We start from the raw sequence: 57,671 nt of genomic DNA on the forward strand, positions 1-57,671 counted from the left end.
GTGCCACTACCATCAAGCAAGTCATCTCCAGCATCGCCTGTAAAGCTGACTGCAATGAGGCTAGTTTGGGCCAAGTCGTTAACATCGAAGATGTCATCGCCTCCGCCACCATTGACTTCAAAGCTCTCTGCGGTGTCTACAGTCAGGGTGAAGGGAACTAGGTTAAGCCGATCAAAGATTGCTCTTCCTTGGGCGTCTTGTTCCAGGCGGAAGGTGTCTCCTGCCGCTCGAGCGCCGTTGACCTCAACCACGTCATCGCCAGCGTTACCGCTAATTCTGTCGCTACCGTCACCGTTGTTCCAGATGAGTCGGTCGTCGCCGCCTCCGCCAGTGAAGATATCGTTGCCGCGATCTCCGATTATGGTATCGCTCCCGGCCCCACCTTGTAGCAAGTCGATACCATCGCCACCTTGTAGCAAGTCACGACCAGCGCCACCAATTAGGGTGTCATTTCCAGCGCCACCAATTAGGGTGTCATTTCCACCAAAACCACTGAAGTTATCAGAAGCGGCATCACTAATACCTGTATCTGCTCTATTGGTTGGCCCTGGGCCTGGAATCCAAATTACTGCCATGATTAATCCTCCTGATTCTTAATTTCTAAGTGAAAAATGAGCTACTAGCAGTTCATTTCTAAGAAAAGTATGAAAGTACTAGTTTCTGTCTTTGAGCTACAAAACTGATAGTTTTTAGCTGCTAAGTATTACTCAGAGATACGTTCTTATTTTATGCAAAATATTTGTTTTTATAAAACTGATTCACTATAAAATTTACAACTTTTAGACCATCTGGAAAATCAAAATTTTTTCCTAAATGCCTTTTCTGAAGAGGCTTTCAGACCATTAGATAATTTTAAATAAAGTTAAAACAATAAATGATAATTAAATACTAATCCGTGCTTATGTTGTGGCTTTGGTGACAACACTCAATTTTTATAGCAGTATTAACAAGGGAGTATTTACTTATAAAATATAGTGAGGTTTTATTTAAAGCATTTAAAAGTGTCACCGACCTAAAAGCAGCTATGAATAATCAATCCATGCTGTTAATAACCAAGAGTTTTTACTGAAGGTTGAAGCATGGATTTTTGCATTTCCTCTTAAATCAGTATTTATCTGATGAGTAAAATGTAATACTTTAATCTGATTGAATATTTGCGTTCTAGAGTTAATTTCAGTGGAGGTGGAGCGTAGGGTCACTGAACGCACGACTTTATCGTTCCAAAGCACCTAGTACCGCAAGGCAAAAGTCAAAGGTCAAAAGTCAAAAGTATTATGGAATAAGCTCTTTAGGGATTTTAAATAGTTGCTCTATTTCCGCCGTGGCGTACTAGAAGTTAATAAACTAATATGGTTTAGTTAAGAAAAATTGTCAGTTTAGTTAAGCAACAAAGCCCGGAAATGTTGGGTTGAGGAACGAATGCTGTTAGCGAATTATTTCTTAACATTGGAATCTTCGATAAATCCGTCGTTCTCAAAGATGTTGGCTTTCCTTGCCTCATATCACAATACGCTTGGGTTAAGGATAATTGTAGGTTGGGTTGAACATTCGTGTTACCCAACAAATGTCCGAAAATGTTGGGTTTCGTTCCTCAAACGCCACTTGCTTCAAGTCGGGAAACCCGCCCAACGCAGTGGCTCCCCAACCTACACATTTTTATTTTTTGGGCTTAACCCAAGCGTATTGCCTCATATCATGTCCGCCAAATTACCCATAATAAAAGAACCCCACCCCCAACCCCTTCCCGCAAGCAGGAGGGGAGTAAAAGCTGCGCTTTGGCTCTTTGGGGTATTATGCTTAATTGCCCGGACATCATATCAACCCAAGCTACGGAATAATAATGCTTTATAAGTATTAAGTTCTATTTTGCCAACACTATCAGGAACGAAACCCAAGCGTATTGGTTGATAACCCGCAATTTGGGTTCAATTTTTGGCGTTGCATATTTGCGGGATGATTTTGCTAGTTTTGTGGGATGGGCATCTTGCCCGTCCCTTGGATTTCAGGGCGGGCGAGACTACAAGAATCATCCCTTGATTCAGCAACGCCCAATTTTTGATGTTTTTATGGAGTTTATAAAATTTTTGGCATTTTCTCATTCCCTGGCTGATAACCAGAGAATAAGAAAATCCTAACTTGCAGCTAAATTGCCCCAATTTACGTAGGGTAATTTTGCAGCCGTTACCCGAACTTGGTCAGCATTCGCTACCAACTGACCGCAAGCGTCCCAAGTTCCAGAAATAAATGTGCTTCTTGTCCCTTCACCGATCGCAACTGGGGCGGTGTAATCACCAATCTGCACTTGCAAGGTTTCCAGATTCACTGTCACGGCGGCTTGGGGATTGGCAGCGACTAACTCTTGCAGTTGTTTAACAGTAACAGCATCGGCTGTCAGACAAGGTATGCCCATTGCCACACAGTTACCAAAAAAGATTTCGGCGAAGCTTTCACCGATTAAAGCTTGGATTCCCCATTTTGCGATCGCTTGGGGTGCGTGTTCCCGTGATGAACCACAGCCAAAATTTCTATTGACTATTAAAATATTCGCCCCTTGGTACTGGGGTTGGTCAAAGGGATGTTCACCTTTAAGTGCTGTCCGGTCATCGATAAACGCGCCTTCACCTAACCCATCAAAGGTAACGGCTTTCAAATATCGCGCGGGGATGATGCGATCGGTATCTATATCATTGCCCACTAAGGGTATACCCCGCCCTGAAACTGTTTTAACTTCGCTCACCATAAACTTTATTTACCTATCATTTCCATGACAGCCTGTTAATTTCTACAAATGACCAATGACAAATGACAAATGACCAATGACCAATGACAAATGACCAATGACCAATGACAAATGACAAATGACAAATGACAAATGACAAATGACAAATGACAAAAAAATTACAGTAACTCGCGCACATCAGAGACTTCGCCTTTAATCGCAGCAGTGGCGACCATTGCCGGACTCATTAATAATGTTCGACCGGAAGAGGAACCCTGTCTTCCTTTAAAGTTGCGGTTGGAGGAGGAGGCGCTGATTTGTCTTCCTTGTAGCTTATCGGGGTTCATGGCTAGGCACATAGAACATCCTGGTTCCCGCCACTCAAATCCGGCTTCCTGAAAAATTTTATCCAGTCCTTCAGCTTCCGCCTCTTCTTTCACCCGTTCAGAACCTGGGACAACGAAGGCTTTGATTCCCTCTGCAACGTGGCGACCTTTGGCTATTTTGGCAGCTTCTCGCAAATCAGTAATTCTACCGTTGGTGCAACTCCCAATAAAGCAGACATCTATTTTAGTGCCCTTGATCGGTTGACCAGGATATAAATCCATGTAGCGGTAAGCTTCTTCGGCAATAAATCGGTCTTCTTCTAGCAGTTCTTCCGGCTGAGGCACTGACTGGTTGACACCGATACCTTGACCGGGAGTAATCCCCCAGGTAACGGTAGGAGAAATTTCCGCAGCGTTGAATAGCACTATATCATCGTACTGGGCATCAGCGTCGCTCTTGATGGAATCCCACCAAGCTACTGCTTTATCCCAATCTGCATCAATGGGTGCAAAATCTCTGCCTTTGAGGTAATCGTAGGTGACTTGATCGGGATTAACGTAGCCGCATCTAGCACCGCCTTCGATCGCCATATTGCAGACAGTCATCCTCTCTTCCATATTCATTTGCTCAAATGTCGTACCTGCAAATTCGTAAGCATAGCCCACGCCACCTTTAACACCAAGTGAGCGGATGATATGTAAAATTACATCTTTGGCGTAAACACCAGGGTTGAGAGTGCCGTAAACTGCGATTTTGCGGACTTTCAGTTTGGAGAGAGCAAGGGTTTGGGAAGCGAGAACATCCCGGACTTGGCTAGTACCAATACCAAATGCGATCGCACCAAATGCTCCATGACTGGAAGTGTGACTATCTCCACAAGCGATCGTCATTCCTGGCTGAGTCAACCCAAGTTCTGGAGCGATCACATGAACTATACCTTGACTACCAGAACCGATATTGTAAAAAGTTATGTTATTTTCTTGACAGTTATTTTCGAGCGCCTGAATCATCTCCTCTGCCAAGTTATCGGCAAAGGGACGCGCCTGGTTTTCTGTAGGCACAATATGATCGACTGTGGCGACAGTACGCTCTGGAAATAGTACTTTTAAGCCCCTCTCGCGTAACATCGCAAAGGCTTGGGGACTGGTGACTTCATGAATTAGGTGAAGCCCGATAAATAGTTGCGTCAGCCCTGAGGGAAGTGTACCAACGGTGTGTAAGTCCCAAACTTTATCAAACAGGGTACCTTTGCTCATACGTCAATCAATATTTCAAGAGTCCGGTCTTAAATAGTATCAAAAAATAGTCTCGGTTTTTGCAGATCACTTAATATTACTTACAGCTTTGCACTCTTGTTTCTCTGTGCCCTCCGCGCCTCTGTGGTTTTATTCTTCTTTAACGAACCGCAGAGACGCACAGATCACAAAGGAAGAAAGGTAAAAGCGAAAATTCTCCGAAATATTGAGATGCAAAGATGTAAATAAGTTTATCCTTTTCCACAAGGATATGTTGAGACAATACGAGATAATTGCACTACCAGCGTTATGTCCATAGATTTACGGGAATTTTATCAGGCTAGCGATCCCAGCAGAACTCTGTTTGTCAACAATAGCTCTGATGGCAAGTATTATATAGATTTTTCCTCGGTACGAGGTGGTGATATTCTTGGCAAGCTGAAGCAGAAGATTACTTTTTTTAAGCCGAATGAACCCACTTGCACTTTATTTACTGGACATATTGGTTGTGGGAAATCGACAGAATTATTACGATTACAGGCAGAACTGGAAAAGTTAGGCTTCCATGTGGTCTATTTTGAGTCCAGTGACGACCTGGAAATGACTGATGTCGATATTGCTGATGTGCTGCTAGCGATCGCTCGTCGTGTGAGTCAAAGTCTGGATAAAATTACCTTGGAGTCACCCAACAAATTTAATGAGTTGCTGCAAGGTGCTTGGAAGGTCTTAAACTCCGAGGTGACGGGGGTAAAAGTTAAGGTTCCAAATGTCGGCGATTTTGGTGTCACCTCTGAAAAAGAAAAGCTTTCTCTGGCTGTGGGCATTGGTGAAATCACAGCGAAGATGAAAAATGACCCAACGCTGCGAGAAAAACTCAATCAGTATTTAGCACCACAAAAAACTAAGTTGCTGGAAGCGATTAATCAGGAATTATTGGAACCTGCGATCGCTAAACTCAAACAGCAGGGTAAAAATGGTCTGGTGGTAATTGTTGATAATCTTGACCGCATAGATAATCGTGCCAAACCTTGGGGTCGTCCGCAGCAGGAATATTTATTTGTCGATCAAGGTGAGTTTTTGACAAGGCTTAATTGTCATCTCCTCTACACCATGCCCTTGGCTTTGAAGTTTTCCAATGATTACGGAATGCTGACTCAGCGTTTCCCAGAAGACCCCAAGGTGTTACCAATGGTACCTGTACAATGGTCTGATGGCAGTGTTCATACACAGGGAATGGCACTCATGCAGCAGATGGTACTAGCAAGAGCTTTTCCTGAGATGACACCAGAGGAGCGTTTAAATAAAATTACCGATATTTTTGATAGTGCTGCTAGCTTAGAACGTTTATGCAAAATGAGCGGTGGTCATGTGCGGGATGTGCTGAGGCTGCTGAATACCTGGATTATGGAAGAGATGAGTCTTCCCCTAACTCGTGCAACCTTAGAGCAAGTGATTCGTTCTCGGCGCAATGAAATCATGTTACCGATTTCTGAGGATGAGTGGCAATTGTTACGTCACGTCAAGGAAAGGAAAAAGGTAAGTGATGACCACGGATATCAAAAACTGATCCGCAGTCGGTTTGTATTTGAATATCGGGATGGTGGCGAGTCTTGGTTTGATGTTAATCCGGTTTTGGCAGAAGCAAGGGAGCTGCAGTGAAGTATCTTTCGCTTACCCACTCATATTATGTCCGCATAATTAGTTATGATTCCCACAGTCATTGCACCCCACCCCGACAATCGTCGCTTTGTCTCCCCTCCTGCTTGCGGGGAGGGGATTAAGGGGTGGGGTTCTTCGGGTTTAATAAGTAATCAAGCGGACATGATATCACCCGCCAGAGATTAAAATCTCTGGCTAATAGCTAAAGTCCTCTGAAGAGGACTAACAATTGCTTCCAGTCCACTTTAGTGGACTTCAGCTATTAGCCTTGCACTTGAGTGCAAGGTGAGATATGTTGACTCAACGTCAAAACATATAGTAAAAATTCGCACCTAAAAAGCATATTAGCTTTATGAGTCCACAGCAACCACCAGAAGATGACTATATAAACAGCGATGTCTACGACGGGCTACGCCTACGCACTCTGCAACAATTAGCTTGGGCCATAGAATCTTCCGTGGGACAGTTTAAGCTGATTTTGGCCCGGTGTAATTATGTCAGTTTGCGCGATCGCCTCATCCAGAAATTGCGGGAAATTTGTCAAGTCGAAATTCGTGTCTTGGCAGTGCAGCAATCCAACAGGACTCTTTATACTGCGATTCAGGAAGAATTTGGCGAAGAAATACCAGCCTGTGTAATGGTTGTGGGTTTGGAATCAGTGCAGAATTTGTCTGTGATGTTAACTTCTGCGAATCAGGTGCGGGAAGAGTTTCGCAAGAATTTTGCTTTTCCCTTAGTGTTGTGGATTGACGATGAAATCTACAAGCAACTAATACAGCTTGCGCCAGATTTGGAAAGTTGGGCAACTACGAGAAATTTTGACATATCAACACAGGAATTAGTAGATTTTATCATCCAAACCGCTAATCAATGGTTTAGTAATAACTTCAAATTTAGCGTAGATGTAAATATTAAGCTGGGAAATGAGTTAGAAACGGCACAAAGATATTTAATCAAAAAACCAGATATCTATAATTTAGAAATTCAAGCTAATTTAGAATCTTTATTAGGTTTTATCAAACAGATCAATAATCATCCAGATTTGGCTTTAGAGCATTATCACAAAGCTTATAAGCTCTGGCAGCAAAATCATAATTTAGAACGACAGGCAAAAATCCTCGGTGAAATTGGATTTTGCTATTATCTCAAAGCTTTTAAAAATCAAGATATCAATCATCCAGATTGGCAAGCGACTTGGCATTATCTTCAAGAGTATATAAATTTTATTAACTCGTTTAAAAGTCCAGATTTAATTGCTAATGCAGTAGTTAAATTCGGTGATATATTACGAGATTTACAAAAATGGGAAATATTGCATAGTCTTTCGGAACAAGCTTTAGTAATCCATCAAACTAACAACCAGCTAAGAGAATTAGCCAAAGATTACGGTTTTTTAGCTGAGGTAGCTTTGGCTCAAAAAAGCTGGCTTAAAGCAAATCAGTTAGTGAAACAAGCCTTGGAAGTTTTTGCTGGAATTCCCAATTTGGAATCTGCGAATATATCAGGGGTTTTAGCTGATATTCCCGAAAGGATTTTAGAATCAAAAGATTTGAGCTTGTATCAGTTGATTTTAGGTCGTTCTCAATACCATTTAGGTCAAATTCAACAGGCAACTCTCAGCTTAGAAACTGCTAGGGATGTGGGTAATCCCCTGGAAGATGTCAGGCTTTACTTGGATATTCTCAGGTTTTTGCAGCAGCTTTATTTTGAGCAGAAAGAATATCTCAAAGCATACAAAATCAAACAGCAACGGCGTTCCATTGAACAGCAATTTGGCTTGCGGGCTTTTATTGGTGCGGGTAGGTTAGAAGCTACAAAACAGGCATTTGTAGAGACATTGCGCTCAAACTCTCCACAAGGAAATATTGCCCCAGAAATTGCTGCATCAGGTCGCCTATTGAATGTAGAACGTTTAATTGAACGCATGGGTCGCCCTGATTATAAGTTGATAGTAATTCATGGGCAATCGGGTGTAGGCAAAAGTTCCCTAGTGAATGCGGGACTGGTGCCAGCTTTAAAGAATAAAGCAATAGGTACTCAAGATTATTTGCCGGTGGTAATGCGCGTTTACACCAACTGGGTGGAAGAGTTGGGGAGGCTTTTGGGAAAAAGTGGGGAGTGGGGAGTGGGGAATGGGGAGTGGGGAGAGTTAGAACCTCAACGTTCAGCCTTTGAACTCGGAACTTCGACCTCTGAACTCGGAAGTTCGACCTCTGAACTCGGAAGTTCGACCTCTGAACTCGGAACTTCAGCCTTTGAACTCGGAAGTTCGACCTCTGAACTCGAAACTTCGACCTCTGAACTCGGAAGTTCGACCTCTGAACTCGAAACTTCGACCTCTGAACTCGAAACTTCGACCTCAAATACTCAAAATCCCCACTTTGTACAGACGCGATTCATCGCGTCTCTCCCCACTCCCCACTCCCTCCTCTCTCAACTTCGCAAAAACGAACAGCACAACCTCCGCACAGTCCTAATTTTCGATCAATTTGAGGAATTTTTCTTTGTTTACACCGAACCAGCACAAAGGAAGCAATTCTTTGAGTTTCTGGGAGAGTGTCTGAATGTTCTATCAGTGAAAGTTATCTTATCGCTGCGGGTGGATTACATTCATTACTTGCTGGAGTGCAATGATTTGTCCAGTCTCAAGATTATTGGCAATGACATTCTCAGTAATAATGTGCTTTACAAGTTGGGGAATTTCTCACCTGCTGATGCGAAGTCAATTATTCAGCGTTTAACTGAAAATACTAGTTTTCACTTAGAGGATGTTTTAGTTGATCAACTGGTGCAAGATTTAGCGGGAGAATTGGGTGAAGTTCGTCCCATTGAGTTGCAGGTTGTGGGGGCGCAACTGCAAACGGAAAATATTACAACTCTGGCAGAATATCGGCAGCGTGGTACTAAGGACGAATTGGTTAAGCGTTATTTGGATGAAGTTGTTAATGATTGCGGTGAAGAAAATCACCAAGCAGCAGACATATTACTGTATTTGCTGACCGATGAAAAAGGAACTCGCCCTCTGAAGACTCGCGCTGAGTTGGAACGCGATTTGTTCCCGTACTTCTCGGAGATTCCCCCAACCCCCCTTAAAAAGGGGGGCTTAGTTTCTTCTACCCCCTTTTTAAGGGGGTCGCCGCAGGCGGGGGGATCAGAAGCTAGGGCAGAACAAGCTTCTGAAATCAGTAAATTAGATTTAATATTAGAGATTTTTGTCCAATCCGGCTTAGTGGTTTTGCTACCAGAAAACCCGGCTGACCGTTATCAACTGGTACATGACTACATCGCCGCCTTTATCCGCCAGCAACAAGAACCGAAGTTAAAGCAGGTGATGGCGGAACTGCAAAAGGAACGAGAACAAAGAAAACTGAGTGAGACGAAACTGAATAACTTTCTCAAACGCGCCCTTTTTAGTTCCGTGGCCGCAGGTTTAGGATTTGCTGGGTTAGCAGTGGTAACATTCCAGTGGACAGTAGAGGCAAATGTTAATCTAATTAACGCCATCAATAATTCTTCTGAAGCCTTTGCTGTCTCTGGACAATACCCAGATGCTTTAATAACAGCCTTAAAAGCAGGTAACAAACTCAAGTATACAATTTGGGCACAGCACAGAAGCGATACCCGAATGCAAACTGTGGCGACTTTACAGCAAGCGGTTTACTTAAAGCCAAATGAGGCGAAAGAAAATCGTGCGATTGAAGTAAATACTTTAGATGGTCATAGCGAGTCTGTCAATAGCATCGTTTACAGCCCCAATGGACATCAGTTAGCTTCTGCTAGTGATGACAAGACGATCAAAATCTGGGATGTCAGTAGTGGTAAACTCCTCAAATCCCTTACTGGTCATAGCAATGAAGTCTGGAGCATCGTTTACAGCCTCAATGGACAACAGTTAGCTTCCGCTAGTCGTGATAAGACGATCAAAATCTGGGATATCAGCAGTGGTCAACTCCTCAAAACTCTGACTGGTCATAGCAATGCCGTCAATAGCGTCACCTACAGCCCCAATGGACAACAGTTAGCTTCCGCTAGTCGAGACAAGACGATCAAAATCTGGGATGTCAGCAGTGGTAAACTCTTCAAATCCCTTAGTGGTCATAGCAAAGAGGTCAATAGCGTCGCTTACAGCCGTGATGGACACCAGTTAGCTTCTGCTAGTGAGGACAAGACGATCAAAATCTGGGATGTCAGCAGTGGTAAACTCCTCAAATCCCTAATTGATCATAACGATGCGATCGTGAGCGTCGCTTACAGCCGTGATGGACACCAGTTAGCTTCCGCTAGCGCTGACAAGACGATCAAAATCTGGGATGTCACTAGTGGTCAACTCCTCAAATCCCTAATTGATCCTAGCAGTGGGGTTTTTAGCGTTGCCTACAGCAGTGATGAGCAACAGCTAGCTTCTGCTAGTGATGACAACACCATCAAAATTTGGGATGTCAGCAGTAAAAAACTCCTCAAAACCCTGACTGGCCATAGCGCTAGGGTCTATAGCGTCGCCTACAGCCGTGATGGACAACAGTTAGCTTCTGCTAGTTGGGACAAAACCATCAAAATCTGGGATGTTAGCAGTGGTAAACCCCCTAAATCCCTGACTGGTCATAGCAAAGAGGTCAATAGCATCGCCTACAGCCCCAATGGACAACAGTTAGCTTCCGCTAGTGATGATAAGACCATCAAAATCTGGGATGTCAGCAGTGGTCAACTCTTTAAAACCTTTACTGGTCATAGCGATAGGATCATTAGCGTCGCCTACAGCCCTAATGAACAACAGTTAGCTTCTGCTAGTCGGGACAAGACGATCAAAATCTGGGATATCAGCAGTGGTCAACTCCTCAAATCCCTGACTGGTCATAGCGATACAGTCATTAGCGTCGCCTACAGCCCCAATGGACAACGGTTAGCTTCTGCTAGTGCTGACAACACCATCAAAATTTGGGATGTCAGCAGTGGTCAACTCCTCAAAACCCTTACTGGTCATAGCCATTGGGTCATTAGCGTCGCCTATAGCCCCAATGGACAACAGTTAGCTTCCGCTAGTGCTGACAACACCATCAAAATCTGGGATGTTAGCAGTGGTCAAATCCTCAAATCCCTGAATGGTCATAGTAATTGGGCCATTAGCGTCGCCTACAGTCCCAATGGACAACAGTTAGCTTCCGCTAGTGCTGACAAGACCATCAAAATCTGGGATGTCAGCAATGGTCAACTTCTCAAAACCTTTACTGGTCATAGTGATGCAGTCAGAAGCGTCGCCTACAGCCGTGATGGACAACAGTTAGCTTCTGCTAGTCGGGACAAGACGATCAAAATCTGGGATGTCAACAGTGGTCAACTCCTCAAAACCCTGACTGGTCATACTGATAGGGTCAATAGCATCGCCTACAGCCGTGATGGACAACAATTAGCTTCTGCTAGTGATGACAACACAATAATTTTATGGGATTTAGATTTCGATAATTTATTACTCAGTGGTTGCAACTTGCTGAATAATTACCTCATTGCCCATCCAGAAGTGTTAGAAGAGTTGCGATCGTGCCAAACTCCATAGCAGTTGGCGCAAGGGGCGACAACGTTAGTTATCCAAGGTGAGAAGTTAGCGCGAAATGATGATATTAATGGCGCTGTTGAAAAGTTTGGCAAAGCACAGCAGTGGGATAATAAATTAAATTTTGATTTCCAGGCGAGAGCGAAAGAGTTTGTCAACAAAGGCAAGGCTGAACGCTCAGTTGATGAAGGAAACAGCCGCTTACTAGATAAAAAGTTTAAGGAAGCGCTAGCAGCTTATACCGCAGCCCTCAAGCTCGATCCAAAAGTCGAAATTCCTATAAGTTCTTGGGCTGAACTATGCTGGCGAGGTAGTCTCCAAAAACAAGCCGCCGATGTTTTACCAGCCTGTGAAAAAGCCGTTGCACTTGCACCTGAAGATGGCGGCATTCGTAATAGTCGTGGCTTGGCTAGAGCGCTGACAGGCAACTATCAAGGAGCGATTGAGGACTTTGAAGCATACATCGCCCAGACTGAAGATAAAAATAGTAAAGCACAACGGCAACGCTGGGTGAAAGATTTACGAGCGGGGAAGAATCCGTTTACAGATGCAGAGATTAAAAAGCTACGGAATTAGAGAATTGGGCATGGGGCATTGATTATTTCTTCACTATCTCCCTCATCTTCCTTATTGCATAGAATAGTTGTATTGAGTCATCAATTCGCTATGACCGTAACCACCAAAAAACTGACTTTTGCAGAGTATCTCAAATATAACGATCGCACGGATACCCAATATGAATTGCTAGACGGAGAATTAATCCCCATGAGTCTTGGTACTGGCAAGCACGGCGGTATCTCGAAGTTTTTAGAACGAAGCTTTGATGACGAAAGTGCCAAAATGGATAAGAACTGGACAGCACAAAAGTTTTCTGTGGGAGTGCGTTCTCCACGCTCTGGACGTTGGGACACCTCACGAATTCCAGATGTGGTAGTATTACCAACACAGCAATGGGAAGCACTTTCTAATCGAGAAGCTGTAATTGAACTCAACGAAACTCCTCCCATACTAGTAGTAGAAGTGGTCAGCGAATCTACACAAACCACAGACTACCGCAGTAAACGTTCTGAGTATGCTGTTCTCGGAATTCCTGAATACTGGATTGTTGACCCCATTCAAGAGATGGTAACAATATGCACCTTAGTAGAAGGGTTCTATGATGCTGTTGCATTCCGAGGACAAGAACGCATCATCTCTTCGACCTTTCCACACTTGGATTTGAGTGCTGAACAAATCTTGGCAGGACACAAGTAAATGGCATACAGCGATTTTAGTCTGGCTAAAGTGAAAAAGAGTTTTGATTTAACACTCGATGAAACTCTGAATTTATTTGTTGATACAAAACCTGTTACACCATCAGAAACACTCAGAACGATTTTAATAGATTACATTCCTTTAGCAACTGCAATTTCAACCGAAAAAGCTAGGTCAGAGTTTTTAATTGCCCCAATCCTCGCAGAGGTCAGACGATTATTAAATAATAAAATATCACTGTTCTCTGGAAATGAATTTAATGTTGATGCAACTCAAGGCTTGCAAGGTTTTTGCGATTACATCATCAGCAATTCCCAAGAGCAATTATTTATTTCTGCTCCGGTAATGTTTATTTTTGAAGCAAAAAAAGAAGATATTATCGGCGGTCTAGGTCAATGTGTAGCGGCAATGATTGCTGCACAGTTGTTCAATCAAAATCAAGGGAATGAAGTTGGGCGGATTTATGGTTCAGTTACTAGCGGAACTAACTGGAAGTTTTTATTTTTAGAAGAAACGACTGTTTATATAGATTCGACTGAGTACTATATTAAAGAAGTTGATAAAATTTTGGGTATTTTATTGCAACCTTTTCAGCCTGTTTTAAGTGGTGTTCAATTAACTAGTTCCGTGGGTTTAAGTCCCCCGGTTCAATAAAAAAGCAAGTTTTGTGTTGGGGTTAAATCCCCATTACAAAACAAAATTCACGAATTACGAATTACGAATTACGAATTACGAATTATTTAATATGAGTCTATATTGTCTAGTTCACGGTGCTTTCCAAGCCACTTGGTGTTGGGATTTGCTAATTCCCTACTTAGAAGCACAGGGTCACAAAACTGTAGCAATGGATTTGCCAATTGAAAGTGCATCTGCTACTTTGTCCCAATTTGCAGATGTAGTAATTCAAACGCTGCCAAAAACTGATGATGATATTGTGCTAGTCGGTCACTCAATGGCTGGTACTATAATTCCCCTGGTTGCAGAAGCGGTAAAAGTGCGTCAATTAGTGTTTGTGGCTGCGCTGCTCCCATATCCTGGAGTCAGTACACTCGACCAATTTTCTCATCGTCTTGATGCTGATACGCTTAAATCATTCAATTACCAACCACAAGACCCAAGTAAACTCGAACAGTTCTACGATGAGCCTGATATGTATGAACCAGCTTCCGTAGGGAAAGATTATTCAGACGAAGCAGTATTAAGGGATTTTTTCTTTCATGATTGTCAACCAGATGTAGCACAGTGGGCAATCTCAAAAAGTCGTTCGCAACAATCTATGGCATATATATTTGAAACGAATCCTCTAAAAGTTTTGCCGCATGTTGAACGTAAATATATTGTTTGTACCAATGACCGAATAATATCTCCTACATGGTCACGCTATGCTGCACGCAAGCGCTTAGGAGTCGATGCCATTGAACTAGCTTCTGGACATTGCCCACATCTGTCTCGTCCCGACCTTCTCGCCTCAATATTGACTAGTGATTAATTGTTTGAGTTCGGGTCAATTGTTGCCATAGCAAACTTATTTTCTAACTGTTGCATTAATCTTTTGCCTAAGCGGAATATCTTACTGGTGCGATGCCGATGCCCGCCGTAGGCATCGCTCATAATAAATGAAGCCCCATAAAGGTAAACTGGTATGGATTGGAGAACTTATATTCATTCAGACCCAAAAATTCTCCTTGGAAAGCCTGTCGTCAAAGGAACGCGGCTATCGGTAGAATTCATATTAGGGTTGTTTGCCGAAGGTTGGACACAACAGCAAGTCACAGAAAGTTATCCAACTCTCAGCGCTCCTGCAATCCAAGCTGTGTTCGCGTTTGCGGCAGAGTGTCTCAAAGAGGATGTATTTTACACATCGTTGCTGTCTACTGAGGCCAGGTAATGCGGTTTCTGGCGAATGAGAATTTCCCATTGCCCAGTGTGCGGCTGCTACGCCTTGCAGGCTATGATGTCGATTCGGTGACAGAGGATTCTCCAGGCATTGAAGATACAGAGGTTTTGACTCGTGCAGCTAATGAGCAACGGGTGATTTTAACGTTTGATCGTGACTACGGCGAACTCATCTATCGCTTAAGATTACCATCACCAACTGGTGTAATTTATTTGCGGTTTCGCCCCCATACTCCAGAGGAGCCAGCCACATTATTGTTAAATTTACTAGAGATAGAAGGATTGCAATTTGAGGAGCGGTTTACGGTATTAGAGCGCGATCAGATTCGCCAGCGTCCTCTACCGTAGTTAGGCATACCACAAACCCAAAAAGGCTAGAAACTGCATCTAAGCTCTTTCTAGCCTTAATTTACTTAATGGGCAGTACCAGACTCGAACTGATGACATCCTGCTTGTAAGGCAGGCGCTCTACCAACTGAGCTAACCGCCCGTTTGACTAATCCTTAACTAATATAGCAAAACATTTCGCATTGCGCTAGTAGTTTTAAGAAAATCTTTTTTTCTCTTATACTGACTCAGTATTGAGTTACTCAGCACTGGCTCAACGCCCCGCTATCGCTAACAGGATTTAGGATGCCCTCTGGTCGGACGCACGATCGCATTACTATGTATGCTCTGCCGTTTGTGGCGGGCGTTACTTTCTGGCAGACTCGCAGTAGCAATGCAACTTTGTTGGTTGCAGGCGGGTTTCTATTTGGTGGGCTGATGTTTGGCCCCGATTTGGATATCTACTCTGTGCAATTTCAACGCTGGGGTTTCTTGCGCTGGATTTGGCTACCTTATCAAAAAAGTCTGCGGCATCGTTCTTTTTTATCCCACGGGCCGATTATTGGCACGATTGGGCGGATACTTTATCTGGGGTGTTTGCTTGCTATTGTGGCAATTTTCGTTTTGGCGATCGCCGAAAGGTTATGGAATCTGAATTTTACTTGGCAGGATTTGGGTGGAACTGTGGGGCGATCGCTCGTGCAATACGATACTGAATATATCGCCCTGTTTTTGGGTTTAGAACTCGGTGCGATGAGTCATTCTCTTAGCGATTGGGGCGGTTCGGCATACAAGCGCTTTCAAAAACACGGCATTCGGGGGTTGCTTGCTAGTGGCAAAATTAAGAAGCGGAAAGTTACAAGTCGCGGTAGTCGTCGAACTACAGTTAGCAGAAAGAGCAACGGAAGAACGACAAAGGACAAATGACAAATGACAAATGACAAAGTTGATACTTTGGCAGCGTTGCAGGAATTGATTGAGGTGGTGGCGAAGTTGCGTGAGCCTGATGGTGGTTGTCCTTGGGATTTGGCTCAAACTCCCGAAACCCTCACACCTTATGTGATTGAGGAAGCTTATGAGGTGGTGGACGCGATTAAGAGTGGGGATAAGGGTGCGATCGCACAGGAGTTAGGCGATTTATTATTACAGGTGGTATTGCAAGCCCAAATCGCTAGCGAATCTGGGCAATTTTCCCTCAAAGAAATAACTCAGGGGATTTCCCAAAAGTTGATTCGCCGTCATCCCCATGTGTTTGGTGATGTGTCGGTGGCAAGTGTGGATGAGGTGCGGCAAAATTGGGAACAAATCAAGGCTGCGGAGAAAGGTGAAGTATCTCCAGAGGCGCAAAAACTTAGTGCTAAACTTGCTCGTTATGGACGCACTCTTCCCCCGCTGACGGCGGCGATGAAGATTTCCCAAAAGGCTGCGGCGATCGGGTTTGAATGGGAAAATATTCAGGGTGTCTGGGATAAGTTTCATGAAGAGTTGGGGGAGTTTCAACAGGCTTTAGCTGAAGAAACACCAGAACGACAACAAGCAGAATTAGGCGATTTATTGTTTGCGGTGATTCAGTTAGCCCGTTGGCATAATCTTGACCCCAGTGCCGCTTTGCAAGGCACAAATCAACGATTTGTCCAGCGATTAGAAAAAATGGAGGCAGTTGTTGACCGTCCCCTTTCTGATTACAGTTTGGATGAGTTAGAAAACTTGTGGCAACAGGCAAAAGCTCAACTTGCTCAAAAAGGGAGTGGGGAGTAGGGAATGGGGAATGGGGCATGGGGCATGGGGCATAGGTTATTCTCCTTGTCCTCTCATCTCCCCCAGTTTTTTTCTTCTCTACGAGACGCTGCGGGTACAATTTTGAATTTTGTTAGCGCAGCGTAAAGCCTTCTCTTCGAGACGCTGCGCCAACGGCATGGCAACGCTATGAGCGAGTCCGCGAGCGTCATTTTGAATTTTGAATTGATTTCTCCCCACTCGCTTCTTCAAGATTTTTCAGCATCGAACCACTTATCATGTAGCGATTGATAAGTGCCATTTTCTTTGAGATTCAGCAACGCCTGATTAATTGGTTTGCGGTAGGGACTGTTGTTAGGCAGAATGATGCCGTAGCTTTCTTCACGCAAGATACTACCAACAATCTGTACTTTCCCTTTGCCTTCGTTGGCAGCATAGAACAGAAGTACAGGCGCATCAAACACCACAGCATCAGCTTTTTTGGTTTGCAGAGCATTGTAAGCTTGCTCAATTTTGGTAACTTCTAAAACTGAAATCTTATGTTCTCGCACATATGCGGCGGCTGTGCTACCCGCAGTTGTGGCCACTACCTTGCCGGATAAATCGTCTATACTCTTGATATCACCCTGAAGCTGTTGTATTGTTAATAAGGTAGTCGCGCTGGCTGTAAAGTAGGCGGCAAAAAGTACTCCGATGAACATCCAGACAATACCTACTAGGCGTCCCAGTACTCCTTTGGGCATTTCATCCGCTTGGGTTGCTAATGTGGCAGCTGCCCACCAACAAGCTTTGAAAATGCCGGGAAAGTATGATTGGGGAATCATCCCATCTTTATGATGGCGCTCAGATAACCAAATAATGTGGGCTGCTACGACAATTAACACTAGAGCAACGCCTATTACCTGCAAGAGCCTAGTAGAGAAAAATAATTGCAAAATATTTGGGAAGGCACTGTTGTTGGTTTCTGAGTTTCGTACCATAATTTGCAGCCCCCCAGTTAAAATGGGTAATGAGAAATCAAAATTCTGCTGGCGTTCGGCTGTAATGGAGATAGCTGCAATTCCCAAATTAGCTTTGTTGTCTTTGATAGCAGTAAGCAGTTCCGGCACAGAGGAATATTCAATAAATTTAGACTCTACACCTATTTGGTTGGCGATGCTACGCCAGAGGTCGATGCTGAATCCCGATAACTCACCTTTGTTTAGTATCACAAAGGGCGGTATAACTCGTGTAGCTACTAATAACGTTTGTTGGAGTTGTGGTTTTTGGGCTAGTCCTGGGGATGTCATTAACAATAATGCCAGAATCCCACCTACTAATCCTATGCAGGTATACAGTGCTAAGGAACGCCTGGTTTTGTTTTTACGGTCATATCTGCCAATCGGGCTTTTTCTCCCAGCTAGAATTTGGCGAAATCTAGTAGCGATCGCATTTCTCATTAGAATTTTCTAAAGGTTGTATGCTGTATCTATTTATCATGCCCACCCCATATCAAATATGACATTTATCATCCCCCTAAAACCGATTTTTTTCAGATTTAGAGGGATGAACATGCTTAAAGCTAGTAATCTGTCTCATTAATTTTGATCAGTTCCAGGACTTACGCACAAGGAACGGAAAATCGTAGACGCAAAGCGGCTTGCCGCAGGCTACCACAGAGGACGCAGAGAAGCCAGTGCGCCCTTGCGGTTAAGAGACTTGAAGCAACTGGCGCGACACGGAGGAATAAGAGTTTGAGAGGTTTTCTGCGTAAGTCCTAAGTTCGTAGTAAGCACAAAGCGTGCTTAAAAATCTAGGACTAAAGTCCTTACTACGAACTTGTTTACCCCTTGTAACTAATGAGACAGATTACTAGACTCAAGTCGAACTACAATTTGATGGTAACGGTCTTAACTTCGGTATACTGCTGTAAGCCATACTCGCCAAGTTCTCGATCAATACCAGATTGCTTGAATCCACCGAAGGGTGCAGCAGCATCGAATACATCGGAGCAGTTTACCCACACAGTACCAGCCCGGAGATTGTTGGCAATTGTGTGTGCTTTGTCGCCGACTCGATTACCACGAGTCCAAACTGGCTCTGCAAGCTGGATTCCACGTTCATCTATCCAAGCCAATCGAGCCAGATAAGTTGGTGACAGTGGTGGCGAACCTGGCAATACGTTCGGTTAAGCCCAAAAAATAAAAATGTGTAGGTTGGGTTGAGGAACGAAACCCAACATATTGCAGGGTTTGTTGGGTAACACGAATGTTCAACCCAACCTACAAATATTCTTAACCGAACCGTATTGGCGAACCTGGTTAAAGGCAGTAAATAAGTTTAACTAGTTCCGTGGGTTTAAGTCCCCCGGTTCAATAAAAAAGCAAGTTTTGTGTTGGGGTTAAATCCCCATTACAAAACAAAATTTACGAACTTGTACTGAGCGTAGCCGAAGTATTACGAATTATTTAACGTACAGTCAACGGCCACTTTTTCCTTAAAGGTAGGCTTTACTTCTCTTTTTTACAAAATTTTTGCGTTTCTGTAAATCATATTTATGGTCTTAATGATAAGTCTTTTACAGGACATGATATCATTCATCCCTGCCCATGAATTATCAATTAGAAGCTGCCTTTTCTGCTACAGTATGAATTATTTCCTCCAGCGTTTGGAGTAATTCTTGCTCGTTATAAGGTTTAGAAAAGTAAGCCCTAGCACCTAATTGCATCGCCAATTGCCGATGTTTATTGCTGCTACGAGAAGTCAGCATGGCAACTGGAATATTTTTTGTATCAACGTCTGAATTTACCTTACCTAAAAAGCCATAACCATCAAGGCGAGGCATTTCAATATCGCAAATTACTGCCTCAACTCTCAATCCACTATGGAGTTTTTCTAAGGCATCTTGACCGTCTTTAGCTTGCTCTACTTGATACCCTCCTTTTTCAAGGGTCAGCGCTAAAAAGCGGCGAACATTAATCGAGTCATCTACGATTAAAATTGTGCCTTTCTGTTTAACAGACGCGGCTGATATTTTCTCTTCATCAAATATGAGGAACGGTGTTTTTAACCTTGCTGATGGTAATTGAGTGCCTTTGGGAGTCCGCCGATTTGTAGCAATCCAATACAGCAACTCATTAACATTAACTAGTGGTACTACTCGACCATCACCGAGAATTGTGCAGTTGCTGAAACCTTCAGGTAAAGGTATATTCCCCTCTACTTGGCGAATAGCAACTTCCTGTTCACCCCAGCAACGGTCTATTTGGATTGCTACTGACTGATTATTACCTTTGACTACTAACACGCTGTTAGCATTAATTGCTGCCGGAGTCTCTAACTCTGAGCTATAGCGCAGGCAATTAAACTCTAAATAACGAGTCAGGCGAATCAGTGGCAACATGTTTCCTTGCCAATTTAAGACTTCGCTACCTGCCATTTGGAAAACTCGCTCGTCTTGGAGTAAGGATATTTCTGAAATGACATCTGTGGGAAATGCCAATAGCATTTTGTTGATTTCTACCAGCAGAACTCGCGCCACGGAAAGTGTAAATGGTAGTGATAAAGTGAAGGTAGTACCAACCCCTGGTTCGGTATCAACTTTCACATCTCCTCGAATCAGTTTGAGGTTGTTACGAACCACATCCATACCGACACCGCGACCAGATAATGCTGTGACTTGCTCGGAGGTGGTAAAACCTGGTTCAAAAATTAGTGATAACAGTTCTTCATCACTAGCATTAGCGAGTAGAGAAGCATCCAATCCCATAGCTAGGGCGCGGGTGCGAATTTTCTCCAGAGAAATGCCCCAACCATCATCACGGATAGTAATCAGGGTGCGATTGCTGCGGTGAGTAGCTGTAATTTCAATCAATCCTTGTTCTGGTTTACCCAGAAGGCGGCGGGTGCTAGAGTCTTCGATACCATGATCGAAAGCGTTCCTTAAGAGATGCATTAAAGGTTCGTTTAATGCTTCTAAAATGCTGCGTTCAATTAAAGTGTTGCCACCTTCAATTTTTAACTGAACATTTTTCCCATACTCTACATTTAAATCGCGCAAGGCTCTGGGAAAACGTTCAATTAAATCTGACAGTGGGCGCATTCGGATGTGATTGAGCTTTGTTTGTAACTGTTTGGATGTTTTGTTTAGTTTCCGAGCAATTTGGTCTGTATCATCTACACTCAGTTGAACGTCAGTTGTGACTTCCTGTACCTGAACAATGGTTTCCATAACTTCCTGCGATCGCAGGTTTAAATCGTTATAGCGATCCATTTCTAAAGTATCAAATTCCCTCTCTGTACCTTGTGTTTGGTGGCTATTTTCAGCTTGCACCCGCACCCCAGCTTGAGTAGAAATTTTGTCATATACTATACGTAATTCCTGGTTTTCTCGGTCGAGAACTTGGACTCGCTGGTTCAGGTTACGAACGAGTTTGCGTAATCTTTCTAGTTGCGAGTTTAACCCATTTCGCTGGACAATCAGTTCGCCAAATAAATCATTAATTTGCTCTAGTTGTTTGCTGGGAACTCGGACGCTATTTTCATGAGTTTCCCGCTCTTTAGCAACGCCATTTGGCTCTGCTTTACCTTCGCCAAATCTGCCATCTAGAGGATTATTTTCTTTAGCAAATATTGTATTATGCTCAGTGACATTGACAGTATTAACATCATCGGCTAATTCTGCATCTACAAATGTAAAATTAGCAGCTATCGCTTCATGATTAGTCCAATTTTCTCTAGTATTTTCTAGTGGCCAAACAGATGTTGACACTACTTGTGTATCTGTGGTGATATGTGGTATTACTTCTGCTGGTAATAGTGGCTGGGATTGGGTATAACTACTATTTAAGTCAAGTTCTGTAGGCAAGTTATCTAGTTGATTAGTCAGCACCAACGCTTGCGATCGCCGCCATACTTGCAATGCTAACCGGGCAATTTCTGGAATGCGCGAGCTGCTAACAGTTTCCAATTGCTGCGTTACTGACTCACAAAGCTTGGTAAAAGCTGCCAACTGGAGCATTTCACCCAAACCGCCCAATTCAGCTGCCATGATCACAACTTCTTCATGCAAACCAGGCTGTTCGCTATCTGCCAATATAAATTCTAGGCGTTGCAAACACTCTTCTACTTCTGTGCCAAATAGCAAGGGGATAACGTCTTGGCCATCTTCTGGGGATAGCATGGTTGAGGCATCCTCAGGGGTAGGGTCACCCAAGCGATCGTGCAACTCATCAAAAATTGGGTAACAAAAGGTTGCTAACCACGCATCTTCAACAAGATTACCTTCTGCAAGCAATTCTACAATTTGACGCAGCCAGTCAACTCCAGATAGCAATAAACTTTGCAACTGAGTATCAATTTCGAGAGAATTTTTTTTAGTTTTTAAAACTTTAAAGGAATCTTCCAGACGGTGAGCTAAATCACTTAGCGATCTAAATCCCATCATCCCCGCGCCACCTTTAATAGAATGAGCGGCCCGGAGTGCAGCATTGATTTTATCCAAATCGATGCGGTTAGTAGTATCAATTTCCAGCAATACCGTTTCTAAGGTATTCAAGTAATCAGTTGCTTCTTCCAGAAACTGCATCTGGATTTCTAGTTCTTTGTCTTGTAACATGGTTTTTGTCCTTGGTCATTGGTCATTAGTCATTAGTAATTGGTCATTAGTCACTTGTACTGAGCGTAGCCGTTGGCGCAGCCTCTCGTAGAGAAGTATTAGTCATTGGTAAAAGGACAAAGGACAAATGACAACTGACAAATAACAAAAGTCATTCGTCACTTGTACTGAGCGTAGTCGAAGTATTGATCACTAGCAAATAGCAAAGGACAAATGACAAATGACAAATGACAAACTTAACTAACTTTGAAAGCCTCGACAGTCTCTTGTAACTGATGAGAAATCTCCACGGTTTGTTGCAGAGATTCGGAAACTTGGCGAGAAGAATCGCTAGTGCGTTGTGATACAGCAGCGATATCTTTCATCAATTGGCTAACACTTTGCGATGTTTCAACCTGAGATGCAGTTGCAGTAGAAATCGACTGCACTAAGGAGTCAATTTCACGCGATACATCCAAAATTTCACTCAGACTTTGTTTAGCCTCCTCCACAATTCGAGTTCCTTCTACCACTTGGGTAGTGCCTATTTCCATCGCTAGTACCACCTCACTGGTTTCTCGTTGGATATTTTCAACAATTTGTTCAATTTCTTGGGTTGCTGCGGCACTCCTAACTGCTAATTCGCCAACTTCTTCAGCCACTACGGCAAAACCTTGACCTTCTTCACCCGCACGCGCTGCTTCAATACCGGCGTTAATGGCTAGTAAGTTAGTTTGAATAGCGATTTGGTTAATCAAGGAAACCACGCGAGAAATTTGTTGCGAAGATTCTCCCAAACGTTTCACTTTCTTAGCAGTTTCACCCACGGTTTCCCGCAAAGACAGGATGTTTTGTACCGTCAAATCCATCGCGTGTCCACTCTTGGTGGCGGTGTGAGCCGCATGATTGGCAACGAAAGCAGCTTTTTCGGCGCTTTCGGCTACAGCTTTCATGGATTGGGTCATTTGGTCAACAGCATCGAGGGTACGGTTGATTTCGGCAGCTTGAGTCAGCGCTTCCTCTGCTAGGTGGCGAATGGCTCCTTCGTCAGAACCAATGGCAGTATTAACGTGGATAGCAGCTTGTTTAACTTGGGTAACAATATCCCGGAGGCTTTCTACAATGGAGTTGAAAAAGTCGGCAACAGTGCCTATTTCGCCAGGCGTCACGTCTGCACGCACCGTCAAGTCACCTCTGGCTGCACCTTCTACGTTGTTGAGTAGTTCTAAAAGTTGCTGTTGCAGTGTTTCGTTTTGATACCGTTCGTCGTCAGAATCGATTACTGCAACATTTCTAGATTGCTCTATCTTCTCTAATAACTTGGCTTGTTCTAAGGCATAGCCAATTTGAGTTGCTATCTGTTGAAACAAGTCAATTTCCGGCTGTTGCCAAACACGAGGAGTTTGGCACTGATGAGCAATTAATAAGCATAAAAGTTGCCCTTGGGCAAGAATCGGTACGATCAAATTACCTTTGACGGCAAATTTTTCCAAAAGTTGGATGTAACCGTCGGCATTTTTCAGACTTTGGTCTTGATGAATGTTTGCAATTGCTTGCACCTGTCCATCGTAATCAGTTTCTACATAACGTTCCCGAAAATAAAGATCGTCGATTTTCACTCCGAGCATTTCCGGCCAATTACCAGTTACCGATTCAGCAACGACAACGCCATCCCTAGTATTTGGATTCACGCTATAAACGATTACCCTGTCTGTTTTTAGCGCTAGCTGAACTTCTTTTACTGCTGCGTGATAAATATCTTCAGTTTTGAGACTTCTCCGAATTTGTAGGGTAATATCTGTTAGTAATTTTGCCCCTTCAACGTCCAGTTCTTGTTCCTTAACTAAGACCTGCAATTGTTCGGCCATCTGGTTGATATTTGCACTCAATACCCCTAATTCGTCTTCTCTTTCGATTTCCAGACGGGTATTAAATTTACCTTGACCAAGCTTTGCTAATGCCGCAGTTGCATTTAAAATTGGCTGTGTAGTAAGTTTAGCTAACCGAGATGCGATCGCAGCTACAATCAATGCTGTCACTGCTGTACCAATGGCTATAATCCATAACAATTGTCTTTGCGGCTCAAATACAATTGCTGTGTCTGAAGATAAAAGTACTTGCCAGTTTAAATCTGGTAAGCCATCTAACTTACTGGCTGGTACGTAGCTGACTAGTTCTTCTTTTTTGCCAGTTTTGGGAACTTCTATAAAACTATCTACCTTTTTGGCTGCTATCAGTTTAGGTAAACTAGAATACTCTCCCTTTGCCTCTTTCCCTAATAATTCCTTTTGTGGACTCAAGAAAACTGTTCCCGAAGCATCGAGCAAATGGTATTGTTGTCCATTGGCTGCGTAGTTTTTGATTACTTCTTCTAAAGATTTTACGGGCATCCGCGCTCTTACCACACCAATCGTTTGGCCCGTCCTTATCTCTTTCACAGGTGCAGCTATATAAATACTCACTACACCAGTATTTTTTGCTGCTTCCGGTTTACTAATGACAGGAGTATCTTTTTGTAAAGCCTCTTGAAAGTAGGTACGGTCTTTTTGGTTGTCTAGGGGTTCGCCTGTGGATTGGACAATCAAGTTACCTTGGCGATTAAAAACAGCAACGCTGTCATAAGCTTTGTAGGCTTCGATAACTCCATCTAGGATTGCTTGTTTATCTTGATTGGTGATACTTACACTAGCCTGGGGACTTGTCAAAAAAAGTAAACTTGATATTACCTGAATATCTCCGTAGCGTACCAACATGAAACGGTTAACTTTATCACTTAAGCCAATAGCTTCAGCTTGTTGAGATTGGGTAATTTGCTTAGTAATCGATTTGTTGGCAAAGCTAAAAGCGATCGCGCCGATGCCCAATACTGGTATTGTAGCAATTGCGATCGCTACAATAGTCGCTTTCTTAGCCAATCCGAGTTTTGTAAAAGAGGCAATAGCCTGATTTAGGAAAGAATTATTAGCCGTTTCACTAGTAGTTTTAGTTGGTAGCTTTATGACACTACCAGTTATTTTTTGGGATGAAATCAGTGATGCTCGATTTTGAGCGCCACTACCTTGATTCGCGTTGGTTTTATTAAACATAAAAGTAATACTCCTAACTATGTGAATAAGAACACTAAAAATCCTTTTTAGTAGTACACTCTAATCACTGCGGAGAATAGAAGACTGCACAATTGCCTGGGCATCTAATACCAGTAATATTTCTTCTTGTTGCACAACGCACCCACATAAATAAGGAACTAAACTGGATGCCACTTGTCCTATAGGAGAATGAATATCATCAGGGATGAACTTAGTCGTACCTTTTATTTCTTGCACAACTAAACCCAACACCAATGATTCCACTTGGATAACGATCGCACTGTACTGTCGCAGTCGATAATCTAGGGATTCTAAATTGAGCATTCTTGGCAAATCAACAACCCAAATTATCCGACTCCGCCAATTCATTAATCCTAATATACAGGAGGGCTTATTAGGCATTGAGGTTACAGACTCAATAGGTACAATAATTGCTTCTTGCGTATGTTTCATTGATAAAACAGCAGGAGTCTGTTGATTTAGCTGAAACTTCAGATAACCGTCTGCTAAATTATTTTGGGTTTCTTTTGAAGGAAGTGTAATGTTTATACTAGTCATTGATTCAAATTCCCACTGATTTAATAGTACGTAGCAGAAGTTCGCGGGTGTAAGGTTTAGTTATGTAGGCATCAGCACCTTGTCTCATCGCCCATAAACGGTCAATTTCTTGATTTTTGGAACTACAAATTACAATTGGCACTTTTGCAGTAATCGGATTTCTTCTCAGATAACGACACAATTCAAATCCACTCATTTCTGGCATTACTACATCAGTAACGATCACATCTGGTTTTTCTAATACAGCTTTTTCTAAGCCCTCTTTTGCACCACTTGCTTTAATTACGTTGTAACCACTTTCTTTCAGATAATGGCTCATTAATTCCAATTCACTGGGAGAATCTTCTACAATTAGAATTGTGCCAAGTAAAGTCAGACTCACTATTAAATCTCCTAAAAAAATAAATTAAACATATTAGAATTCAGGAGTCAGGAATCAGAATGGGCTAAACGCCCCGCTACCGCTAACAGAATGGAATTAGCATAGCTTGTCAGTAGTTTACTAACTTCTTCCAGTTTAAGTTTTAATTCCGAAGTCTCACCAGATTCCAAATCATTTGAAAGAATTAGATAATAACGACATTCTTCTAAAGAACCTTGTGCAATGTTTAAAAAACGTCCTTTATCTGCTAATCCTTTTTTCTTAAATCCCTCTGCTATATTTGCTGGTACAGAAATTGCTGCCCGTCTAAATTGAGAGGTAAGCCCATATATTTCTGATTTACGAAAGTGAGCAGTAAATGGGTAGACCAATAAAATAAATTGATGTGCTTTCTGCCAAACTATCAAATCTTGAAATGTCTTCGCTGGCTGTCTCATTTCTTCTAACTCCTGACTCCTGTACAGACGCGATTAATCGCGTCTCCTGACTCCTGTACAGACGCGATTAATCGTGTCTCTACTCCTGACTCCTAAATTAACCAAGATGTTTAAAAACCATTTTTAGCAATTCTGATTGTGTAAAAGGCTTAGTCAAATATCCTGATGATCTGACTATTTTCGCCTTTGCCCTGTCGATAAAGCCTGTTCTACCAGTCACCATAATAATAGGCGTATGTTTAAAAGCTGAATGTTTCCGTAATAAGGAACATAGCTCGTAGCCATCTAAACTTGGCATCTCAACATCTAGCAAAATCAGATCGGGCTTACTCCGAAGAATTTGCATTAAAGCCTTCACAGGATCGTTGATCATCACAACTGAAAATGTGTTTTCATCCAAAAAGTGTTTAATGGAATTCAAAACTGTTTGGCTATCGTCAATGCAGGCAATTGTATATAGTTTTTTACCAGCAGGTAGCTGAGTATTTTTCTTGTTTTCAGGAATATCAAAATTGATTGGTATCGGTAACTTTTGCCCAAGTTTTATTTGCAGTTGTGGCTGAACTTGAGACGGTTGTATTTTAGACAAAACTTGGGAACTCCCACCAGCCGGAATTGATGACTGGATATTTTGCCGATTTCGTAACTGTTTTTGACAGTGTTCAACAAGTAACCGCAAATCCAGCCGACAGAACTTTGGTAGTTCATCCAAAGAACTTTCCGGGCTGAATTCATAGTTACCTTCTTTTAAACACAAAAATGATTCCAGTACTTCTTTTGCTAATTCGTCTATCAGGCTTGCTGCTTGCACAGAGGTGATATAGTCCTGATTTACTAACCAACAAATAGCTTGGTAATCGGCATTGGGTATTGATTGGTGTTCATTCTTCGTCTCAAACATCAGCCGCATCTGCACGCGAGTGGCGCTGTTAAGAGCAGGAATTTGCTGGCTCAAACGTCGCAAGTGACTGTCAAGCCGCTCAAACAGTTTATCTGAATAGGAGGCATAAGTAAGTTTACCGTCCTCTAGATAAATTGACCAAGAAACTATTCCAGTAAATATGTTTAAGCACCCTGTAGCACGCCGACTGGTTAATTGTGCCAACAGAGATAGCGGATGTAGTTTCTGGAACAACCTGTAGCTACCTATAGGAGTTGTGCTCATTTTGCTTTTACTTCAGCTAAATTCGATACGTGTAAGCTAAATTCGTACAGAGTTATTCCACAATTTAAATCAAATAAAAAGCATCAAACTTTTGCATTTTCAAGTACATCAGTTGATATCTAGACTTGGTGGTGAAACTCAACGAAAACAGCGTCATTTTCAAATGATCGAATCTCAGTAACAGGAAGTAAAATATTATTAATTTACTTCCTGTTACTGAGATTTACAGACTTTTTGGACAATAAGACATAAAAATGTCAAGACTAGATGAAGCCACTTTCCATTGAGTAACCCCAATCTGACTACAGGAATAATACTGATTTTGTAGATAGTAATATATTTGAACTTCTGTATTTACACTTAAGTAAACTCTATTTTTTAAGCAGATAGGACTAATGAAGCCACTTTGCATCGAGTAACTTCAACTTGACCACAGTAATAATACTGGTTTATTGATAATAATAAATTGATTTTTTATATGTTTTAGTTTCATGAACAAAGATATAGGACTTACGCAAAATATCTCTTAAACTCTCATTTCTCCGTGTCGCGCCAGTTGCTTCTCCCTTGGCGCTAGCCTCTCCCTTTGGGAGAAGGGGAGACGCTGCGCGAACAAATCTCTTAACCGCAAGGGCGCACTGGCCTCTCTGCGTCTGGAGCGGTAGCCTGCGGCAAGCCGCTTTGCGTCCAATACGGTTCGGTTAAGAATATTTGTAGGTTGGGTTGAACGAAGTGAAACCCAACAAACCCAACATATTGTAGGGTTTCGTTCCTCAACCCAACCTACACTACACATTTTCATTTTTTGGGCTTAACCGAACCGCATTGGCTCCGTGTCTACGTTATTCCGTAAATCGTGCGTAAGTCCAAAGATAGTATGTCTTATTTCACTGTTCATACCTCGGTGGATGCTGCAGAAGCCTTATCAGCACAAAAAACTAAGAGTATCCGCAGCCCTGCCTGGAGGGGGACATGCGTAATATTTATGAAAAGTTGGGCAATTGCTGTTGTTTTAGTAGGAACTGACCGTTTAAAAGCAGTAATTAAGCGAGATGAACAAGTTTATAACCGCTTTCGGGCTTGTCATCGTTTCGGGAAGTTGCCAGGGAAGAAGTTCCAGGATACTGTACAAACCTGGGAAATAAGGTTTTAAAGTTGCCATTGCCTAACAAAGATATTCTGCAGATTTTGACTTCGGCAACAGAAGGTTACATTGGTCAGCTATAGCAATCCTTGCAGGAGTCGTGAAAAATATAGATAAGGAAACGAACCGCCTTCTCTACGAGAGGCTTTGCCAACGCGCAGCGTCTCGTTAGAGAAGAACGCAAAGATAAGAGAGAAAAAAGAGATATATAATTAATTTTCACAAATGATTTAGGATTGCTATATAAGCTATTCTAAAATTTAGGATATGGAGAACGAACAATTTTTCTTACCTTACCATCGCTCTTAGAGGTTACATAAATTTCCCCCTCTTCGTCTACCCCAAACCTGACATCAGAACGTCTACTACCAATGATTTCTAGAAAAGAACCTTCTTTTTGACCATCAAACAGTCTAAGTTCTTTAATCTTTGCCTGTTTACCATTAACAAGTTCATCTACAGGTACATGAAAAAAACGTCCATCGTTGGCAAAATCAGCAAAAATATACTGACCTACTAATTCAGGAATGGCTCTACCTCTATAAACATAACCGCCTGCGATCGCAACTGCATAATAACCCTGCCAATCAGCAGGTAAATCATGGTCATATTGAGCAACCGGATATGTGTAACCATACTTGGCATCATCTTCTGGTAAAGGAAATAGAACATTCTCATTCTTTTCATTTATCACCCACCTTCCCTCACGATTCCCCCATCCGTAGTTAGCGCCTTTGCTCCCAAGATTGATTTCTTCAATCAAAGCTTGACCGATATCAACAATTAACATCTTGCCTTGGCCACCTGTATCCCAACTAAAACGATGGGGATTACGTAACCCATAAGCCCAAATTTCCCCTAAAGTTTTGCGGTTGTTATCCCGAGCAAAAGGATTATTTTTAGGGATGCCATACTTACCGTTAGCGCTGTTCCTACCAAAAGGATTTATACGCAGAATTTTTCCTAGAGGTGTACTCAGGTCTTGTCCATTATCTAGAGGATCTGTATTGCTGACAGGAAAGCCGTCACTTCCTCCGTCTGCTGTAGCAATGTACAACATTCCATAATCAACATCTCTAGGTTTAGCATTAGGATTAAAGCCCAATTGCCCGACATTATGGTCTGGATATGGCTGTTCAATCCGCAGAATTTCTCGAAAAGTTCCAGAAAAAGTATTAGCAGCAGGATTAGTAGTTTTCCATTCTAGAACTACGTCATGGTGAGAACTTTCGATGATTTTACCTGCCCTATCAATAATTTTTTTTCTCACAGGAAAATCAGGAATGGAGTTATTTTTGTCTTCACTGTGTACAGTATAAAAAATTCCATTTTGCCTAAATTCTGGATGGAAAGCGAAATAAGAGAAACCTTGTTGAGAGCTTTTATCACTAAAGCTTAAGTATAGTAATCGCTGTAAATCCATGTAAACTGAGGCTTGATTATTATTAATTACATAGAGTTTGCCACGCATATCATTGACGAATAACCTGCCGCTACCATCACCTGTATTGGCTAACATATTTAATCTTGCGATTCTCTCTTGACTTGGCGCTATACCGCTTTTGGGTATTTGCACAACTTCTTGTATACCTACGGAAATATGTGATTTTTCAATCTTTTCAAGAATGGGGTCTGTAATTTGAGCCGAAGAAATATTAGAAAACACTAAGTTGAAAACCAAGGCTATGCAGATACCAACTAAAAGGTATAATTTTTTCATTATCTCAGTTATAAATAGGTTTTAGTTTATGCAATCTAGGTTTATGAAGAATATAAAACTAGCCTCAATTCCCATAACTATGGGGATCAGTATTATCTTGATGAGTATTTTGTACCCTTGTCAAGGGGAAATAGCTAAGACTAAAGCAGTATCCTTAGACACAGGCGATGTACGCGTTAAAGATTCGGATCAGCAGAATGCAAGTATAACTGTTACTGAATGGGGTAAGGCTGAAAATGGTCAATTAGTAAACCTTTTTACCTTGACTAATGCTAATGGACTAGTAGCTAAAATAACAAACTATGGCGCAATTCTTACAGAATTAAGAGTTCCGGATCGTCAGGGTAAATTAGACGATGTAGTATTGGGATTCGATACTCTAGAGGCTTATAAACAGGTTAATCGCTATTCATATTTTGGTGCGATCGTTGGGCGAGTTGCCAACCGTATTGCCAATGGCAAGTTTACTCTTGATGGTAAAGAATATACTCTAGCTACTAATGCAGGTTTACATCATCTTCACGGTGGTAAAAAGGGTTTTGATCAAGTAGTTTGGCAAGCCGAACCAATCACAAGCCCGACTGGAGCAACATTGAAATTGACATATTTAAGTGTTGATGGAGAGGAAGACTATCCTGGTAATTTAACAGTAACAGTAACTTATACGTTAACCAATAATAACGAATTTAAAATGGAGATGACTGCCACTACAGATAAGCCTACACCAGTCAATTTGACAAACCACTCTTACTGGAATTTGGCTGGTCATGCTTCTGGTAGCATACTAGGACATCAATTATTAATTAATGCAGATAAATATACACCAAATAATACCCAAAAAATCCCTACAGGAGAGATTAAATTAGTTCAAAATACCCCCTATGACTTTACCCAACCCAAGTTAATTAATGATGGCATTAAACAACTTGAGAACGATAAACCCAGTTATGACATCAACTATGTACTCAACGGGAAACCCGGACAAATAAAACTCGCTGCAAAAGTGGATGAACTATTCTCTGGTCGAGTCATGGAGGTTTATACAACTAAACCAGGAATGCAGCTTTACACTGGTTACTTGCAGAATTTGAAAACTCAGGGGAAAGGTGGAGTTAACTATCAGGGATATGCTGGCTTATGCCTAGAAACCCAATACTTTCCCAATTCAGTTAATCAACCCAACTTTCCTACAACTATCTTGCGTCCTGGTCAAATTTATCGTCACATTACCACACATAAGTTTTATACAAAACAGGATAGTTTACAAAGCATTATTGAGAAGAATACTCAAGTTGAGAAAATTGCTATAAATTTTAAATTTACAGAGGGGCCGCTTTGGCATCCAAATGGTTTTCTACTTTTAAGTGATATTCCTGCCAATACAATTTATCAATGGCAACCTAATCAAAAATTGCAGATTTTCCGCCATCCTTCTGGTAATGCTAATGGCAACACCTTTGACCTTCAAGGGCATTTAATTACTGCTGAACACAGTAACCGTCGTGTATCTCGTACAGAAAAAAATGGCAAATTAGCCGCACTTGTTAGTCATTACCAAGGAAAACGACTTAATAGCCCAAACGATTTAGTAGTGAAATCAGATGGAAGTATCTACTTCACAGATCCACCCTATGGTATTAAACCACAACAAAAAGAATTAGGTTTTTATGGTGTTTATCGTCTGACATCAGATGGGAAATTAACTCTATTAGCTAAAGATTTTGTCCGTCCCAATGGCATCGCCTTTTCTCCTGATGAAACCAAACTATATGTCAATGATTCTGAAACAGGCGATATCCGTGTCTTTGATGTTAATTCCGATGGTCTTTTGAAAAATGCACGTATTTTTGCCCAACAAAAATATCCTGGTAAGGAAGGAGTTCCAGATGGAATAAAAGTAGATATCAAAGGGAATGTTTATAGTACGGGGCCTGGAGGAGTTTGGGTTTTCTCACCTGCGGGCAATCTACTAGGTATTATTGAAGTCCCAGAAGTTCCAGCTAACTTGGCGTGGGGAGACAATGATTATAAAACTTTGTACATCACGGCGAGAAATAGCTTGTATCGTATCCGCCTTAAAAACCCAGGTGTTATACCAGGAAAGAGTTTCGCGCTGCGTAGTTGGTAAAATGAGCGTAGAAAATTGGCAAAATAAAGAATCTACAAAAAATATAATTAAATAATTCGTAATTCGTAATTCGTAATTCGTAATGACGCTCTCTACGAGACGCTGCGCGAACGCGGACTCGCTAACGCTGCGCTAACGTAAATTTTGTTTTGTAATGGGGATTTAACCCCAACACAAAACTTGCTTTTTTATTGAACCGGGGGACTTAAACCCACGGAACTAGTTAAAAATTATCATAAACACATTATGTTTTGTAAAAAATAATGTGTTTATGATAATTTAATTTATCGCGTGATTAAGGTGTTTGTCTCAATGACAATAATCTGTCACCGACGAAAAACAATTAGTCACTGCACAGTATAACTACCAGCCTAGATAAGGCAATTCAATTTATTAAAAATGCGGATGAAAGGACTTGAACCTTCACTCCTTTCGGAACTAGAACCTAAATCTAGCGCGTCTGCCAATTCCGCCACATCCGCATCAGTTTACTATCATACCATGAGAAATTATTTTTGGGAATAGGGAGTGGGGGATGAGGAAGCAGGGGAGCAGGGAGCAGGGAGCAGGGAGCAAGGGAGAAAAGTTTTCCTTCTGCCCCCCGCACCCCGCCCCTCTGCCTCTTTTCAATGCCCACTTGCCCTGAGCGAACGCGAGTGCGTCTCGTAGAGAAGCCGAAGGGATGCCCAATGCCCAATTACATGACCGCAACACGAGGCAGACGATGCTTAAACCCACAAAGAATTTCCCAGGAAATAGTGTTTAGTTGTTCTGCCCAATCGTCTGCTGAAATTTGTTCTTTTCCCTGTTCCCCTAGCAAGGTGACTACTTCCCCTTCTTGGATATTGGGTATGGCGCTCACATCTAGCATCAACTGATCCATTGTAATTGCCCCGATTTGCGAAACTCGCTGACCGCGAATTAACACCTGCATTTTGTTGGAAAGATTACGAGGCACACCGTCAGCATAGCCAATTCCGACGACGGCGAGGCAAAGTTCACGCGGGGCAATAAATTGATGCCCGTAGCTAACAGCTGTTCCTGCGGCAATTGTTTTAACTTGGGTAACTCTTGCCTTAAGTTGCAAAACCGGCTTGAGATCGATCGCATTTTGTAAATGCAGCGCTGGGTAGAGTCCGTAAACAGCTAAACCTACTCGCACAATGTCATAATGTAATCCCGGATCTGTCAGTGCAGCCGCAGAGTTTGCCAAGTGCAAGCAAGGTGGTTCAATTCCCATTGCTTTGATTTGAGCGATCGCTTCCTCAAATCGTCTATGCTGTTCTTCCATTGCCGTAGTATCAGGATCATCTGCTGTTGCCAAATGAGAATAAATACTGGCAATAGATAGATGTGGTAAGCGCTGTACTAATCGCACAAATTCACCAGCTTGCTGCCAATTAGTTCCCAACCTAGACATTCCTGTGTCTAATTTGATGTGTACGGGCACTGGAGAATCATGATTCATGGATTCTAGGATATCGGAAAATACTAAAGCTTGTTTAGGGCTACAGAGTGTGGGCTGAAGTTTCCAATGTGCGATCGCATGAATCTGCTCTGGTGTATGAGTTGCCCCTAAAATCAAAATGGGCGCTTGAATCCCCCCTTCTCGCAATTCAATAGCTTCTGGAACTGTAGCGACTCCCAGCCAACTCGCTCCCGATTGGATTGCAGTTTGGGCGACTGTTACCGCCCCATGTCCATAGGCATCAGCTTTTACTACTGCCATCAACTCAGTATGCGGCGATAAAAACTGCACCAATTGCTGTATATTGTACGACAACGCTCCTAAATCAATTTCTACCCAAGCTCGTTGCGAAAACCACGCGTAGGTGTCGCACTGCTGATTAGGAACTACACCAGGGATTTGTTTACGACTTAACATTTGTACTGACTCCTATCCCACCACGGCTAAACTTCCAAGTTATCTATACACGCTTACTAAAGCGAGATCAGATTAAATAGGAAGTGTAACCTTCATATTGGAATTGATACAAGATGTTGCAGTAGTAAAGTAAAAGTTAAGATTTATAACTTGCGAGCAAAGCCAGAGACGCTCCTCACTTCTCAACTTCTAACTCATAACTTAATTGCCGAATTATCCCGAAAGTATAATTTATTCTCATCTCCCTAGCAGGATGTATTTGTGTTAACATTTATGTAAAGCTAATACCCTGAGCGCAGATAAATGGGGAAGGTTTTAGTCTTAAACGCCTCTTACGAACCTCTCAATATAACGAGTTGGCGTCGTGCTGTGGTTCTTTTAATTAAGGGCAAAGCAGAACGCGTGGAACACAACGGGAAATTCCTATACTCGGATTTTCCGTTGCCGACCGTGATCAGGTTGCGTCATTACGTGCGTGTTCCTTATAAAGAAATTCCTCTGACTCGCCGAAATATATTGCACCGTGACGGTCATGCGTGTCAATACTGTGGTTATACAGGGGATGAGTTGACCCTAGACCATGTAATACCGCGATCGCGCGGCGGGGGTGATAGCTGGGAAAACATTGTGACCGCTTGTGTGCGTTGCAATGTCAAAAAAGGCAGTCGCACTCCCCATGAAGCTCACATGCCTTTACGTCATCCTCCTCGCCAACCTTATAGCAGCCTCTATTTCGAGGTCAGCAAACATCTTAAGAGTGGACTGCATACAGAGTGGCAAAAGTATGTTATAGGTCTTTGAGCAAAAAAGCAGAGGAGCAAAGGAGAAAGAAGAAACACCTTTTTGCTTTGGGACAGTGCCAATAACTTTAGTTATCGATTGTTGAAAAATTGGTGGCTATATTGCTTGCAAGGAATGCGATCGCGTCTCCTAAACAGGCGCAATGCGCCAACGCTCAAGCCTCTACATTTGTCTATGGGGCTTGCTCTTTCCTCCCTGACTTCTCCCAAGGGGAGACGCTAAAAGCGATCTGCCTTCTTGCACTAGTACAGGGCGGCGTAAATCAAGCTACCATTTTAAAAGTTGCAAAAGCCTTGATATACAAAACTTTTGACATCCGCCTTGCGGTACTAAGTTTCGCTCTAAATTATCAGAACTTTTAAAGGGGATAAAAAACACGCATTGTTCAATAAAAATAATTGTTAATTGCTCAATAGTCACAATAATGAGATTATTGAGCATAAGACTATTTCAAATATCAAGGACTAACCTGAAAGTATAAGATAGAAAGTATACCCTAAATCAGATTAAAATTCCCCTAATTGAATTTACGGAAGAGAAAAAAAGCTCCTCAAGCAGATTTATGCTTTCAGATACAGCCCTATATGCTAGACTTGCTTGTTTCCAGCAGCTATACGCCTAAGAGTGGAATTTAGTTCATTGTTGAGCGCTGGTGTGACTGACAAAAATATACTTAGATGTATAGTGCAATGTCTTGATATTTTTGCGAAGATCAAAATAATGTGGCTGAATTCAGGGAATTGCTGATTGTAGTATTTCTGAATTAAAGGAGCCTCACACTTTAAAAAAGTTCCCTATGTACTTGAATTCTTCCGTTACTCAGTTTGAGAGTTTGTCATCGACCACAGAGCCAAACCCAGAGGAACCTGAAATAGAGAAAACGCCAGTGGAAGTTTCATTTAAAACTCCGTCATTACCGCCATCGGTAGGTGAAGGATCTATATATCTCAGTCAGCGTGGTAATTCCCTGGCACAACAAAAGTCAGAAGAACTGCAAAGAACCCTTCTGGCACACCGACACGATCGCCAACTGGTAATTCTGCAAGATTTTCCTGATCCTGATGCCCTTTCCTGTGCCTGGGCTTATCAGTTAATTGCCCAGCAATATGATATCAAATGTGAAATAATTTATGCTGGCGCATTGAGCCATCAAGAAAATATTGCCTTGGTAAGGCTGACTAATTTACCTATCCAACGCTGGACAACGCAAACCTTGAAAACAAAAGATTTGTCATCTTATCAAGGTTTTGTCTTAATTGATAACCAGGGAACCACTTCACAACTACTGTCAGCGGTACAGCAGGCTGGAATTCCTCTAGTGGTACTCATCGACCATCACAGTATCCAAGGCGATCTGCAATCAGAGTTTGAGGATATCCGTCCATACGTAAGAGCGACGGCAACAATTTTTACTCAATACCTGCAAACAGGATTATTAGCATTAGATAGTAGCATAAATCAACACGTCAAATGCGCTACTGCCTTGATGCACGGCTTGCGCTCGGATACAAATCGGCTAATGCAAGCGCAAGAAGAAGATTTTATGGCAGCTGCGTATTTAAGCCGATTTTATGACGCTCAACTGCTAAACGCCATTTTACAAGCGAATCGTTCCAAGCGGGTAATGGATGTGATCGAGCGATCGCTAAAAAATCGCATCGTCCAAAATAACTTTTCCATCGCTGGTGTTGGTTACTTACGCTACGAAGACCGTGACGCCATCCCCCAAGCGGCTGATTTTCTTGTCACCGAAGAAAACGTCCACACCGCCGTAGTTTATGGCATTGTTCACGATGAAGACGATGAACTGGAAATAGTCATCGGTTCCTTGAGAACTAGCAAACTTACCCTTGACCCCGATGAATTCATCAAAGAAGCCTTTGGACAAGATAGTGCAGGGCGTTTTTTCGGCGGTGGAAGGACAAGCGCAGGCGGCTTTGAAATTCCAATGGGCTTCTTATCTGGCAGCAACGAAAATTCCACCTATGCGAAAATGAAATGGGAAGTATTCGACGCTCAAATTAAGCAAAAACTGTTGAGGTTAGTTAATCCTAGAGATAATCCGATTCAATCGGAGTAAAGGAAGGTGAGGGAGATCAGGAGAACTCCTAACTCATGCAGCAGTCAAATTGTTTGGTCAAATAGCATCCCTTCCCGACTTTTCTAAAAAGTCGGGAATTTGGATTTTATTACCTGATTAAGAATGTAGTTCATGCCTAATCTTAAGTAAGTCGGTACAAATAAAGTTAACTCGTGCCTAGCTATTTATTTGCCAAAAAGGAGCGCTATGAAGTCTATAGAACTTCAAATGTTACAAACTCTGTATGAGCAAGATTTTTATGCTTGGGTAGAGCAGACCGCAGCACTTTTACAATCGCATCAGTGGGACACGTTGGATTTAGAACACTTAATTGAGGAAGTGGTGGACTTGGGTAAAAGTCAACAGCGTGCCTTGCAGAGTGCGTTACGGTTAGTCTTATCGCATTTGTTGAAGTGGAAGTATCAACCTGAACGTCGTAGTCACAGTTGGCAAGTCACCATTACCCGTGAGCGACTGAATATAGATGAATTGCTGCAAGAAAGTCCTAGCTTGCGCCGTTTTTTAAATTATGCCGAGTGGATAAATACTACCTATCAAAGAGCGCGGCGAGAGGCAATGGTAGAAACAGGTTTATCAGAAGAGAATTTTGCGATGGTCTGTGCCTTTTCTGTTGATGAGATTTTAGACTTAGATTTTTATCCTAACGCTGATGAATAAGTATGTAGAAATTTTGTATAAGTGTAGAAATACCCAATATCATGAGGAGCCATCTGTGAAAATTGCTGCGAGTTTGTTAACTAATTATCAAGATATGCACTGGGAATGGGAATAATACCTTTTGAATTTCTCATTCCCAGACGGCCTGTTTCGTTACAGACAAAGAAAAGAGAAAATCTTCAGGCATGGAAGAATTTTGTGCGCGTTGAAGCCCAAAAGGTTTGGAAAGATGACAGTCCCATCACAAAAGGCGATCTACAGCTGACGCTAGTTTATCTTTGTGATGAGTTTCCGGCTGACATCGATAACATTATCAAGCCAATTCAGGATGCACTTGTAAACTTAGTTTTTGAAGATGATAGTTTAGTATCAGATGTAGATAGTCATCGTCGGTTTATGTCTGATCCGATTGATATTATAAGTCTACCTTCCTTATTACAGCGTGCTGTAATCACAGGTAAAGAGTGTGTTTATGTAAAAGTGAGTGAATCTCAACCACTGGAAAAATACTTATGATTAACAATACGAAAAATCTACATGATGAAAAGATAAAATCTCTGGCAGAGAAGTACGAAAGTCAAGGATTTCGTGTTTTACTTAAACCCAAAGCAGATGAATTACCATTATATTTGGGTAACTACCAGCCAGAGATGATTGCTATTAAAGACGGCTCAGGTTTGGTAATTGAAGTAAAAACCAACCTCAGCCGAGTGTCAGTTGATCGTTTACAGGCTTTAGCAGAAGAAGTGAGTAAACATCAAGGCTGGCGTTTTTTATTGGTCACGCTTGAAGACATAGAAGCTAAGTCATTACCTGGAACATCCGAACAACTTCCTTCATGGCAAGAGCTAACTGATCGGTTTATCCAAGCACATAAGCTTATTGAAAATAATGAAATTGAACCTGCTTTTCTTTATATGTGGAGTATTTTTGAGGGAGTTTTAAGAAAGCGAGCAGTCGATGTGTCAATTCCTATTGAACGTTTCCCAGCCATAGGATTACTAAGACATCTATACTCCTTGGGAGAGTTATCAATCTCTCAATTTGACCTTGCTCAAGCTTGTTTTGAAGTTCGTAATCGTCTTGATCACGGATATATTGAAAACCTAAAATTGCAAGTTGTACATGATTTTGACAATTTGGTTGGTGAAATGTTAGCGGAATGGACAACTGATAGTTTAGAAGAGTCGTGGTTTGATTCATCATTATCACTAGCTAAAGATTTAATAAATGATAAAAAACTAAAGAATGAATTAAGCGATGAGCCGATTGGAAAAAGTTTAGAACTCACTATTAGTCAACTTTCACTAGAGGAACTAGCTGCTTTTCGTGCTTGGTTTGGGGAATTCGATGCAGCATCCTTGGATAAACGAGAAGACTTAAGGAAAAATTTAATCAATCAAAAAAACAATCTCATCTCACTAGAATTAGCTAGATATTTAATAAATGAGATAAGTGAGAAAAAACTAAAGAATGAATTAAACAACAAGCAGGTTATAATAAACGTCGAATGCGATGTTAGTCTACTTTCACCAGAGGATCTCGCCGCATTTCGTACCTGGTTTGCAGAATTCGATGCAGCAGCCTGGGATAAACAGATTGAAAAAGATGTGGCTCAACAAGAAACCCTATCGTCTATTACTGACAGTCCAACCTTAGAACCTTTAACCGACCTTGACTCCTGGACTCAGAGTTTAATAGGTGTAATCCAGCTAGAAGAAGAAAATCCGACAGAAAATTATGTGGATTATTTAGAGGAGAAATACGGTTGAAACGGGTGTTGTTCGACAGCGATGTGTTGCTCGATATTTTGGCACAGCGTCAACCATTTATCGTAGCTTCTGCACGAGCATTAAATACAGTAATGCAGAATCAAGTACAAGGTTATGTTTCAGGTCATGCAGTAACCAATATTTTCTATATTCTGCGTCGTCAAGTTGGTAATGAAGTAGCGCGTGAACTATTAGCAAAGTTATTGCAGCACCTTCAAGTTGCCAGCGTAACAGATGAAGTTATTCGGCAAGCTTTGAATAGCTCAATTAAGGATTTTGAGGATGCGGTAACGAGTACTGCGGCGCTTACGGCAGGTTTAGAAATAATTGTGACGCGAAACACACCCGATTTTGTGGCTTCTTTAGTTCCGGCAATGCTGCCAGATGAGTTTTTGACAACGCTAATTTGAGTGAGTCTATTTTTCTGAGAGGTATAAAAATGACACAGCAAGAATTGTTTAATGAGTTTTTATCCCTTCCTGCGGAAGCACAGCATCAAGTAATCGACTTTATTGCTTTTTTGCGACAAAGATATGCAGTAGTTGAATCTGCCTCTGAGCTACCTGACATTGACTTGATAAATGATAGCTTTATTGCGATGTGGAGCGTAGGCGTAGCCCGTCGTAGACATCGCCAAGATTTAGCTGATAGCACTACTTGGTGCGCGGTGTTCGAGAAAATGAGTGGTCAAAGTCACATCACTAACTCAACCATCAGTCTCATTGCAGCTACAGCAATAGTGTGGAATTACCCGTTTATCACAAAAAACCAACGGGATTACAGATTTATTCAAGGTTTAAACCTGTTGCCATATCCGTAACTAGAACACCTAACGCCGCTTTGCACCGGACAGATGGCATATCAATGAATACGTAATAATGATTAAGATTAGGATAGGTTAATTGACAGCAGACGTAAATCCTAACTAAGCACGGGCTATGCCTCGCTATGCTTAACAGAACTCAAAGTATGGAACTATATTTAATTCGTCATGGCATCGCCGAAGACAAGGGATTAGGCATCAAGGATGAGGAGCGCAGCCTTACCAAAGAAGGACGGCAAAAAACTGAGAAAGTCGCTCAGAAACTTGTTAAATTGGGATTAAACTTTGATTTGATTCTCACCAGCCCCTTAGTGCGGGCCCGCCAAACGGCTGAAATTCTTATAGCAGAAAAACTAAGCTCCCAATTAGAGGAATCTAGCCACCTCGCCCCCGATGGTCAAATTTCTAGTTGGCTAAAAGACTGGTTAGAGCCGAGGAATTATTCCCAAAATACCCAACTGGCACTGGTTGGACACGAACCTGATTTAACCAATTGGGCAGAAATTCTCCTGTGGGGAGAAGTCAAAGCAAGCTTAGTCTTGAAAAAAGCAGGTATGATTGGGATAAAACTACCAGAAACAGGTTCTCCTCTGGGTCGGAGTCAGATGTTTTGGTTGACACCACCCAAGTACCTGCTATAACAGTTTTTCAACATTTCCAATTGTTGTTAGAAGGGCTACTGTTATAGCGACAATAATTTCTGGTAAGTTAGCTTGATCAGATATTTCACAAAGCGAATGGTGGTGCCATGATGGTGTGCGAATACAAGCCTGGTTTAGAAGGCATTCCCGCCGCCCAATCAAGTATCAGCTATGTTGATGGGCAAAAGGGAATACTAGAATATCGTGGCATCCGGATTGAGGAACTAGCAGAAAAAAGTACATTCCTAGAAACTGCTTATCTCTTAATCTGGGGCGAACTGCCAAGCAACGAAGAATTGAAAGCATTTGAGCATGAAGTTCGTTACCACCGGCGGATAAAATACCGCATTCGGGACATGATGAAATGCTTTCCTGAAAGCGGTCACCCAATGGATGCGCTGCAAGCCTCTGCTGCTGCTTTAGGCTTGTTTTATTCGCTCCGGGATTTACATAATCCTGCCTACATTCGGGATTCAGTGGTGCGCCTGATAGCAACCATTCCCACGATGGTGGCGGCGTTCCAACTGATGCGAAAAGGCAATGACCCGATACGTCCCCGTGATGACTTAGACTACTCCGCCAACTTTCTATACATGCTCGATGAGAAAGAACCCGATCCTCTGATGGCGCGAGTTTTTGATATCTGCTTGATACTTCAAGTTGAGCATACAATGAATGCTTCCACTTTCAGTGCCAGGGTGACAGCTTCCACCTTGACTGATCCTTACGCTGTGGTTGCTAGTGCCGTGGGAACTTTGGGAGGGCCCTTGCATGGCGGAGCCAATGAAGAAGTAATTCAGATGTTGGAAAAAATTGGCTCTGTGGAAAATGTCCGTCCCTATATAGAGGATTGTCTGCAAACTAAATCTAAGATTATGGGCTTTGGACATCGTGTGTATAAAGTGAAAGACCCACGAGCCACAATCTTACAAGGTCTAGCAGAACAGCTGTTTGAAAAGTTTGGGCATGACAAGTTCTATGATATTGCCCTAGAGATGGAACGCGTGGTAGAGGAAAAACTCGGTAGCAAAGGGATTTATCCAAATATTGACTTTTACTCAGGTTTGGTGTATAGAAAGATGGGGATTCCCACAGACTTGTTTACGCCAATATTTGCGATCGCCCGTGTTGCCGGTTGGTTAGCCCACTGGAAAGAACAACTAGCAGAAAACCGGATTTTCCGTCCTACCCAGGTTTACAACGGTCTGCACGAAGTTACTTATACCCCCATTGACAAACGGTAACTGGGGATTGGGGATGGGGCGTTGAAAAGAGGCAGAGGGGCAGGGAGCAGGGGGCAGGGGGGAAAATTCTCCCTTATCTTCCCCTGCTCCCCCTGCTTCCTCATGCCCCCGTCTCCTCAATAGCAATCTCAATGCCAACCATAAGTAGAAGTTCTGATCTCGCTTCAGAGGGCTAAAACCATCCAACGATATACTAGGCATGGGAATTAGCAACAAATCTTCAATCAAGCGTCATCTGGGCAAAAATTAAAAATGGGTGAATTTACAGGTATTAATTCAACTAATAGTTGTAATTCACCATGACTCGATGTCTTAAAGAGTGGAAACATGAACTCAGGAATTGACCTCCAAGGAACTTTTATTGAATCCCTCCGGGATTTAGGTATACCACCAGGAACAGCCAAAGCAATTTGGATGCCACTGCCAATGATACTGATGCTGATTGGGGCAACAGTGGGGGTATTAGTTGCTACTTGGCTAGAACGAAAAATTTCTGCCGCCGCACAGCAGCGAATTGGGCCAGAATTCCAGGGGCCTTTTGGGTTGCTGGTACCTGTAGCGGATGGTTTGAAGTTGGTATTTAAAGAAGATATAGTACCAGCCAAATCTGACCCTTGGCTGTTTACCCTTGGCCCAATTATTGTAGTGATTCCGGTGTTTCTGTCATTCCTGATCGTCCCCTTTGGGCAGAACATCGTAATTACCAATGTGGGCATGGGCGTATTCTTGTGGATTGCCTTGTCAAGCATTCAACCCATTGGTTTGTTAATGGCTGGCTACGCATCTAATAATAAATACTCCCTTTTAGGGGGGTTGCGGGCAGCAGCGCAATCTATTAGTTATGAAATTCCTTTGGCGCTGGCGGTGTTAGCGATCGCTATGATGTCTAACAGCCTCGACACAGTTGATATTGTCAATCAACAGTCTGGCTATGGCATTCTGGGCTGGAACATTTGGCGACAACCAATCGGTTTCCTGATCTTTTGGATAGCCGCCCTAGCTGAATGCGAACGATTACCCTTTGACTTACCCGAAGCGGAAGAAGAAATTGTCGCAGGCTATCAGACTGAATACTCAGGTATGAAATTCGGTCTTTTCTACCTGGGTTCTTACGTTAACTTGATCCTTTCTTCCTTACTAGTAGCAATTCTCTACCTGGGCGGTTGGGACTTTCCCCTTCCCCTCAATCTCATCGCTGGTTGGTTGGGAGTCAGTGAACTAAATCCCGTGTTCCAGATAGTAACTGCTGCTTTGGGTATCACCATGACCGTATTCAAAGCCTATTTACTAGTGTTTGTCGCCATCCTGTTGCGCTGGACAGTGCCACGGGTACGGATTGATCAACTGTTAGATTTAGGATGGAAGTTTTTGTTGCCAGTTGGCTTGGTTAATCTCCTATTAACCGCCGCTCTGAAACTAGCCTTTCCCTTCGCTTTTGGTGGTTAGTCATTAGTCATTAGTCATTAGTCATTAGTCATTAGTCATTAGAGACTTCCAAGAAATAAATTACCCAAATAAACGTAGACGCGGAGCGGCTTGCCGCAGGCTACCACAGAGACACAGAGAACACAGAGGAATGAGGAGAGAGAGCTTTTTCGTAAATTTATTGGGTATTTTTTTATTTGGAAGTCCCTTAGTACAAATGGCTAATGACCAAGGACAAAGGACAAGGGACAAATAACGCTGATAGCTTAAAAACAGAGAGTGAAACATAATGCTAAAGTTCCTGAAACAAGTTGGTGATTACGCCAAAGAAACAGTACAAGCTGCGCGTTACATTGGTCAGGGGCTTTCTGTCACCTTCGATCACATGCGGCGGCGTCCGATTACCGTACAGTACCCTTACGAGAAACTGATTCCTGGCGAACGGTTTCGCGGTAGAATTCACTTTGAATTTGATAAGTGTATCGCCTGCGAAGTCTGTGTTCGCGTTTGTCCAATTAACCTGCCTGTAGTAGATTGGGAATACGACAAAGCCAGCAAAAAGAAAAAACTCAACCACTACAGCATTGACTTTGGAGTTTGTATCTTTTGCGGTAATTGTGTGGAATTTTGCCCCACTAACTGTCTATCTATGACAGAAGAGTATGAGCTTTCCACTTACGATCGCCATGAATTGAACTATGACAACGTAGCGCTAGGTCGTCTGCCCTACAAGGTAACAGATGATCCAATGGTTACACCACTGCGCGAACTAGTTTACCTACCCAAAGGCGTCCTCGAACCACATGGACTGCCCGCAGATGCACCGCGTGCTGGTGCGCGTCCAGAAGACCTCGTAGAACAAACAGAAAAATAAATATCATTAGTCATTTGTCCTTTCCTAATGACCAATGACCAATGACTAATGACCAATGACCAATGACTAAGGACAAAAAACAGTGAATCTAGCGGAAGGAGTACAGTTTGTATCGCTTGGCATACTAGGCGTGATGATGATTGGGGCGGCCATTGGTGTGGTGCTGTTCTCCAACATCGTCTATTCTGCCTTTTTGCTGGGGGGTGTGTTCATCAGCATAGCGGGAATCTACCTGTTGCTAAATGCTGATTTTGTTGCAGCTGCACAAATACTGATTTACGTTGGGGCGGTTAACGTGTTAATTTTGTTTGCCATTATGTTGGTGAACAAGCGGGAAAATTTTGTAGCATTTCCCAACTCTTGGGTGCGGAAAGTACTAACAGGTGTAGTCAGTGTAGGATTGTTCGGTCTTTTAAGTACGATGGTGCTGGCTACTCCTTGGGCTTACTCAGCTGCTCCTGTGCCAGGTGGTGAAAGTTCTATAGTTTTAATTGGAGAACATTTCTTCACTGACTTTTTACTGCCTTTTGAACTGGCTTCCATTTTGCTGCTGATAGCAATGGTAGGAGCAATTATTTTGGCACGTCGTGAGTATTTGCCAGACCTATTGGCACCATCCAAACTGGGGCAAACTGTTTTGACTTTGCAAGAACGCCCCAGAGAACTAGTATCAACAACCAGCGAAACAAAAGAGTAATATTTGCGACCTGAGTCGCAGATAGACAGCCGGATTTTTTCAGGAGGGATACTCAGATTCATGCAACTCCAGTACTTTCTATTACTAGCAGCAGCTTTATTCTGTATCGGCATCTACGGTTTAATTACCAGCCGCAACGCTGTGCGGGTGCTGATGTCAATTGAGTTACTGCTCAATGCTGTTAATCTGAATTTAATGGCATTTTCCAACTTCCTCGACTCAACATTAATTAAGGGTCAGGTTTTTACAGTATTTGTGATTACCGTGGCCGCAGCCGAGGCGGCGGTGGGTTTAGCGATCGTGCTTGCCATTTATCGCAACCGCGATACCGTCGATATGGAGCAGTTTAATCTCCTGAAATGGTAATTGTGCGTGCAACTCAAGCAGGTAATCATTGCTTATAAAGCGCGGGATGCCCGGAGTAAACAATGGGCAGAAATCTGTGCTAAACAACTAGAAAGCCGCGAGTGCCAGGTGTTGATGGGGCCAAGCGGCCCGAAAGACAACCCCTATCCTGTCTTTTTGGCTTCGGCGGCTCAACCAATCGATCTCGCCTTGGTACTCGGTGGCGATGGTACTGTTTTAACTGGTGCCAGACATTTAGCCCCAGCAGGCATCCCTATTCTGGGAGTGAATGTGGGAGGTCATCTGGGGTTTTTAACTGAGTCAGTGGAAGAGTTTCAGGATACTGAAAAAGTTTGGGATCGACTGTTTGAGGATCGCTATGCTATCCAACGACGGATGATGTTACAAGCTGCTGTATATGAGGGTCATGGGTCTAATTTAGAACCAGTTAGTGAGCATTATCTGGCTCTGAATGAGTTTTGTGTTAAACCCGCCTCCGCAGACCGAATGATTACTTCAATTCTGGAAATGGAAATTGACGGTGAGGTAGTCGATCAGTACGTCGGGGACGGGTTGATTATTTCCACTCCCACAGGTTCCACTGGTTACACCGTTTCTGCTAATGGGCCAATTATGCATGATGGTATGGAGGCGATTACCATCACTCCCATTTGTGCAATGAGCCTTTCTAGTCGCCCCCTGGTTTTACCCCCTGGTTCTGTGGTGAGTATTTGGCCTTTGGGGGATTACGATTTGAGTACCAAGCTGTGGACAGATGGGGTTTTGGGGACTTCGATTTGGCCGGGAAACCGCGTTGATGTGCGGATGGCAGATTGTCGGGCTAAATTTATTATTTTGCGCGAGAACAATTCCTACTATCAAACGCTGCGGGAGAAGTTGCTTTGGGCCGGTACAAGGGTTCACTACAGCAATAATCACCGTAATTAATTTAGTATTTTAGAGTGCATTTACCGCAGATTGCAATGGCGTAGGCGATCGTAACCAGAATTATCCAAGCCCCTGGATTTATCCGGGGGCTTTCTGCCTTGATTTTGACTTATGCTTACTGTTTCACTTTAATTTAACGTGAGTTCGATACATTACCCAAGCGTATTGATTTATAGCCTATATCAAAGCAAAATTTTGTATCTTATTGCCAGATTTTTTAGGAATTAATCTCCATAATAAAAGCACTCTACCTCTAATCCAAGAGAGTAAAAAAGCTCTCTAGAAGTTCTTTTATCAAAAACCGTCTCAATCACACTTCGACACATTAATGCATAATGTGAGCTATTTGTATAGTGCCTAAATCCTAGTAAAATATTTTCGCAAATCTAAGTAGGAAGATAGATGGAAGTTTCTGGACGCAACATCAATTACCCACTGAATCCTCCTCTCACTCTCGAAGATTTCCCCGTCCTTCAAACTGAAAAATATGCCCTACGGCTGGCGTCAACCAAAGAAGAATTAGAATCAATTTTTCGGTTGCGCTTTGAAGTTTTTAATCTTGAACTAGGCTTGGGATTTTCTGCTTCTAACTTTACCCAGATGGATATAGATAAGTTTGATGCGGTTTGCCATCATTTAATCCTAATCTCCAAAAAAACGGAGAAAACCATTGGAACTTATCGGATGCAAACTTATACAATGGCATCTCAAAGACTAGGCTTTGATGCTGCCGATATATTTAATCTTAATGCGATTCCCAATTCTGTGCTTCAGGCATCAGTTGAAGTTGGGCGTACATGTATAGCTAAAGAATATCGCAATAGTCAGGCACTTTTACTACTTTGGGAAGGATTGGCAAATTATCTCATCTGGAGTAAAAACCAATATTTCTTTGGCTGTGCATCGTTATTAACACAATGTCCTTGGCAAGCTACTTGCGCTTATGATTATTTTCGGCAGAATGGTTTGATGCATCCAAGTATTTTGGTTGATCCAAATTCACAATTTTGTCTAAAAATGCCTCAAAATTGTCCAGATTCAAGTAATATTGAGATTCCTAAAATTTTGCAGGCATACTTAAATATTGGAGCTAAAATATGCAGCCTTCCAGCTATTGATCGGCAGTTTAAGACTATTGATTTTTTAACTATATCTAATGTTGCAGAGTTTGCCAGATGGCGTTATCCAAATCCTTTCAATAAACCCTTACCACTGAGGATTTGTCACGATTAATGCCAGTGCTGCCGTGTTATCCAATGGAGGTGAGAAAAAATATCCTTGTCCACATTCACAGTTCAACTTTCTCAGAAATGCTAGCTGCTCTTTTGTCTCTACTCCTTCGGCGGTCACATACATACCTAATTTGTGTGCCAGTGTGATAATTATCTCAATAATTTCTAAATTCTTGCCATTAGCATCTATCGGCCTGACAAAGGAATGGTCAATTTTCAACACACTAATCGGAAAGCTATGGAGACGGCTTAATGAAGAGTAGCCTGTACCGAAATCATCAATTGATAACTTAATGCCCATCTTCCGAAGTTCTGAGAGTGCAGCATTTGCCTCATCGCCATTCTCCATAATTGCACTTTCAGTAATTTCTAGCATGAGACTGCCAGCATCAAGACCAGTCGAGTCCAAAATTTCCCCAATCTGCTCAATTAAATCCGGTTGAGAAAATTGCTTGACTGAAAGATTGACGCTGATTTTCTCTAATGAGTTTGTCCGATGGCTCACCTGCCAGCTTTGCATCTGGCGGCACGCCTCATGTAATGCCCAGTAGCCAACCTCGACAATCATTCCGGTTTCTTCTACTAGGGGGATAAAATCTGTTGGAGAAATCAAACCACGCTCTGGATGCTGCCAGCGCAGCAGAGCCTCAAAGCCTATAAGTCTGCCATTAGCAAGGGAAACAATCGGTTGGTAATAAAGCTGAAACTCCTGGCGTTCGATTGCTCGCCGTAGATCGTTCTCTAACTGCAATCTGACCAGAGCGTTAGTATACATTTCTTGGTTGAATAGTTCATAGCGTGCTTTGCCCAGCGCCTTGGCTCTGTACATAGCCGTATCAGCGTCCCTTAGCAAGTTTTCTGGTTGGTCATAGTCTACTGTCGAACTCAGGGCAATGCCAATACTTGCCGTTGTAAATACTTCTTGCCCGTCAAGCTCAAGGGGTAATGTCAGTTCTTGTTGAATTCGTTCAGCTACTTTGATGGCTTCTGACACATTCTTGATTTCGTCAAGCAGGATGGTAAATTCGTCTCCCCCAAGCCGTGCGGCTATATCTGTGGAGCGTATGCATACTCCTAATCTATTTGCAATAGCAATTAGAAATTGGTCTCCTTTTAGATGTCCGAGACTGTCATTGATCACCTTAAACCGATCCAGGTCGAGAAATAGAACAGCAAATAAATAATTCTTCTGTCGCTTGCCTCGCTGGAGTGTGTGTTTTAAGCGCTCCATAAAGAAAGCTCGGTTTGGTAGACCTGTCAGTGCATCGTGAAAAGCATTATATCGTAACTGTTCTTCTACCTGCTTACGCTCGTTAATTTCAGCTTCTAATTGCCTGTTAGCCTCTAAGAGTCCAGCAAATGACTCTTGTAATTGAGTAGCCATTTGATTATGAGCCTGAGCAAGAACTCTTAGTTCGTTGATACCCTCTACTGTAACGGTTTGGTCTAACTTTCCATTAGCGATTTCCTTAGAGGCAACGCTCAAGCAGAGAATTGGTTGAGTAATCCAATGAGAAGTAACCACTCCTATGGCTGTAGCGAATATCAACGCTCCTAAACACAGCAAAATAGTGGTTCGGGTGTTAGCTTCGATATGCTCCATAAAGTCGGCTTCTGGAACCACCACGATAATCACCCAATTTAGCCCACAGTCGGCTGCAAAGGGCATTAACTGTACAAATTGCCGCTTGTGATCAATTTCAAATTCTAGCTGTTGGCTAGAAGAAATGTTTCTAAAATTACCAAATTGTGACTGCAAATACTGTGTTGTTAGACGAGTGATCCGATCGCTACTAGCGATCGCTCTGAGCCGTTTGTACGTCTTTTTCCCTCCCTCATCACTCAGGATAAAAGGTTGCTCCGCCGTTGAAGTTGCTACCAAATCTCCAGAATGCTCGACAATAAATGTCTTTCCTGAGCGACCAATCTTTAAATTGTGCAAGAACTCACTCAGTTGCGAGAGAGATAACGTTGCATTCGTCACTCCAAGCAAGCTACCTGTCTGGTCATAAAGAGGTTTGGTTGCACTGAACGCTAGCCCTGATGAAGAGAAATATGAATAAATTTCTGTGCAAGTCGTTTTACCTGCTTTCACAGCATTTGTGTACCAGGGGCGAGTGCGAGGATCAAAGGTTTGCTTAACTTGAAGTAGCTTAACAAGATTACCTTGATTATCAGTGGTGTAAGTATAGTAATTATTACCCGTTGATTGATCTTTTCTTCGGATGACTAGTGAACCATCGTTAAGGCGATCAACCGAATGAATATCTCCTTGTGTACTTGCAAAAGCGATCGGCTTTAAGGGTTTGAACAACTGCATTTGATGCCATAAATGGTGTTCTAAAATTTTTGCATCTTTTAAACTTAACTCACCAATATGGACAGAATTGGCGTTAATCTGAGTTACCAGTTGGGGTATTTCTATGTAAGCGGTGACATGTTGATGAATCCGAGTTGTAATTTCATTCCGCAGCTGAGTAGCAACATCATTAACAGCTTTCTGACCATTTTTTAAAGATAAGAATGCTGTTAAGCCTACAGCACTAGAAATTTGCAGGACGAAAGGTACTACAAGAGCTACACGGAGTGGCACTCTCAAGAACCCTTTTGGAATCGAACGCAAGAAATTCTGCTGTTGCATCTGTGCGATTTTAGGCTCCGATAGCTTAAAAGCAAGGTTTATCTTCTTGCCAAGGGAGTATTATCAATCTGCTGATACAGCTACTTTAAACTGCTACCTCAAATGCTGATCAGTTAACAACACTGAGTGGTGTAGGCGTAGCCCGCCGCAGGTATTGCCCGTTCTACACCCTGTCTTGGATTGGAGGCAAGGAACAATCCTTCGTTCGCCGTTAGGCAATGCCCTTTTCACAGGGTAGGAGAATTGAGAACTCTAACCCGCAAAGCGATCGCTCAATGCACGGTAGCTGTGGAGTCACCTTACCACAGATGCGGCTACACTTAGTGTATTTTACACTCCATTGACCAAATAATTACTAATTCGTAATTCGTAATTCGTAATTAAAGAGGGTACAAGCCCCCACCATAATCTCTGCTGAAGGGTGGTCAACAAGACAGTGGAGGGTTCAAGCCCTAAAAGAATTGCAACTACGAATTACAAATTATCAATTACGAATTATGTTGACATCTCGGTTTTAAAACCAAGTCCAGTTTTGCGGGATTTGATACAACCTTGTCCAATTCTTTTCGTAATTAATAAAGAAGAGGTGTTGATTGCCAATCTTTCTAATCAAATAAAAGTACGGTTGGCGATGTTTAACAAATAGGCTCCGCTTGAAGTCTTGGCGATGTCTAGGACGGGGGTAGCTGCGACACTTATCTAGTACGCTTAATTAGATGATTTGAGAAAAATTTTTAGGAAACCCACTTATGCGCCATCTCAAATTTGCTCCGAGTTGGTTGCGATTTTTAATTATTTTCTTATTGGCGATGGGTATATTGTTTCGCTTTTTTAACCTTGACGGCAAAGTTTACTGGCATGATGAAACTTATACTTCATTGCGGCTTTCTGGTTACAGAATAACTGAAGTAAAAGAACAAATTTTTAATAATCGTGTCATTACTGGAGAAAGCTTTGCCCAGTTTCAAGGTGCAAATCAACAAAAAAGCTTAAATGACACAATCATGAATTTGGCAAAAGAAGATCCTTACCATCCACCGCTTTATTACATAATAGCGAGATTGTGGATGGAAATCTTTGGTAATTCGGTGACGGCGATTAGAAGTTTATCTGCCTGCATCAGTTTGCTGGTTTTTCCTTGTGTTTATTGGCTATGCCGAGAATTATTTAATGTGCCATTATCGGTTCCTGGTGTAGCGATCGCACTCATGGCAATTTCTCCAATTCAACTAGTTTATGCTCAAGAAGCACAAGAATATATTCTCTGGTTAGTGACCATATTACTATCCAGTGCGTCTCTGCTGCGAGCAATGCGGCTGGAATCACAAGATAAAGCAGCAGAAGAACGACAGCAGCCAGATTTATTCGCTATCTGGAGCATTTATGCAGTAACTTTAGCCATCAGTCTTTATACTTTTCTTTGGAGTGGATTTGTAATAGTTGCTCACGGAATTTATGTAATTATCACTGCCAAATTTAAGTTGACTAAAACTGTGAAAACTTATCTGTTAGCATCACTCGTAGGTTGTTTAGCTTTCATGCCTTGGATAACAATTGTGATAGGTGACTTTTTTAAATTTTTGATTTCAGCAGATAAAACAACAATGCAGTCATCTTCGATGCCTATAATTACATTTTTGCTGATGCAGTTAAGCCGGATTTTTTTTGATATAAACCTTACCAAAGATAATCCTGTAAACTCTTTAATTACACCAATTTTATTAATTTTGATAGGATATTCAATTTGTTTTATTTGTCTAACAACTAACTATAAAGTCTGGTTTTTTCTCATTACATTGATTGTAGTACCAGCACTACCCTTAATACTCTCAAGTGCTGGTGGCATATTATCTACCGAACCATATTTCATCCCATCTTATTTAGGAATCCAAGTGACTGTTGCTTACTTACTAGCTACGCAAATATATAATGGAAGCGTGTCACGCCGGAGCATTTGGCAGATAATCATGGCATTAGTGATTATTTGTGGACTGATTTCTTGTAAGGTGAGTTCCCAGGCAGAAACTTGGTGGAATAAGGGTATGAGCTATAGCAATCCACAAGTTGCCCAAATCATCAATCAGACGAGTAGTCCACTTTTGGTTAGTGATGCTTTGGGCAATAATTATGGGAATGTTTTTTCTCTAAGCTATCTTTTAGAACCAAAAGTGCGATTTTTGTTGGTGAACAACCAAAAAATTCCCAATATTCCTGATGGGTTTGCTGATGTATTTTTACTCAATCCTTCAGACACTTGGCGCGAAACAATCGAAAAAAAGTATAAATTAAAGACAGATATTGTTTACAGTGACAACAATTATTCAGTCTGGAAATTGGCTACATCTACTAAGTTGCGCCGACGTAATATCCCACCTAATAATAAGTTATCTCCCAGTTTATAGTATGGGAAGCTACACATTATATGCTTCACAAACACAGTCAGAGAAACTGTTTACAAAATTTATAATATTTTATGTGATATTTAGATATAGAAGTTCTCTGTTGAGTGAGGTATAATAACCCCAGTGGGGAGTGGAGAACATAAGCAGGGCAAACGCATCTAAATTACCCTTGCTCACAACCTTTGGTTAAGAACCAACGACAAAATCAGCATTTCTCCTTTGGTTTAGTTTCCAAGACTCAAAGCGATGTCTACGATGGTCACTGAGCTTGTCGAAGTGCGGGCTACGCCTACGCTAAATTTGTGTCAATGTTATATTTTCTCTCTCGACGATTAATCCACCCTGCTTTTTTAAGGGGGGATCAACAAATATTTGATACTTCTCAGACATCCTCTAAAAAACCATGTCTATTTTAAAAACTGGAGTTTTTAAGATAGCCGAAATTTATTATAGTTGGCAATTATCTATGAAAGGGGTAGGTGGGCCCCCTCTCTTTTTGAGCATGGGGTTCCTCTTCGCCTTATCGCCCACTTTGTGACGCCCCACTTTCAGCTTTCATCCTCTTTGCACAATACCTAGTATGCTGCCGTTGCAATCTAGTACTGGAAAGTAACTTAATAACAAGTTGATAAATAGCAAATAACTGCTGTATTATTGCTATGACCTCTTTTTGGAAATCTAAGTACATCTCTTAATCCAAAAACAACCTGGCACTCAATACTTAACTTTGAGTTAAACAAATAGATTGTTTTTCATAGCCAAATGGCTTGAGAAAAATTCAGAGTTTGTTTTAAAAGTGATTAACTGTAATTTTAGGTACTTATTTACCCCGCCTATCCCCCCTTTTGAAAGTGGAAACCGGAATCAAACCCCCAAAGTTATCCCGGTATTTAGGGGTATCTAGAATGTTTTGCTACCGATAAAATAACTTTTAAAACATCCTTTCAATTTCTTTGTTTCTCATATCTTTGGGATAATGCTCCAACTGAATTTAGTCTCTATTTGCAATTAAGGACAATGTTCATGAGTTCTATCCGAAAAATCTTGCAGACACTATGTTTGATTGTTTTTCTTGCATTCTGCCTTCCTTCAGGAATCGCTCATAGTGTAGAAGTTACATCTTTGGTAGGAAGTCTTACGCAATTAACAGTTGCCACTTTCAATGTCGAAAACCTTGATCCTAAAAAGGAAAATGTCTCTAAGGTTGATAAAAATACGACCAGAAACGTCGATGATGATGTGAAAAGCGGTAAGTTTACAGCTTTGGCAAACCAGATTGTTACTAATCTTGAAGCACCAGACATTATTGCTTTGCAAGAAATACAAGACAATGATGGAGCTGAATTGAGTTCAGTAGTTGATGCTAGTCTGACTGCTGAGACTCTGATCAGTTCTATCGAATCTGCGGGAGGCCCAGCCTATGAGTATCAAGAAATTCCTCCTCAGAATGGACTGGATGGAGGCCAACCAGGTGGCAACATCCGAGTAGGCTTTTTGTTCAATCCTCAACGAGTTAAGCTACAGAAACTTGAACGCTTTGCGAATGACCCGGCTTTTTTAGAAAGTCGTAAACCTTTAGTGGGTGAATTTACTTTCAACAATATTCCCATCACCCTGATAAACAACCACTTTGCTTCTAAAAGCGGGGGAGCGGCTTCCAACCCAAAACGGATAAAGCAGGCAACAATTGTTAATGAATTTGTTGTAGATCGCTTAACTACTGACCCAAATGCAAATATCGTTGTTCTTGGCGATCTGAATGATACTCCAGACTCTCAGCCGATAAAAGTTCTTGAAGGAAATAAGCTAGAAAATTTGGTAAACAAAATTCCACCGGCAGACCGCTTTTCTTATGTCTTCCAAGGGAGTAAAGAACAAATTGATCAGATCCTGATTACCCCAAACTTGCTTAACAATGGAAATCCTGAAATAAATGCTGTTCATGTTAACGCAGGTATTTCTAGGTCAGCCAGCGATCACGACCCTGTGATTGCTCGATTTACTCTATTATCTCTTGGTGAGTCTACTCCTATTCCATCAGCCCCAGTTAGCAGTTCTGAACCAGCAGTTACACCAAGCACGATTGTTGCTGGTATTACAGGAGACGATTTACTGAAAAAACTGGATAGCCTTTACTCTCCTCGTGCTAGCCTTGGATATGGTAGCGCCCGCGATCTGCTCTACACCAAAATAGATAACCAAGGCGGTATAGTAACAGACATCTACGCTGGTTACAGTGTTCCGATCAACCAAAATTCAAATAAACCCAGAGAGGAAGCTGCACAACACAGAATCAATGCAGAACACGTCTGGCCGCAGAGCATGGGAGCTGAAGGCCCAGCAAAAAGCGATTTGCATAACCTCTTTGCTTCACGGATAGAAGTTAACAGCGATCGCGCCAACTTTCCATTTGGAGATATTCCTGATAATCAAACTACATCTTGGTATCTCGATGATGAAGAATTGAGTTTCAAACCGAGTCCACAGGATATTGACAAGTACAGTGAATTTAAACGGGGATTTTTTGAACCACGGGAGGCAAAAAAAGGGGATATAGCTCGGATAATTTTCTATTTCCGCACAGTCTACCCAGAACTAGCAAATGCAAACTTCTTTGAAGTACAAAAGGATACTCTTTGTAAGTGGCAAGCAGACGATCCAATTGATGCTGGTGAGCTAGCACGTAGTAATGCGATCGCTAAAACTTCCCAAGGTAATGATAATCCCTTTGTGTTAGATCCTACTCTGCCACAACGAACCTACTGTAACTAAAAATTATGCTAGCACAGCTGTGCTAGCATACAATGGGATGTTTTTTCACTGGAAGTATCTAAGACGCGTTAAACCATATAAGGACGCAAAGAAATTAGGACTTACGCATCAAGTACGAAATGTAGGGGCAATACCCTGCGGGAAGCCCTCCGGGTTCGGGGGTTCGCAAGACGCTCCTTTGTCGCTAACGCTGCGCTAACGACGGGAACCGCCAAGACTGCGACCCCCTCACCGCTTTGCGTCTACATGAATTGCCCTTACGGTAAATCAAGGCTTTCACTGCCTTTTTGCGTAAGTCTTGAAAATAAAGAAGTTGTTTATGCAATATTGTCTACAAGCGATCGCGAATTGTTTTGAGTTGATCTTGAGTCTTAATTGGCTCTCGCGGTGCTGGTAATTCGGTATTAGGCCAGTTAGGTAAATCATTGCAGGGGCATAACAACGCCGGCATCCCGACGTTTCGCGCGGCTACTGGCATACTGCAACGGCTGCAAGGTAGCATTTCCCAGGCTGGTGTCAACAGTTCAGCAATGGTTTCATGTGTACCCTCTAGGTAACAATCACCCGATTCCGGTGAGAGAATTTTTTGCCAGCACTCTTCAAATTCTTCACTATAGCGATCGCCATTTAGCACCGATAGCGGAGCGTTAGCGAGTCCGCGAGCGTCTTGGGGCAAAAAGCTTGCCTTACCGTTGCTCATAATCACTTTCTTACCCAACTGAAACCAGTAGGCAAGGTATCCTCTAACTTCTTGTTTGGTTGCCATATTACAATTTTAGATTTTAGATTTTAGATTTTGGATTAATTTGAATCAATAGTTAAGAATCTTGACTCCTGAATGTTCCAGAATCCCCTCTATTTGGCAATGGGTAACCAAGCATACTGAGATTGAGAACATGACCACCAGTAACTAAATAAACAGTATTGCTGAGTACACCTAGCTGGCGCACTAAAGAACCCAGGCGATCGCGGAACGCCCTCCCAAGGGGATAAGCTGGTATCACACCCCAACCTACCTCTTCTGCTACAAACACCATATCAGCAGCAACCAGATCCACTGTCTCTAATAACTCTGCAACGATGCTTTCCCAGCTAGATTCTTCCTCTTCTAAGAGATTAGCAACCCAAGTTCCTAAAGAATCAACTAAAAGACAGGTATAGGGTTTGGCATCGGCGAGGGTAGCAGACAGTTCCACAGGTACAGATAGAGTTACCCAGTCTTGGGGGCGACGTTGTTGGTGTTCTAAAATGCGTTGATGCCATTCTTGGTCATCTGGGTTATCGGTGGCTGTTGCTACGTAAACAACTGCTTTTCCTGACTGCATGGCCAGAGTTTCCGCCCATTCACTTTTACCAGATCGTGCTGGCCCTGTTACTAAGATGATTTTACCCAAAGTTGTTTCCTAATATTTTAACAATATGCCTACGGTTGCAATTTATCACCGCAGTTTTTTACTTTATCGGCAAAATTTTTAGTTTCAAATAACTTTTAAGGGATAAAATTAGCACCAGCA

At 42.2% G+C, this 57,671-nt stretch carries 47 protein-coding genes and 2 tRNA genes; 30 read left to right on the forward strand and 19 right to left on the reverse strand.

Annotated elements, in window-relative coordinates:
* The 3 genes from LC653_RS01530 to leuC all read right to left on the reverse strand — a co-directional run.
* Nucleotides 1–575 (reverse strand): calcium-binding protein (locus tag LC653_RS01530; RefSeq protein ID WP_267922907.1); only part of this gene is annotated, 575 nt, incomplete at its 3' end.
* A gap of 1,556 nt (nt 576–2,131) precedes the next feature.
* Entirely contained in the window at nt 2,132–2,740 is a 609-nt protein-coding gene (leuD, locus tag LC653_RS01535) for a 3-isopropylmalate dehydratase small subunit (protein ID WP_229492265.1), read from the reverse strand.
* Nucleotides 2,741–2,898: 158 nt separating this feature from the next.
* Nucleotides 2,899–4,302 carry a 3-isopropylmalate dehydratase large subunit gene (gene leuC, locus LC653_RS01540; protein ID WP_229492266.1) on the reverse strand — a complete coding sequence of 468 codons (1,404 nt, stop codon included), beginning with the start codon at nt 4,300–4,302 and terminating at the stop codon, nt 2,899–2,901.
* 288 nt (nt 4,303–4,590) lie between these two features.
* Here leuC and LC653_RS01545 point away from each other — a divergent pair, with 288 nt between their 5' ends.
* From LC653_RS01545 to LC653_RS01570, 6 genes are all read left to right on the forward strand, one after another.
* Nucleotides 4,591–5,940 (forward strand): response regulator, encoded by a 1,350-nt coding sequence (locus tag LC653_RS01545; RefSeq protein WP_229492267.1) that lies wholly within the window; start codon nt 4,591–4,593, stop codon nt 5,938–5,940.
* Nucleotides 5,941–6,292: 352 nt separating this feature from the next.
* Complete coding sequence (locus tag LC653_RS01550; protein ID WP_229492268.1) at nt 6,293–11,491, forward strand: WD40 repeat domain-containing protein; 5,199 nt, start codon at nt 6,293–6,295, stop codon at nt 11,489–11,491.
* Nucleotides 11,492–11,494: 3 nt separating this feature from the next.
* Nucleotides 11,495–12,064, forward strand: coding sequence for a tetratricopeptide repeat protein (locus tag LC653_RS01555; protein WP_229492269.1), 570 nt, complete (start codon nt 11,495–11,497; stop codon nt 12,062–12,064).
* A gap of 90 nt (nt 12,065–12,154) precedes the next feature.
* Complete coding sequence (locus LC653_RS01560) at nt 12,155–12,742, forward strand: Uma2 family endonuclease (protein ID WP_229492270.1); 588 nt, start codon at nt 12,155–12,157, stop codon at nt 12,740–12,742.
* A complete protein-coding gene (locus LC653_RS01565) occupies nt 12,743–13,396 on the forward strand; it encodes a hypothetical protein (RefSeq protein WP_229492271.1) in 654 nt (217 codons plus the stop codon).
* A gap of 91 nt (nt 13,397–13,487) precedes the next feature.
* Complete coding sequence (locus tag LC653_RS01570) at nt 13,488–14,231, forward strand: alpha/beta fold hydrolase (protein WP_229492272.1); 744 nt, start codon at nt 13,488–13,490, stop codon at nt 14,229–14,231.
* On the opposite strand, the gene LC653_RS46090 is transcribed toward LC653_RS01570, so the two are convergent.
* Nucleotides 14,228–14,353 (reverse strand): hypothetical protein, encoded by a 126-nt coding sequence (locus tag LC653_RS46090; RefSeq protein ID WP_267922909.1) that lies wholly within the window; start codon nt 14,351–14,353, stop codon nt 14,228–14,230. The two genes, LC653_RS01570 and LC653_RS46090, sit on opposite strands and share 4 nt — an antisense overlap.
* Before the next feature lie 31 nt (nt 14,354–14,384).
* On the opposite strand from LC653_RS46090, the gene LC653_RS01575 reads away from it, so the two are divergent.
* The gene (locus tag LC653_RS01575; protein ID WP_229492273.1) at nt 14,385–14,630 is read left to right on the forward strand and encodes a DUF433 domain-containing protein; all 246 of its coding nucleotides are present in this window, start codon (nt 14,385–14,387) and stop codon (nt 14,628–14,630) included.
* The gene (locus LC653_RS01580; protein ID WP_229492274.1) at nt 14,630–14,986 is read left to right on the forward strand and encodes a DUF5615 family PIN-like protein; all 357 of its coding nucleotides are present in this window, start codon (nt 14,630–14,632) and stop codon (nt 14,984–14,986) included. The genes LC653_RS01575 and LC653_RS01580 overlap by 1 nt, the downstream gene beginning before the upstream one ends.
* A 69-nt stretch (nt 14,987–15,055) precedes the next feature.
* Here the strand turns inward: LC653_RS01580 and LC653_RS01585 are convergent.
* Nucleotides 15,056–15,128 (reverse strand) — tRNA-Val (locus LC653_RS01585).
* 143 nt (nt 15,129–15,271) lie between these two features.
* Here LC653_RS01585 and LC653_RS01590 point away from each other — a divergent pair.
* Both LC653_RS01590 and mazG read left to right on the forward strand, forming a co-directional pair.
* Complete coding sequence (locus LC653_RS01590; protein ID WP_229492275.1) at nt 15,272–15,892, forward strand: metal-binding protein; 621 nt, start codon at nt 15,272–15,274, stop codon at nt 15,890–15,892.
* 3 nt (nt 15,893–15,895) lie between these two features.
* Nucleotides 15,896–16,723, forward strand: coding sequence for a nucleoside triphosphate pyrophosphohydrolase (gene mazG / locus LC653_RS01595; protein WP_229492276.1), 828 nt, complete (start codon nt 15,896–15,898; stop codon nt 16,721–16,723).
* Between the two features lie 227 nt (nt 16,724–16,950).
* Here mazG and LC653_RS01600 read toward each other — a convergent pair whose 3' ends face one another.
* The 8 genes from LC653_RS01600 to LC653_RS01635 all read right to left on the reverse strand — a co-directional run bounded on the left by LC653_RS01600 (nt 16,951) and on the right by LC653_RS01635 (nt 27,905).
* Entirely contained in the window at nt 16,951–18,141 is a 1,191-nt protein-coding gene (locus LC653_RS01600; RefSeq protein ID WP_229492277.1) for a transporter substrate-binding domain-containing protein, read from the reverse strand.
* Between the two features lie 428 nt (nt 18,142–18,569).
* On the reverse strand, nt 18,570–18,860 hold the full coding sequence (locus LC653_RS46720) for an aldehyde dehydrogenase family protein (protein ID WP_308188992.1): 291 nt from the start codon (nt 18,858–18,860) through the stop codon (nt 18,570–18,572).
* A 438-nt stretch (nt 18,861–19,298) separates the two neighbouring features.
* Complete coding sequence (locus LC653_RS01610) at nt 19,299–22,298, reverse strand: hybrid sensor histidine kinase/response regulator (RefSeq protein WP_229492278.1); 3,000 nt, start codon at nt 22,296–22,298, stop codon at nt 19,299–19,301.
* A 236-nt stretch (nt 22,299–22,534) separates the two neighbouring features.
* Nucleotides 22,535–25,363: a methyl-accepting chemotaxis protein gene (locus tag LC653_RS01615; protein ID WP_229492279.1), complete on the reverse strand. Its 2,829-nt coding sequence runs from the start codon at nt 25,361–25,363 to the stop codon at nt 22,535–22,537.
* A 60-nt stretch (nt 25,364–25,423) separates the two neighbouring features.
* Nucleotides 25,424–25,921, reverse strand: coding sequence for a chemotaxis protein CheW (locus LC653_RS01620; RefSeq protein ID WP_229492280.1), 498 nt, complete (start codon nt 25,919–25,921; stop codon nt 25,424–25,426).
* A 4-nt stretch (nt 25,922–25,925) separates the two neighbouring features.
* Nucleotides 25,926–26,303 carry a response regulator gene (locus tag LC653_RS01625; RefSeq protein WP_229468659.1) on the reverse strand — a complete coding sequence of 126 codons (378 nt, stop codon included), beginning with the start codon at nt 26,301–26,303 and terminating at the stop codon, nt 25,926–25,928.
* A 47-nt stretch (nt 26,304–26,350) separates the two neighbouring features.
* Entirely contained in the window at nt 26,351–26,740 is a 390-nt protein-coding gene (locus tag LC653_RS01630) for a four helix bundle protein (RefSeq protein WP_229492281.1), read from the reverse strand.
* Nucleotides 26,741–26,837: 97 nt separating this feature from the next.
* Nucleotides 26,838–27,905, reverse strand: coding sequence for a response regulator (locus LC653_RS01635; RefSeq protein WP_229492282.1), 1,068 nt, complete (start codon nt 27,903–27,905; stop codon nt 26,838–26,840).
* A gap of 985 nt (nt 27,906–28,890) precedes the next feature.
* Between LC653_RS01635 and LC653_RS01640 the strand changes: the two genes are divergently transcribed.
* On the forward strand, nt 28,891–29,058 hold the full coding sequence (locus LC653_RS01640; protein ID WP_229492283.1) for a TniB family NTP-binding protein: 168 nt from the start codon (nt 28,891–28,893) through the stop codon (nt 29,056–29,058).
* Between the two features lie 244 nt (nt 29,059–29,302).
* Here the strand turns inward: LC653_RS01640 and LC653_RS01645 are convergent, their stop codons facing one another.
* Nucleotides 29,303–30,769 (reverse strand): PQQ-dependent sugar dehydrogenase, encoded by a 1,467-nt coding sequence (locus LC653_RS01645; protein WP_229492284.1) that lies wholly within the window; start codon nt 30,767–30,769, stop codon nt 29,303–29,305.
* Nucleotides 30,770–30,869: 100 nt separating this feature from the next.
* Between LC653_RS01645 and LC653_RS01650 the strand changes: the two genes are divergently transcribed.
* Nucleotides 30,870–32,897, forward strand: a complete 2,028-nt coding sequence (locus LC653_RS01650; protein ID WP_229492285.1) for an aldose epimerase family protein — start codon at nt 30,870–30,872, stop codon at nt 32,895–32,897.
* A 400-nt stretch (nt 32,898–33,297) separates the two neighbouring features.
* Here the strand turns inward: LC653_RS01650 and LC653_RS01655 are convergent.
* Together LC653_RS01655 and alr are read right to left on the reverse strand one after the other, a co-directional pair.
* Nucleotides 33,298–33,379: transfer RNA gene (locus LC653_RS01655), tRNA-Leu, on the reverse strand.
* A gap of 215 nt (nt 33,380–33,594) precedes the next feature.
* Nucleotides 33,595–34,782: an alanine racemase gene (gene alr / locus LC653_RS01660; RefSeq protein ID WP_229492286.1), complete on the reverse strand. Its 1,188-nt coding sequence runs from the start codon at nt 34,780–34,782 to the stop codon at nt 33,595–33,597.
* A 303-nt stretch (nt 34,783–35,085) separates the two neighbouring features.
* Here alr and LC653_RS01665 point away from each other — a divergent pair, with 303 nt between their 5' ends.
* The 16 genes from LC653_RS01665 to LC653_RS01740 all read left to right on the forward strand — a co-directional run bounded on the left by LC653_RS01665 (nt 35,086) and on the right by LC653_RS01740 (nt 48,343).
* Entirely contained in the window at nt 35,086–35,583 is a 498-nt protein-coding gene (locus LC653_RS01665) for an HNH endonuclease (RefSeq protein WP_185584956.1), read from the forward strand.
* A 92-nt stretch (nt 35,584–35,675) separates the two neighbouring features.
* Nucleotides 35,676–35,945, forward strand: coding sequence for a hypothetical protein (locus LC653_RS01670; protein ID WP_229492287.1), 270 nt, complete (start codon nt 35,676–35,678; stop codon nt 35,943–35,945).
* A gap of 434 nt (nt 35,946–36,379) precedes the next feature.
* Nucleotides 36,380–37,663, forward strand: coding sequence for a DHH family phosphoesterase (locus LC653_RS01675; protein ID WP_229492288.1), 1,284 nt, complete (start codon nt 36,380–36,382; stop codon nt 37,661–37,663).
* A 207-nt stretch (nt 37,664–37,870) separates the two neighbouring features.
* The gene (locus LC653_RS01680) at nt 37,871–38,341 is read left to right on the forward strand and encodes a DUF29 domain-containing protein (RefSeq protein ID WP_229492289.1); all 471 of its coding nucleotides are present in this window, start codon (nt 37,871–37,873) and stop codon (nt 38,339–38,341) included.
* 105 nt (nt 38,342–38,446) lie between these two features.
* Entirely contained in the window at nt 38,447–38,857 is a 411-nt protein-coding gene (locus LC653_RS01685) for a RusA family crossover junction endodeoxyribonuclease (RefSeq protein ID WP_229492290.1), read from the forward strand.
* Complete coding sequence (locus tag LC653_RS01690; protein WP_229492291.1) at nt 38,854–40,113, forward strand: hypothetical protein; 1,260 nt, start codon at nt 38,854–38,856, stop codon at nt 40,111–40,113. Before LC653_RS01685 ends, LC653_RS01690 begins: the two co-directional genes overlap by 4 nt.
* Before the next feature lie 5 nt (nt 40,114–40,118).
* Nucleotides 40,119–40,523 (forward strand): PIN domain-containing protein, encoded by a 405-nt coding sequence (locus LC653_RS01695; protein WP_229463106.1) that lies wholly within the window; start codon nt 40,119–40,121, stop codon nt 40,521–40,523.
* 29 nt (nt 40,524–40,552) lie between these two features.
* Nucleotides 40,553–40,933: a PIN domain-containing protein gene (locus LC653_RS01700; protein ID WP_229492292.1), complete on the forward strand. Its 381-nt coding sequence runs from the start codon at nt 40,553–40,555 to the stop codon at nt 40,931–40,933.
* A gap of 149 nt (nt 40,934–41,082) precedes the next feature.
* Complete coding sequence (gene sixA / locus LC653_RS01705; RefSeq protein ID WP_229492293.1) at nt 41,083–41,577, forward strand: phosphohistidine phosphatase SixA; 495 nt, start codon at nt 41,083–41,085, stop codon at nt 41,575–41,577.
* 107 nt (nt 41,578–41,684) lie between these two features.
* A complete protein-coding gene (locus LC653_RS01710; RefSeq protein WP_229492294.1) occupies nt 41,685–42,821 on the forward strand; it encodes a citrate synthase in 1,137 nt (378 codons plus the stop codon).
* Nucleotides 42,822–43,148: 327 nt separating this feature from the next.
* Nucleotides 43,149–44,267 carry an NADH-quinone oxidoreductase subunit NuoH gene (gene nuoH, locus LC653_RS01715; protein ID WP_229492295.1) on the forward strand — a complete coding sequence of 373 codons (1,119 nt, stop codon included), beginning with the start codon at nt 43,149–43,151 and terminating at the stop codon, nt 44,265–44,267.
* Nucleotides 44,268–44,535: 268 nt separating this feature from the next.
* The gene (gene ndhI, locus LC653_RS01720; RefSeq protein ID WP_185584971.1) at nt 44,536–45,120 is read left to right on the forward strand and encodes an NAD(P)H-quinone oxidoreductase subunit I; all 585 of its coding nucleotides are present in this window, start codon (nt 44,536–44,538) and stop codon (nt 45,118–45,120) included.
* Nucleotides 45,121–45,202: 82 nt separating this feature from the next.
* Entirely contained in the window at nt 45,203–45,817 is a 615-nt protein-coding gene (locus tag LC653_RS01725) for an NADH-quinone oxidoreductase subunit J (protein WP_308188993.1), read from the forward strand.
* A 60-nt stretch (nt 45,818–45,877) separates the two neighbouring features.
* Entirely contained in the window at nt 45,878–46,183 is a 306-nt protein-coding gene (gene nuoK / locus LC653_RS01730; RefSeq protein ID WP_006199065.1) for an NADH-quinone oxidoreductase subunit NuoK, read from the forward strand.
* Nucleotides 46,184–46,189: 6 nt separating this feature from the next.
* Nucleotides 46,190–47,110: an NAD(+) kinase gene (locus tag LC653_RS01735; protein ID WP_229492296.1), complete on the forward strand. Its 921-nt coding sequence runs from the start codon at nt 46,190–46,192 to the stop codon at nt 47,108–47,110.
* A gap of 402 nt (nt 47,111–47,512) precedes the next feature.
* Nucleotides 47,513–48,343 carry a GNAT family N-acetyltransferase gene (locus tag LC653_RS01740; RefSeq protein WP_229492297.1) on the forward strand — a complete coding sequence of 277 codons (831 nt, stop codon included), beginning with the start codon at nt 47,513–47,515 and terminating at the stop codon, nt 48,341–48,343.
* On the opposite strand, the gene LC653_RS01745 is transcribed toward LC653_RS01740, so the two are convergent.
* On the reverse strand, nt 48,317–50,983 hold the full coding sequence (locus tag LC653_RS01745; protein WP_229492298.1) for a bifunctional diguanylate cyclase/phosphodiesterase: 2,667 nt from the start codon (nt 50,981–50,983) through the stop codon (nt 48,317–48,319). The two genes, LC653_RS01740 and LC653_RS01745, sit on opposite strands and share 27 nt — an antisense overlap.
* 749 nt (nt 50,984–51,732) lie before the next feature.
* Here LC653_RS01745 and LC653_RS01750 point away from each other — a divergent pair.
* Entirely contained in the window at nt 51,733–53,385 is a 1,653-nt protein-coding gene (locus LC653_RS01750) for a glycosyltransferase family 39 protein (protein WP_229492299.1), read from the forward strand.
* 1,023 nt (nt 53,386–54,408) lie between these two features.
* Nucleotides 54,409–56,157: an endonuclease gene (locus tag LC653_RS01755; RefSeq protein ID WP_229492300.1), complete on the forward strand. Its 1,749-nt coding sequence runs from the start codon at nt 54,409–54,411 to the stop codon at nt 56,155–56,157.
* Nucleotides 56,158–56,488: 331 nt separating this feature from the next.
* Here LC653_RS01755 and LC653_RS01760 read toward each other — a convergent pair whose 3' ends face one another.
* On the reverse strand, nt 56,489–56,923 hold the full coding sequence (locus LC653_RS01760; RefSeq protein WP_229492301.1) for a hypothetical protein: 435 nt from the start codon (nt 56,921–56,923) through the stop codon (nt 56,489–56,491).
* A 52-nt stretch (nt 56,924–56,975) separates the two neighbouring features.
* Nucleotides 56,976–57,551: a bifunctional adenosylcobinamide kinase/adenosylcobinamide-phosphate guanylyltransferase gene (cobU, locus tag LC653_RS01765; protein ID WP_229492302.1), complete on the reverse strand. Its 576-nt coding sequence runs from the start codon at nt 57,549–57,551 to the stop codon at nt 56,976–56,978.
* Between the last annotated feature and the right edge of the window lie 120 nt (nt 57,552–57,671).

The organism is Nostoc mirabile CHAB5784, assembly GCF_020829645.1.
GTDB classification, from domain to species: Bacteria; Cyanobacteriota; Cyanobacteriia; order Cyanobacteriales; family Nostocaceae; genus Nostoc; species Nostoc mirabile.

Excerpts from the sequence above, each read along its gene's own strand:
- leuD (WP_229492265.1), bottom strand. The coding sequence starts at position 2,740 with ATGGTGAGCGAAGTTAAAACAGTTTCAGGGCGGGGTATACCCTTAGTG.
- leuC (WP_229492266.1), bottom strand. The coding sequence starts at position 4,302 with ATGAGCAAAGGTACCCTGTTTGATAAAGTTTGGGACTTACACACCGTT.
- LC653_RS01545 (WP_229492267.1), top strand. The coding sequence starts at position 4,591 with ATGTCCATAGATTTACGGGAATTTTATCAGGCTAGCGATCCCAGCAGA.
- LC653_RS01550 (WP_229492268.1), top strand. The coding sequence starts at position 6,293 with ATGAGTCCACAGCAACCACCAGAAGATGACTATATAAACAGCGATGTC.
- LC653_RS01560 (WP_229492270.1), top strand. The coding sequence starts at position 12,155 with ATGACCGTAACCACCAAAAAACTGACTTTTGCAGAGTATCTCAAATAT.
- LC653_RS01565 (WP_229492271.1), top strand. The coding sequence starts at position 12,743 with ATGGCATACAGCGATTTTAGTCTGGCTAAAGTGAAAAAGAGTTTTGAT.
- LC653_RS01570 (WP_229492272.1), top strand. The coding sequence starts at position 13,488 with ATGAGTCTATATTGTCTAGTTCACGGTGCTTTCCAAGCCACTTGGTGT.
- LC653_RS46090 (WP_267922909.1), bottom strand. The coding sequence starts at position 14,353 with ATGAGCGATGCCTACGGCGGGCATCGGCATCGCACCAGTAAGATATTC.
- LC653_RS01575 (WP_229492273.1), top strand. The coding sequence starts at position 14,385 with ATGGATTGGAGAACTTATATTCATTCAGACCCAAAAATTCTCCTTGGA.
- LC653_RS01580 (WP_229492274.1), top strand. The coding sequence starts at position 14,630 with ATGCGGTTTCTGGCGAATGAGAATTTCCCATTGCCCAGTGTGCGGCTG.
- LC653_RS01590 (WP_229492275.1), top strand. The coding sequence starts at position 15,272 with ATGCCCTCTGGTCGGACGCACGATCGCATTACTATGTATGCTCTGCCG.
- mazG (WP_229492276.1), top strand. The coding sequence starts at position 15,896 with ATGACAAATGACAAAGTTGATACTTTGGCAGCGTTGCAGGAATTGATT.
- LC653_RS01600 (WP_229492277.1), bottom strand. The coding sequence starts at position 18,141 with ATGAGAAATGCGATCGCTACTAGATTTCGCCAAATTCTAGCTGGGAGA.
- LC653_RS01610 (WP_229492278.1), bottom strand. The coding sequence starts at position 22,298 with ATGTTACAAGACAAAGAACTAGAAATCCAGATGCAGTTTCTGGAAGAA.
- LC653_RS01615 (WP_229492279.1), bottom strand. The coding sequence starts at position 25,363 with ATGTTTAATAAAACCAACGCGAATCAAGGTAGTGGCGCTCAAAATCGA.
- LC653_RS01620 (WP_229492280.1), bottom strand. The coding sequence starts at position 25,921 with ATGACTAGTATAAACATTACACTTCCTTCAAAAGAAACCCAAAATAAT.
- LC653_RS01630 (WP_229492281.1), bottom strand. The coding sequence starts at position 26,740 with ATGAGACAGCCAGCGAAGACATTTCAAGATTTGATAGTTTGGCAGAAA.
- LC653_RS01635 (WP_229492282.1), bottom strand. The coding sequence starts at position 27,905 with ATGAGCACAACTCCTATAGGTAGCTACAGGTTGTTCCAGAAACTACAT.
- LC653_RS01640 (WP_229492283.1), top strand. The coding sequence starts at position 28,891 with ATGAAAAGTTGGGCAATTGCTGTTGTTTTAGTAGGAACTGACCGTTTA.
- LC653_RS01645 (WP_229492284.1), bottom strand. The coding sequence starts at position 30,769 with ATGAAAAAATTATACCTTTTAGTTGGTATCTGCATAGCCTTGGTTTTC.
- LC653_RS01650 (WP_229492285.1), top strand. The coding sequence starts at position 30,870 with ATGAGTATTTTGTACCCTTGTCAAGGGGAAATAGCTAAGACTAAAGCA.
- alr (WP_229492286.1), bottom strand. The coding sequence starts at position 34,782 with ATGTTAAGTCGTAAACAAATCCCTGGTGTAGTTCCTAATCAGCAGTGC.
- LC653_RS01665 (WP_185584956.1), top strand. The coding sequence starts at position 35,086 with ATGGGGAAGGTTTTAGTCTTAAACGCCTCTTACGAACCTCTCAATATA.
- LC653_RS01675 (WP_229492288.1), top strand. The coding sequence starts at position 36,380 with ATGTACTTGAATTCTTCCGTTACTCAGTTTGAGAGTTTGTCATCGACC.
- LC653_RS01680 (WP_229492289.1), top strand. The coding sequence starts at position 37,871 with ATGAAGTCTATAGAACTTCAAATGTTACAAACTCTGTATGAGCAAGAT.
- LC653_RS01685 (WP_229492290.1), top strand. The coding sequence starts at position 38,447 with ATGGGAATAATACCTTTTGAATTTCTCATTCCCAGACGGCCTGTTTCG.
- LC653_RS01690 (WP_229492291.1), top strand. The coding sequence starts at position 38,854 with ATGATTAACAATACGAAAAATCTACATGATGAAAAGATAAAATCTCTG.
- LC653_RS01700 (WP_229492292.1), top strand. The coding sequence starts at position 40,553 with ATGACACAGCAAGAATTGTTTAATGAGTTTTTATCCCTTCCTGCGGAA.
- sixA (WP_229492293.1), top strand. The coding sequence starts at position 41,083 with ATGGAACTATATTTAATTCGTCATGGCATCGCCGAAGACAAGGGATTA.
- LC653_RS01710 (WP_229492294.1), top strand. The coding sequence starts at position 41,685 with ATGATGGTGTGCGAATACAAGCCTGGTTTAGAAGGCATTCCCGCCGCC.
- nuoH (WP_229492295.1), top strand. The coding sequence starts at position 43,149 with ATGAACTCAGGAATTGACCTCCAAGGAACTTTTATTGAATCCCTCCGG.
- ndhI (WP_185584971.1), top strand. The coding sequence starts at position 44,536 with ATGCTAAAGTTCCTGAAACAAGTTGGTGATTACGCCAAAGAAACAGTA.
- nuoK (WP_006199065.1), top strand. The coding sequence starts at position 45,878 with ATGCAACTCCAGTACTTTCTATTACTAGCAGCAGCTTTATTCTGTATC.
- LC653_RS01740 (WP_229492297.1), top strand. The coding sequence starts at position 47,513 with ATGGAAGTTTCTGGACGCAACATCAATTACCCACTGAATCCTCCTCTC.
- LC653_RS01745 (WP_229492298.1), bottom strand. The coding sequence starts at position 50,983 with ATGCAACAGCAGAATTTCTTGCGTTCGATTCCAAAAGGGTTCTTGAGA.
- LC653_RS01750 (WP_229492299.1), top strand. The coding sequence starts at position 51,733 with ATGCGCCATCTCAAATTTGCTCCGAGTTGGTTGCGATTTTTAATTATT.
- LC653_RS01755 (WP_229492300.1), top strand. The coding sequence starts at position 54,409 with ATGAGTTCTATCCGAAAAATCTTGCAGACACTATGTTTGATTGTTTTT.
- LC653_RS01760 (WP_229492301.1), bottom strand. The coding sequence starts at position 56,923 with ATGGCAACCAAACAAGAAGTTAGAGGATACCTTGCCTACTGGTTTCAG.